This window comes from Candidatus Brocadia sapporoensis, from assembly GCF_001753675.2.
GTDB lineage: Bacteria > Planctomycetota > Brocadiia > Brocadiales > Brocadiaceae > Brocadia > Brocadia sapporoensis.
Genome location: NZ_MJUW02000019.1, coordinates 36,666 through 90,587, shown reverse-complemented (window position 1 = coordinate 90,587; position 53,922 = coordinate 36,666). Strand labels below are relative to the sequence as shown.

Below are 53,922 nucleotides of genomic sequence, written 5' to 3'. Positions count from 1 at the left end.
CCCTTGTATTTGCTGGCTTAGCAGCTCATACACCCCTCGAATTGCGAAGGTCGGGTTAATATCAGCGTTAAACCAGCGTTGAGGACAATAGCCCAATATGGAGTCCGATGTGTTCGATGTAACCTGGAAAATATTCGGGGAAGAAATCCGTCAACAGAAAGTACATAGAGACTCCTGGGGCTGGTCAGTGCAATTCCGGCATTGATACCTCCAATGGAAAACAAAGCCCCCGCTCCGATAAGGATACCTCCGGCCTTCCCCATAAAATGCTGTGCTGCGTCTGCCAAAGGCCTATCAGATGAGGCGAGTGCGGGGAACGTCCCTGCAGCTACAATCTGAATAATAACAAACAAACCCGTAGCAATCATGAGCACAAAAAGCAGTACGCGCGGGATATCCCTGCGAGGATGTTGCATCTCTCCTGCCGGTACTGCAATAAACTCGAAACCGGTATAAGCATAAAAAGCCATGATAATTGCTGCATGAAAATTTCCACGATAGGGTATTGTCTGCCATTCACGATACTCTGTTGCTGCAAGGAAATGGTTTCCCTGGATAAAAAACACTCCTACGCCAACGAAGATAAGCAAAGACAGGAGTTTTCCCACGGTAAAAAAATTAATAATGCTTGATCCTGGTTTTACCCCAAAATAATTCATGGCGCTTAACCCTCCTATGAGGAGCGTAGTCAGGGCGTTACTTACCCATAGGTGCCCTGTGGGGAGAAAATATCCTGCATACAGCGAAAATCCGCTGGCGACCGACGCCCAACCGATGATGGATGAAAGCCACATCATCCAACCCACCAAAAAACCCGCAAATGGACCAAATGCCTCTCTGGTATAGAGGTACGCCCCTCCGGTTGCATGGTACATGCCGCCCATCTCTGCAAAGCACAGGGCAATAGCAAAACAAAGTATTCCACATACAACAAACACCCATACGGCATTACGTCCGGCAAGACCGGAGATCTGACCTGGCAACAAAAAAATGCCGGCGCCAATCACGCTGTTAATTCCCAAGCAGGTCACGTCAAAAAATCTTAAAGACCTCTTTAATCCATGATTTTGCATATAAGATTGCTTTCAATAATGCCTTATAATTTCAGATTGACGAATGCTTATTATACTATATAATTTGTTTTTTGCGGTTTTATTCTGAATTTTTGCATTCTTTTATTATTTCCATTTTTCTAAGAAAGAGCATAAATAAATATGAGTTACAATAGGTGGCACACGCATTTTCTGTTTTTCGTAACGGTGTATCTTTTATGTAGCAATATTGGGTGCGGTAAAAAAGAATCAGACACACAACCATCCGCAGCCCAACAAAAGGCTGCAGTTAAGTTTGAAGGAGATGTGCCTTCTGTCCACAAAAAAACGATGGCAGACGAAGAGATTGAGAAAAACAAAAGACTCCTGGAGTTGAATCCAAACGATGCAATGTCCCATTATAATCTGGGATTATTATATGATGAAAAGGGCATGCTTGACGAATCCCTGGCTTCTTATAAAAAGGCATCGGAACTCAACACCTCGATGGTTGAGTCTCTTGTTGGACAGGGTAACATCCTTAATAAAAAAGGTAAACCGGATGAAGCCATCGAGCTTTTTAAAAAGGCTATTGACATTAACTCTCATTATGCGGAAGCCTATGAGGGTCTCGGTCTCGTGTATGTCCATAAAAAACAAGAAGAAGATGCAATCAGGTCATTTAAGCAGGCTATTGAAATTAACCCGGGCCTGGCAAATTCACGATACCATCTTGGTATCCTCTATGCAAAAAAGACGCAATTTCATGAAGCGATTGCAGAATGGACAAAGGCTATAGAAATCAATCCGCAAAAGACAGAGATATACTACAACCTTGGCATTGCCTATACGAAGCTTGGAAAATTGGACGATGCTATTTCTGTTTGGCAAAAGGCATTGGCCGTTCGACCGGACATGGCAGACTTTCATTATGTGATAGGACTCGTGTATAAAGAGAAGGGAGACTTTGACAAGGCCGAAGCCGCTCTGAAAAAGGCACTGGAGGTTAATCCCAATATGGCGGAGGTACACAAAGTGCTTGAAGAATTGTACCGCTCCAAGGGATTACTTGGCGATGCAGACCGCGAAGCGGAGCTTTATAAAAGCTCTTCCAGCCCACATCATTAAGCATGAATAAAATTAACCCTGACAGGGTTGGCTCATGACCTGCTTTTTTGGGATGTTTTGGTAAGAGCAAAAAATGGCCGGAACCCTTGCGAATAAGATCTTACAAATACAGCAGAAAAATCCCAAAAAGGTCATTGGCCTTATGTCGGGAACGTCTGCAGATGGTATAGACGCCTGCCTTGTAGAAATCTCCGGGAACGGCATTCATACAAAGATACATATTCTGGATTTTGAAACCTACCCTTATGATAATGCTACACGAACTGCTATCTTTGAAACTTGCAATCTTACAACAGGTACCGTTGATAAGGTCTGCTATTTAAATTTTTATCTTGGGAAACTTTTTGCAAACGCAGCAAAATCCCTTGTAAAGAAAACGAGTGCCTCTCTTGCAGATATTGATTTTATCGGCTCACACGGACAGACAATTTATCATCTGCCGGATAAGGCAATTATTGATACGACACGCGATTTAAAAAAAGATCTTTGGGGCTTGCCTTTTCTTCCCTCGACATTACAAATTGGCGAACCTTCTGTTATTGCTCAGGAAACCGGCATTACTACCGTGGCAGATTTCCGCCCAAGAGATGTCGCAGCCGGAGGACAAGGAGCCCCTCTTGTACCGTATGCAGACTTTATCCTTTTCCGGGACAAAGAAAAAGGGCGTGCCCTGCAAAATATTGGTGGAATTGCTAACGTTACTTTTCTGCCCTCCAACTGCAGTATAGATGAAATTGTCGCCTTCGACACAGGTCCGGGAAATATGGTAATCGATCACATTACGCAGATTGTTTCAAACAACAGACATCATTTTGATGACGGGGGTAAACTCGCTGCAAGAGGAAAAGTAAATGATCGGCTTTTAGCTAGCCTTCTTGCCCATCCATATATCTCAAAGCCGCCTCCAAAGAGCACGGGACGGGAAGAATTCGGGAAGCCTTTTGCGGACAATCTTTACAAAAATGCCGTCCTTTCCGGTATTGAAGACATGGATATCCTGGCAACGGCAACTGCCTTTACAGCCCGCACCATCGCAGATAGTTACAAGCAATGGATTTTAACAAAACACCACATCTCCGAGATAATCATTTCCGGCGGCGGAATCCACAATGCCACACTTATAAAATTTCTTATTCATTACCTTCCTTCCACCATGAAAATATATCCTATCAGTGACTTTGGCATTGCATCCAACGCTAAGGAAGCCCTTGCTTTTGCTATCCTTGCCAATGAAACGATCTCTGGAAACCCCAATAATATCCCCAGTGTTACAGGGGCGAAGGAAGCAGTTATTATGGGAAAGATTACCTTGTAGTAGGGCATCTGCAAAAAGCTTTAACCTTAATCTTATTGAACCTGATTCAAGCGCCTTCTCTGCAGGTGATTTCTTTCCTTCATTTTACCATTTTAAATTTTTTCAAATTGATCCTGCGGCGCCCCACATTCTGGACAGACCCAATCAGCAGGCAAATCCTCGAAACGAGTGCCAGGGCTTACCCCATGATCAGGGTCTCCAGCTTTCGGATCATAGATATAATCACAAATAATACATCTGTATTTTTCCATTTTTAAACCATCCTCCTCTTTCTCTGAATTTATTAACTGTGAATATACGCTGTCATTTGAAGATCTTGCTAAGTCATGCAAATACTATTTTTCTCATCCATACGCCCATGCCCTGATACCATCATCCGCATAGTTCATCTTTCGAGATTCTGCTTTTATCCAGATACAGAAAGACTGAGTGCCGTGCAATACGGAATGAGAGGTATCTTTTTCATATGCTCATCCTTTTACTCCATTTCAGTTTTAACATTCTAATAAGTTATCCACTTCCTACTCTCTTTTCTTAAAAGAAAGATGTGTCTTTCCTGAATGGCTGTTTTCAGAAGACTCCCTAAAAAACCAACAAAGGTAATTTTTTTCGAGAGCGGAAGCGCCAGCCATCCAATAGCAAGATGCCTTCCGAGACTGACAACCTCTCCCAAGACCTTCGGGCGATACGGCCTTCTCACGCCCCCAAAAATAGTTGCGTAGATATTGTTTGCTACCAATCGCCCTTGCTGTAATGCAAATTGGGCAGCGGCTGGAACCGGCTCTTTTGTATAAGGGTTCAGCGCAAGGGCATTGTCACCAATGGCATAAACAAAAAGATTCCCTTCTACTTGAAGAAACTCATCAACAATAATGCGTCCTAATTGCCCAGTTTTCATTCCACTTTCCTTCACGAGTTCCTGGATCCGAATGCCTCCCGTCCAGATCACGGTCCTGGTTCTCAGCACTTCACCCGAGGAAAGCACAACCGTGTCCGGAGTTCGACTATCAATTTTTGTACCTGTTATAATTTTTATACCTCTTTCCAGGAGTTTTTTGTGAATCCGCATTGCAAAGGATTCATCCATTTTAGGCACTACGCGGGAGCCAGATTCAATGATAATGATTTCAACCTCATGAGGATTCACCTGATAATTACGTGTACACTGAGCAACGTGGTCAGCAAGTTCGGCAGCGAATTCTACCCCTGACAAACCACCTCCGCCGATGACAAACCGAAGTGTGTCTCTTCGCCGCTCCTCATTTGGTTCTGTTGCTGCATAAGCACAGAGTTGACTAATAGAGTCATAGATTTGTTGAGCATCTCTCAACGTCTGAAGCGGGAAAGAGCTTTCCTGCAATCCAGGGATATTGTAAAAATTTGCCTGACTTCCGAGCGCTATTACCAGATAATTAAATGATAAAGACCGATTTCCCATGCGAACGATATGCCCAATGGAATCAATCCGGGTTGCTTCTCCAAGATGAAAAATGATATTTTGTCTTTGTATAATGCGATCAATCGGAATTGATATCTCTGTCTTACGGACAGCGGCCTCATGCAATTGTGTCTTGAGCGTATGGTAAGGATTTCTATCAATTAGATGAATCTGATATTCAGGATGCAGACGGAATAACCTTGCCAACCTCAGCGCAGCCGTAATTCCCCCGTAACCGGCTCCCATCACAACAATATTTTTTTTGGCTTCCATGACTGATGCTTTAGAATCTTCCATAGATAAACTTGCTCACCGCATGAGCAATCAAAGAGCCCTCTTTTGTTTATTCATTTCATAATATCAAATTTGTTCAAATTGTTCTTTTGGAGCACCACATTGAGGACAGACCCAAGTATCGGGCAGATTCTGAAAACTGGTGCCAGGACTAATTCCATTGTCAGGATCACCAAATTTTGGGTCGTAGATATATCCACAGATCATGCATTTGTATCTATCCATTTTTTAACTCCTTCTCATATTTCCCGTGTAAAATAATTCATAATCAAACACCCCGCAGATGCGTTTAATGAGCACGATGCCGGATTGCCGCACGGCGGGTTACTGCCAGATCGTAAGCGCACGCAATATCAGAATTACACAGTAATCCTACTAAACGACGCGAATTGTCACGGGCAACGACCGGTAACTGGCTTACGTTTCTCATCCCGATACGCTGCAATGCCGTGCCAATCGTTTCGTCGGGATATGCCAAAAGCAACTCGCGCGTACAAACTTCACCAACGGTACGTATCAAACCATTATCATCGCCTTGTACGCGATCAATATCTTGCACCGTGATAATACCAGTCAATTCACCAGCATCGTCAAGCACTGGCAAACCGTGATACCTTTTCCGCACGAGCAAATCAATTGCCACCGTTAACGAATCGGATTCTCGTAAAGTATCGATCTCCGTCTTCATGACCTTCTCAATGGTAATAGTTTCCAACACGTCAACATCGCGTCCCCGCTGCAGGCGTATACCTTTACGAGTCAGTCCCAACGTATATACTGAATCGTGTTGTAAATGCCATGAAATAAACAGACTCACGTTTACGGCAGCTATCAGCGGCAGAATAATCCGGTAATCGTTGGTCATTTCAAAGAGCAGAATAAACGAGGTAATTGGCGCATGTATTGTGCCTGCAAAAACTGCAGCCATCCCTACCATTGCAAAGGCAGGCGGCGAAATGTTAAGAGAAGGGAAAAACTGTTGTACAATCAGTCCGTAAGCGCCTCCAAGCGTAGCGCCGGCAAAAAGGGAAGGAGCAAATACTCCACCGTGAAAACCGCCGCTAATACAAATCGGCGTTAATACCAGCCTGGATAATGCCAGCGAAAGTAGGAGGGGTACCGTTAGCGGTTTGCCGTTTAAAATGTTTTCAATGGTTGCATAACCTGCACCAAATATCTGCGGCAGATACATTCCAACAAGGCCTACGGATATACCTGCAACTGCTGGCTTGAGCCAGCGTGGCGCATTCCATTTATCAAAAATACCGCGCGTAAAATGATGCAAACGAATATAGAATGCTGCACTGAGTCCGGACAGCACACCTAACCCAAAATAGAGCGGCAGTTCCCATGCGGAGTTAAAAGCATATGCAGGGATGTGAAATGCAGGTTGACGCCCTGACACAGCCTGAGTAAACACAGATGAAATCACAGATGCCAGTGTTACTACCCCGAAGGCGTTTACACTTAATTCGCCTATAATGATTTCTAAGGCAAAAAATATGCCGGCAATGGGCGCATTGAATGCCGCGGCAACCCCACCAGCAGCGCCCGATGCAACGAGTGCACGAATCCGTTCATCAGAAAGTCGCAAGATCTGGCCAAACATAGATCCTAAGTATGCACCAATCTGAATGGATGGGTCTGCAGATCCCACTGAAGCGCCAGAACCGAGGGATAATGCAGCGGCAACTGTTTTGGTTGGTATTTTTCGATACGGCAGTCGTCCGCCTCCCAATGCTACAGATTCCATAATACCCGCTATGCCCACATATCGTTCCTTACCGATAAAAAAATGAGAAATCAGTCCAACAGCGAGACCGCCAAGGACGGGTATAAAGAAGATCATCCAATTTCCTATATAACCCAGGACGGTTCCAATCCTATCAAATCCGGCCCAATTTGCCATATCCTGAAAAAACCGAAGAGCAACTTCTTTCTTATGCAAAAGACCCAAAGGCGTATCTATCCCCCCGAATGCGTATTGATATATCGCATTAAACAGTTGCTTGAAGAGCCATACTCCTATACCGGTCACCAGGCCAACAAGTATTGCTATTACAGCAAGAGCAACCGATTCGGAGAATTGTTGACGATTAAGCCAGCGTATAATCTTACCGAAAGAAAATAGCCCTGTTTTTGTCCAGATATATGTCAACATACTTTAGTGATAAGGAATTTCAAAGTTTTTTCTTGTGTATTCACTCACCCCAAAATTCCCTCCCGGGAGGGAATTTTGGGGTGAGTGAATAGTCGTTGGGTTTTTCTCTTTTAAAACCCAACCTAGTTTATAGCGTGTATGTTTTTAATGATCAATATTCACAAAATTTACAAGCAGTGAATATTCTGTTTGATAAATAGGGTGGCACGAACAAACTCCGTTTGTCCGTGCCACCCCGTCAAATTATGATATGTCTATATCACGTTCACAATTCACACAGTGTAAGCCTCTTGGGTATACATTATGGCCACGACATCTGGCGATGCCATTCGTCGTATCTTCGGAATTTTGATACAGGGAGTTCAGTGCCTCTGCGTGGGGCTACCGTGCGACTAATCAACTTTCTTATGCAGGTCAATGTAGTTTATAAAGAATGCTTTTAACTGCGGCACATCACACGAAAAACCTATCGACATGGCCTTCTGTAGCGCCTCCTCACCCGTAAGTTCCTCTTTTAACGCCGAATACATCATCGTAAAAGCCCCAGCACGTTTTCCCGTATGGCAATGAACTAATACCGGCGCCGGGAGAAGCTCTATTTCTCTACGAAATTGATCGACCAGTTCCGGCTTAATTCCTTCTTTCATCGACACCGGAATATGCAGGTATTTCATTCCCAGTTTTTGAACTAAATCTCCCTCGTCTTTCGGAGAAAGAGGCTGTTCATCTTCCCCGGTAGCGCGGAGATTAACCACCGACTTAAATCCCTGTTGCGGTAGTTTTTTTATTTCTTCTTCGGATGGCTGACTCGATGATATAACCTTATCGCTAATTTTAATTCGATCTTTCATAAGAACCTCCGCCTCCATTCAAAACGATACATATATACACGACGGTATTATCCACTCAACCGTTGATCTCTATTTCTTTCAGAAGCAAAATTAAATAAACAGAAGTTGGTCCTGGCTAGCTTCCACAAGAAATGTGGTTAGTCCCATACTCTTATCAACCTCATTTACAAGTTCGTCCCGGGCTATATTTAGCAAGCCCATAGAATTGGTACAAACATAAAACTTTGCCCCCAGCGTTTTTGCTTCCAATAGGAGTTTTGATATTTCCTGCATGTGTCCTTTTTTCATATGATCTTCCAGAAGTTTCTTATGAGACTGACCCTCTACATCAAGCTGGAATTCAGATTTTCCTTTTATCAAATATGGCAACGACCAATACGTAAAGAAACATTTTGTATCTCTGCCCAAAGCCAATGCTACCAGTACAAGAGAAAAACCGTGAAAGACGCGGTCATAAGAACCGCTATGAAAAATTATAGACAAACCCTTCGTGTCAGTTTCCACTTCTATTTTTTCCTTATAGTTTCTGCCCAATCTAACAAGGATACGCCCGCCTTTCTTGCGGTGGCAAGTTTCTCGCTTAAAGCATCTACTTCATTTTTGCTCAATCTTTCGGAAAGTATTGACAGACCGTCGCAGTTTGAAACATGAATCAGCAGCGCTCTTGCCGCAGAAACAGCCAGCTTTGCCTCTTCATCCGTCAGACAATCTTTCTTTAACAACTCAGCACAAGAACGTGCAGTGGCTATTACGCCATCGTGCTCTGTGAGTAATTGATCGACATATTCACCTAAAAATACCCGCAATGTTGGATAAAGCACCTCTTCTTCGTATCTGAAATGTGGACCGACAAGCACATTTATCGTATCAAGTATTTTTCTTGCCTTAACAACATCTTTTGATTGTAATGCCCCCATTAATTCAAGCAATCCGTCCCTGACTTTCCTGTGATCTTCCCTGAATTCGGCGATTGGATCTAATTTTACCATTCCGATCATCCTCCCTTCTCAAATTCTTTTTATTTTGGAAATCCAACTGCGTATCAATAAAAGTAACTTTTTCATCCACCACACAACCCTTCTGCAAAGGTTGGCACAACTTCCTCAACCTGATACATTCATTATCTATCTGATAGGGACACGTCCAGCTCATATATTTCTCAATGCCTCCAAATTCATTTGTGAATTCTTTCTTCAACGGTAGCGACAATCTGTCTATTCATGATAGCGGTATTTATATGTAGACGTTAAGGCATTGATTTCTTCTTCAGAAAGCCCTTTCATCCACAAATGTTCTTTCTGGTTCAACAACTCCTCAATTTTTTGCTCGTATTTTGCCTTCAACAAATCATTCTTTTTTGCAGCGGCGGTAATTACCGCCGGCAAAAATTTCATATAATAGTGCTTTGCTACCTCATACATGCCATGCCAGTGTGTGTAATCCGGACCCATCATGCTTGCCCCGTGTCTCGCTCTTCTGCCTTCATGATGCCATAATTCCCAGAAAACCCATTGTACTTCTTGTTCAAATGGGGCCTTTGGATTAACAACTCCGTCTTCTTCCAACGAATTCATCATTGCCTGCGCAGGCTTTGCAAACTTTTCGTCGTAGAGTTTTACAAGGTTGTCATATTGTTGATAAAAATTATTAACGTGAGTTTGATTATGGCAATTTTTACATACCCCTTTCATTTTTTCACGCCGTTCTTGCCAAGTCACAATTTTAGCAACACGTTTTGAAACGACCTTGTCGACCAACTTTTCCTCCTGCACGATTTTTTCAGTCACCAGAACTTCTTCACCAATCTCCGGCAATTTTCTTGCTTCAGGATAGTCTTCCTTAAAACCATCGTCGTATATCACTAAATTTATCTTCGTGCTGACAACGGGTCGTAATGTCCAACTAATTCGCTCTCCAACATCATGATTGTTTGCTGTATGTTGCCCTTCTGATGTCATATAACTGCTGATATGGCAAGTAGTACACGTCGGAGCAGCAGTGTAATCTCTTCCTAACACCCATTCACCTTCTTTATCCAGCGCCATGCGGTTAATATTGGCGGTATACGCAATCCCATGCTTGGATTCGCGATAAATCTCCATCTGAGGATGGTCAGGCCCCATGTGACATTTACCACAATTTTCAGGCGCTCTGGACAATTTTGCCTCAAAGGAATGTCTCGAGTGACATGCATGACACGAACCTTTTGAACCATCAGGGTTTAACCGGCCTATTCCACTGTTTGGCCATGTATTAGGGTCAATTATTGGCTTCCCTTCTTCCCGCAATATTTGCCCCGTATCAGCGCGCATAAATTTTATAATGCTTCCATGGCATTGTAAACAACCGATAACATTATCTGCATTATTACCGGGGAGACCAATAACTTTATCGGCAAGTATATTGTCAAGACTATCAAGGATTTCGCCGGCTTTTGCATGATGACTTCTTGAAAATTCTTTATACTCAGTCATGTGACAACTTGAGCAGTCTTTTGGTGTAACCAATGTCGAAATCAGGGCTCCCATATGCTGCCAGGCATCTATTTCTCCAGCGTTGGCCTTGTGACAATCAACGCATCCCACCCCTTTTTGGGCATGAGACGATTGCTTCCATTCCATTACCAGTGCGGGCGCCAGGGTCTCATGGCATTCTACACACATTTTATTCGCAGCCGTCACAATCGGGCTTGGTCTTACATCGAGCGGGTATTGTTTTTCAATGGCTTTCTCCAGTATATAGGAAAACTTTTCAGCCAATACATGTCCCTCTTTGTAGAATCCACTAGCTTTCGCGCATATGTCGCCTAAAACTAACAGTCCCAGGAATAAAAACAGCCGATAAATCTTTAGCGAGTTTGTTTTGTTGCACATACGCTTAATTCTCCCATCCCTGTGAGCCATTTTTCAAAAGATTTGCTAAAAAGAGTAAAATTATTAAAAACCAATTTTCTTTAGATATGGATAATCCCAAATCACTTCTTTTTTAATATCTCTAAAAGCACTTGTGCATTGTTTCTTTCTTCATCTTTTGCAGCATACAACAAAGTAACCTTTCTGTTTTTCCCTAAATCTATCAATTGTTTCAAAAGTTCGTTTTTATCTTTCAACTCTTTCTTATAACGACTTTTAAACTCCTGCCAGTGCTCTTCTTTATGGCCAAACCATTTGCGGAGATTATCACTGGGTGCTATTTCTTTCATCCAGTGGTCGATTTTGGCATCTTCTTTTTTAAGGCCACGCGGCCATAGATGATCAATCAGCACTCTTAGCCCGTCGTCTTCATCTGGTTTTTCGTAAATACGTTTTATTTTAAACATGGTAAATTGAAAACCTCCTTTCAATTCACATAATAAAAAACCTAGCTCTATTTTAGAACAATAATAATCATTTAACCGTTCCCTGTTTTCAAGATTTCACCGAGCCTTGTCTAAATTCTTTTATTCTTCTTTCGGAAAACAATCAAAATTGACATTGCTTTAGCTTTTCTGGAAATGCTTTTGTGCAATCTGCAGTGGCAATTTTTATGAATTGCCATTGCCGTGTATGACAATCACAACATTACGGGAATTTTTTTAAAAATCTAAAATGTTACCAAAATTACAAATCGTTTACGTCCCAGAATCAACAAATTCATTGTTTAGTCTGTCAATATCTTCCTGTCTTAATCTCCAGCCGATGGCGCCTAAATTTTGTTTAAGGTGTTCAATCTTTGTTGATTTCGTTATGACAACAATTCCCTTTTTAGAAATTAACCAATTTATCGCAATTTGAGACTGCGACTTGTTGTAATTTTTTGCAAGGTCATCTACAATTTTAAACCCGGGTTTTGCGAGTTCGCCCTTTGCAAGAGGTCTCCAGGCAATAATGAGAATATTGTTTTCCTGACAATAAGGAATTATTTTTGATTCCATATCATTCGTTACTCTACCCTTGTTTCTTACAAGCAGATTATATTGAATTTGATTTGCGGCAATTTTGTTTTTCGTATATTTCTGCGCTTCTTTTATTTGCTCAACCGCAAAATTACTTACCCCCATACATCTAATCAGTTTTTGCTCTATCAAAAAATCCATTGCCTTCATGGTTTCCTGCATTGGGATGTCCGGGTTTGGCGCATGAATCAGATATAAATCAATATAATCCGTATGTAGCCTCTGCAGGCTTCCCTTCGCTGAAGCAATTAAATTGTCGTAGCCTAAATGTTCCGGCGAAACCTTCGAAGTGATAAACAGACTCTTCCTGTCATAACCCCTGATTGCTCGCCCAATCAATTCTTCTGTATGACCCTGGGCATATGCTTCAGCAGTGTCAATATGTGTTATGCCAAGTTTGATTGCCGTTTCAATAGCAGAAACGTCTTCGTTGTCATGTGTCGTGTCTGCCAAATCTCCTCCGCCAATAGTCCATGTTCCAAGGCCTATAACAGGTACTGCAATTGTATCTGTCAGATTTTTGAATTCCATGCTTACCTCGCATTAAGATCAGAAAGACTGTTTCTCAATTGCACCCTTCCATTTCATAGATGAAGTAACCTTTTTCTGTAATGGCTTTTTCAACATTTTTTGGCGCCTCTTCCATGTGACAGAAGCGACATTCTTTTGTTGTGAGCGGTTGCCCCTCTTGTCCCACACTTTTTAGGTATTCGAGACCGTATTGAATAGCCTTTTCATGAGATTGGTCTTCCGGTACAATAATATCAAAATGCATCTTCATGCCATTTTTCTTTACAACGTGCGTATCATAAACAGACACTTTCATTGCCGCTCCTTTCAAGATGGGATTTAAAAATTTTCGGATGTTGGTCATTGATAGGCATAATAATGATATGCCCCATCCACCCGATTATGGCTTTGACACACCTTACCTTTTATTTTCTTTATGGCCTCTCCGATTATTTCTGTTTCTTTACCCAGAAATTTTGCCTTGTGTATATTACGTACCGTAACAGCTTTATTCACTGTAATAACAATCGCAATTTTTCTTTCATCTGCAAAATATAGTGGATAAGAACCAAGTGTTTCGAAGAATGACCCCACTCCGTTTTTAGTTGGAATATTTCGACTATTATCATAATACCATACTTTTATTGATTTACAACTTATTCAACTTGATTGCAAGACATCCCCGTGCATGGCCATTCATAAATGGGATTTCACGTTAAAAAAATCAAATATATACTTCAGCAGGATATCTTTCCCCTATCTATGCTACACACAAGGCATTGATTTTCGCCAAATGGTTGGCCAAAGAGCAATCTTTCAGAAATGGATTCATTACACACCGCACAGCGTGCACCATGCTGATTTTTTCTATAATATCCCAGGGTCTCTATCTGCGTACAGACGATTTCTTTCCTTCTCTCAAAACCGTAACAGGCCTTCAGGAATTCCTGCATATGAAAGCGTTTTGATACCATCATGAAAAGAGTAAATTCCGCAACCGGTTCTTCCCTTTGGCTGGCCTTGCAAATGCTTGCATAAAAAACAACTGCATTCTTCTTGTGTTTTGTATCCACCTTGAATACCGTCTGCCCGCCCCTCTTTAACAGGGTATGCCTGACATAATTTGCGTGCAGATATTCTCCCAATTTTTGCCGGAGGAAAGACTCCGTGAATTCTTTAGCGAAACATATCTTGTAAAGGATGCCATGCACATCCGGCATATCACCGGAATCTGAAACGAATTCCTTAATCCTGAATCCCCGGCAATATTTCTGTATATGGTTGACCCGCAGAGAAAGGAATTCATTGTTCAGCAGATCTTTTGACTTGTCCTCCGATAGAAACACCAGGTGATAAACATTAATGCCATGAGTAAAATCAGCAAAGGCTGCTTCTTCGGCAAAATCCCGTACATGCGCAGATGATGATTGATAATAGGGTATGACTTCTGGTATAGCGAGCATAAGAGCACGCGCAGCAGCCACACCAACAAATCGTTTCGGGACCAGTCGCAGGGAGGACTCAATCTCCACAACAACCCGCAAAACAAGCTTGTTACGCTTTCTCTCTGCAATCCTGAGAATTTCTTCTTTGAGAAATGGCTGGTTGACCGTGTGATGGATAAGTTTCCTTATATGTGCAGGCGTTGGACATGCCCCGCACCCCAGGCATTGTGCCTCGATGCGCGGACGACCCAGGCAATATTCACGTTCGTCAAAATGAATTGAACACCCATATTCTTCCCACAAAAATTTTTTTGAGATACCTGGATCGATATCGTCCCAGGGAAAGACGTATTCTTTTCCCTTTGCACAGAAATAGTTTTCTTCGGACAATCCCAGGTCTGTCAAATAGATACGCCAATTCCTGAGTAACTCCTTGGATACGGCATGGTAATACACAAACCCTTCCGTAATTGATGAACGAATAAGAGCGGGAGTTAGCCGTCTGTCTCCCATCGCCAGTAACTGTGTCAACCATATTTCCTCATAGGAAGCGCTTTCCCGGAATTCCATACCATGAAATTTGCATATACGCTCAACTTCCCTGCCGATTTTCTTTTTGTCTTCAATAGCCGTTAAGCACTCGTGAAATTGCAAGGGGGTATGCGGTGGATAATAGAGCGGTGTCAGGCTAAAAATCATGCGTACGTTACTATCCATCATCCTTTTCAAATCATCCAGCCGTTTCGCAAATCTTGCAAATTCGCTAAAATCCTCTGATTGTTCCAACCCCGTGCAGATCAAAAATATTTTCAGTTCCCGGATGCCCTTCTCAAAGAGGAATTCGCAGGCTTTATAGATCTGTTCTTCGGTAAGATTCTTGTGCAGGTAACGACGTAATCGTTCACTAATACCTTCCATTCCGCAGCTAACCGTCGTCTTTCCGATTATCTGCTGCACCTCGACAAGGAAGCGGTCCGCAGACAGCAAATCAAATCGCTGACTTTTCAGGCTGACGCTGCCCATTTCCCGATAAAAAGACAAGATCATGGGGTACAACTCTGTATGGGTATTAAAATTAAAACTGAAGAGGTTTACCGTATCAAGCCCTTGCTGCGCTTTTGCTGCTTTCAGCGCTTCCAAAAGCTTTGATAAGGACCGTTCACGGTATGGCTTTTTCTCCCAGCTTTCTGCGCAGAAAGAGCAGAAGCACGGGCATCCATTGCTGATTTGCAGACTTCCCGTACCAATGCTTTCGGTTTCATACCATATAGGACCAGACTCCAGGGTTCTCACCGGATCAAGGTCATACACCGTAGCGCTCTTTACCGGATATGACACATACGGTTCTTTTGGCGAAATCTCTATCAAACCGCCTTGAGTTTTTCCAGTTCCCACCCACATCTCCGGCCGGCTCTGTATAGTCATCTCATACCGATGTTCGTATTTGTCCGGTTCATAGAATCCATCGACCTTTCCATGACACGCACGTAAAATATCAGCTTTTCTGAGACCGGCAGATTTCCCCTTTTTTACAATCTCCAGAAATTGTTTTATAGAATACTCCCCTTCTCCAATAAATACGGCATCTACAAGTCCGTAATGATCTCCAAAACCCTGTTCTTTTATCGGACCATGTAATACCGAGGTAACTGCCGAACTTGCCCCCCCAAGCACAATAAATGGAATGTCCTGGTGCATCATGCGTTCGTTTTTGAAGAGTGGAATACCTGAAAAATGAAGTAGTTTTGGCAAGTTCAGTAATTCCAGGACAAAGGAATTGCTAATACCAAGCACATCAAACGCGCACGGAGGTTCTTTCGTGGTTGTACCACTCCAAAGAGGTATGTGGGCAGCCGTCATTATCCCGAGATCTTTGGGAGGGGGCAGGAAGGCGAAGTCGGTAAAGACTCCTTCGACCTCCTGAGCAATCTGAGCTACCAAAGGATGAGAAATTGAAACCGATACATCACGATATGTTGACAGCCTGCAAACCAGGAACCGTAGCTCTGCCTGATAAAACAAGGCTGGCTCCATGGTATTGGGTTCCTCCCCCTTCAACCACAAACCGGCCCGGGAAAGTAAATGATAGTTCTCATCATACCACCGCCGGATTTCCTGCGAGGATTTTAAGCAATCATGGGGTTTTATGGGAAACACGTTTGTTTGCATATCTCAAGGCGCTTTATAAATAGCAAGGGTTCGCTTTTCTCATAAGTAAGAACAGGTTGCGGTTGAATCATTTTAATCTTTTTCTCCTCGAACGGAGATACGCAACGTTTGCAACGAAAACGACATCACTCAACAACTCCTCAAATGTATAATGTATATAGATGCATTTTTACCCGCTTTTTGGTTGAATGTCTAAGAAATTATGATACAGTTCATGGTAAAATCGAATCGAAACACCTTTTATAATTTTTGTAAGGAGTGTAACTATGAAGAAAACAGTTTTAACGGCCTTCATTAGTGTAATTGTTTTTACAGGGCTAAGCCGTGCCCAGGACTCGCCAGGGACAATCGTTGAGAAATACCTCGAAGCAGTACGAAACAACGATTATGAAAGGGCTTATTCTTTCATCTCTGGGTCGGATACCACAATTATCCATTGGCTGAAACTCATACAGTATATTAAAAAGATAACTCCATTAAGGCTTACTGAAATTATTGATCTTGCCCATAATGCTGCACGGCAGGAGATTACAAGCACTTCTTTAAGCGATAGCACCTGCCAGATAAAAATTCACTCCATGATTCCTGACATGGAGGAAACTCTGAGGATTACACAGAATCCGGAAGAAATCAAGTCGCTTTTAGCCCGTGGTGGATTGCCTATGAAAGAGAGGAGTGGGGAGTGCACACTGATAATAGAAGATGGTATGTGGAGGATTTCAAAAGTTAAGGGTATTTCCTCGGACCAGGCTGCAGATATTGCCACAAATTTTGCTGAACTTATTTTGGGTAAGGATGAAGCGGAAGAGATTAAGATAAAAATTGATGTGTTTATTAGGTTACAGGATAGGGACTCATAATTTTACAAGACCAGAGCAAGTGCCAAAAAAAGCCAGAGCTAAAAAGTCTTGTGTCTCATAACCCTGCAACTTAATGCATACCGCAGCAATAAGAGTAATTCATATGCTCAAGTGTTACTCTGTAAAAGCACCTTTTTTATGGGAATATGTAGTCTTTGAACAAGGCATAGATGACGAGGGTAAAGATAGCCGACTGTTTTGAGCTAAAGCAAGAGGCAAATTTTTCAGAAACGTATTTAACAGAGGAATGTTTGCAGAAAAAATACTCAAATCCTTTGCTCCTGTTATTGGTTGATTGAAAAATTCACGCGTGCAATTGATAGCAGGAGCAAAAGGAATAAGACAAGCACAAAACAAGTCACAAGGCATTGATTTGTAGTAAGTTGAATCGAATTCCACTTATGGCTTAAAAATATTTTTTCATAAACGTTTTTTAACAAAGTAATGATATTTATGTATACTGTCAATCAATGCAAATAACGCCGTATCATGCAAAATATTTTGCATTTGAACTCACAAAACGCAATCCATCGGATAGCGTGCAAAAGCTAGCTTCCTCTCTTTTAGATGCCCGGGTAGATTTAAATCCTCATCAGGTTGAGGCCGCTTTGTTCGCCTTCCATTCCCCGCTTTCTAAAGGCGCTATATTGGCAGATGAGGTTGGTCTGGGGAAAACCATCGAAGCAGGTCTTGTTATCTCTCAAAAATGGGCTGAAAGAAAAAGAAAAATTCTGGTCATTGTGCCATCAAACCTGCGTCAGCAATGGAATCAGGAATTACTGGATAAATTTTTCCTTTCGTCACTCATATTGGAGACATCTTCTTTTAATCAGGGAATTAAAAAAGGGAATCTGAATCCCTTTAACCAGACCGAAATAATTATTTGCTCGTACCATTTTGCCAGGTCAAAAGATGCCTATATCAGAAATATTAACTGGGATTTAGTGGTTATTGATGAAGCCCACCGTTTGAGAAATGTTTACAAACCGCAAAACAAGATTGCCAATGCCGTCAAAAATGCCGTCGCCCATGCCCCAAAAATCCTCCTAACGGCGACACCACTTCAGAATTCTCTCTTAGAACTCTATGGCCTCGTGAGTGTCATTGATGATTATACCTTTGGTGATTTAAAGAGTTTTAAGAGCCAGTTTTCCAGGTTATCCGATGAGAACAATTTTTATAGTCTGAAAGAACGATTAAAGCCTATCTGTATAAGAACACTTCGCCACCAGGTACTGGAATATGTGAAATACACAAATAGAATAGCAATAACACAGGAATTTATTCCATCATCTGATGAACAGAAACTCTATGATCTGGTCTCAGCCTATTTGCAAAGAGAAGACCTTTTTGCGCTTCCGCCGGGTCAGCGGCAACTGATGACTCTGATTCTGAGAAAATTACTGGCATCATCTACTTTTGCAATATCGGGTACACTGGAAGCCCTGGCAGATAAGCTTGAGAATATTGTGAAAAGGCAGAAACAATTAGACGGAGAAGTAGAAAGGTCAATAGCGCAGAACTTTGAAACCTTTGGCGAATTAAAGGACGAATGGCTGGAAGACGAAGAAGAACCGCAGTCACTTCCCGATGAACAGGGGAAGCAATATTCTCCTGAAGAAATCAGGAACATGCAGCAAGAAATTTACGATCTCAGGGAATTTGAACGCCTTGCAAAGTCTATTGCCCGAAACTCAAAGGGTAACGTCCTGCTGACCGCGCTCAAAAAAGGCTTTGCGGAAACCGAACGCCTGGGCGGCAGCAAGAAGGCTATCATCTTCACCGAGTCAACAAGAACGCAGGAATATCTGAAAAACATCCTCGAAAATACAGAATTTAAAGGGAAAATAGTCTTGTTCAACGGATCTAACAACGACTCAGAATCCCGTGAGATTTATCAGCGTTGGCTGGAAAAGCATAATGACACCGATGCGATAACAAATTCAAAGACAGCAAATTTACGCGCCGCAATAGTTGATCACTTTAAAGACGAGGCGGTAATTATGATAGCGACCGAGGCGGCAGCCGAAGGTATCAACCTGCAATTTTGTTCCTTGGTGGTAAATTACGACCTGCCATGGAACCCGCAGCGTATCGAGCAAAGGATTGGGAGATGCCATCGCTATGGACAGAAGTTTGACGTGATTGTAGTAAATTTTTTAAATAAAAACAATGCGGCAGACCAGAGGGTTTATCAGATATTGGACGAAAAATTCAGGCTTTTCAGCGGTGTCTTTGGCGCAAGCGACGAGGTATTGGGAAGCATCGAATCCGGGGTTGATTTTGAAAAACGCATTGCGCAGATTTACCAGGATTGCAGGACTCCGGAGGGGATACAGTTTTCTTTTGACCAGTTGCAAAAGGAATTAGAGGAACACATCGAAGATCGCCTGAAAACTGCCAGACAAAAGCTTCTGGAAAATTTTGATGAAGAAGTGCACGAAAAATTAAAGGTAAGCCTGCGTGAAAGCAGGGAATACCTGACACGGTATGAAAACTGGTTATGGCAGATTACCAAATACTACCTTGCCTCTTATGCGGATTTTGTAACAAACGAATACTCGTTTACCTTGCGGAAAAATCCATTTGCAGGCGAAAAGATACATCCAGGCCCTTACAAGCTTGGAAGGAGCATCGGCGACGTCAATATTTACAGAATCGGACACCCCTTAGCGCAGCGTATTATTGAACGGTGCAAATCTTTTCAAGATGAAGCCCCGATAAACAGCCTAAGCGGACTGATTTTCAATTATTCAGATTCATCCACGAAAATTTCCATACTTGAGTCATTTGTTGGAAAATCTGGTTATTTATCAGTAATCAACCTGACTATTCATTCGTTTGAAACCGAAGATCATGTCCTACTCTGTGGGATTACTGATGAAGATTTAGAAATGGATGCGGAGCAATGCAGAAGGCTGTTTTCACTGCCTGCAACAATAAGTCCTTTTCCGGAAAATAAACCCACCCCTTGCCCCTCCCAAGAGGGGAATAAGACGGGAATATCTCAAGAGGGGAATAAGACGGGAATACTTCACGAGGGGAATAAACATACCTCCAATCCCCTCGTTCGACTGAGTGCTCACGACGAAGGCTCGAGAGTGGAGCATAAGAGTTTTCTCTCGGGAGGGGAGCGCAAAAGTCCCCTCTTGGGAGGGGATTTAGGGGTGGGTAATATCGAAGGAGACTCAGGGGTTGGTAATATGGAAGGAGAGTTCGGGTCATATTATCATGTCATGAGTCATATGACTCAAATAGCCCAAAGACAGCAAGCCGAAATCCTGCAGATGAATGCAGAACGCAATGCAGGTTACTTTGATACCGAGATGGAAAAATTAGACACGTGGGCAGAAGATGTGAAAAGCAGTATGGAAATTGAATTGAAAGAATTAGATAAAGAGATAAAATGTCGCAAAACGGAAACAAAAAAAATCCTGAATCTGGAGGAAAAGGTAAATACTCACCGGCAGATAAAAGAAATGGAAAAGAAACGAAATACCTTACGTCTGAGCCTATACCAGGCACAGGATGAGGTAGATAACAAAAAAGAGCAACTCATTGAAGAAATTGAGGTGCGGTTGAAACAGAAAATGGAAACAATAGAACTGTTTATGGTCAGGTGGAAGGTTATATGATTGTGAGTTGATTATGGTAGCCGTAGTGCAAAAAAGAACCTGCAGGGTAAGATTACAAAGCAAGGGATTTGACAGGGTTTTTAGTATAGAAAAAAATCTTGAACTATTCGATGAGATTGGGCATACCATAAAAAAAATTTCATCTCTGCTTCCAGGTATCTGGCCGCCTGACTTAATTGAAGCAGATGATAAAAATGTTCGCATAGGCTTGATCGGAATACCCAAAGTTGGCGACGGATTCCGATCGATTGAAAATCATGTGTATCCTGAATCCTGCACTTATGCAAGATTCAGGTATTTATTTACCATTGATAAAAATAAATAAAAAAGAAGTTCTTATTTCACAAGCAGTTAGATAAAATTTATTTTCCTACAGGGAAAATAGAAGGTCGTACAGTAAAGGATTATGACCAACAAACCCCAAAGACTTGAACTAACATGGATAGGCAAGGATAACCAGCCAAAGCTGGAGCCGCGCATATTGATTGAAGACCCTGAAAAGTCTTATGGGGATAAAAATAGTGAAAACATGCTTATTTATGGTGACAATCTCCTTGCCCTCAAAGCCCTTGAGCAGGACTTTGCCGGAAAAATCAAATGCATCTATATTGATCCGCCATATAACACAGGTAATGCCTTTGAACACTATGATGACGGGCTGGAGCATTCAATATGGCTTTCTTTAATGCGTGATAGATTGGTTGTTCTTAAAAACCTACTAAGTCCAGATGGATTAATATGTTGTCATATTGACGACTCAGAAGGACATTATCTAAAAGTTCTTATGGATGAAATATTTGAAAGAAGCAACTATCTAACTACACTTTATATCCAAGTCAGGTATCCAGAAAAAACTCTTAAACAAGATATGGATTATCATAAAGAGATTGAACAAATCCATGTTTACAGGAAGAAGTATGGTGCAAAACCAAATTTGAATGAAAAGCAAGGCTCTTTTGATAAATTCAATTTTTACGTTGAGGAATTAGGAGCTGGAACTGAGACAACGCTTGGAGGGAAAAAAGTTTTTATTTTCAAAAAGGGAGAGTATAGGATAGTTCAGAAAGAAGGTTCTGCTTTAGGCTTAAAAGAAATATGGGCGACCGGAACTATTTTAGATGGGAATTCATCTGGTAGGTTTTTTAGAGATTATTTTTCCGGTAGAGTTGAGCAAGATGGGTTAGGAGTTTTGTATAAAGTTTATGGAATAGGTGATGATAGTTTTGGTTATCGATATTTTACTGGACCACAACGAACTGGAGCGACTAAAGGGAAATACTATCAAGGTGTACCAAAATCACAACTTGAAAACCCCGAACTAAAACAAACAACCCCAATAGAGAACTTTTATGACCTTGCTGGTAGTTTTGGAAACTGCCGAACGGAAGGGTCAGTTGACTTCAGGGGTGGAAAAAAGCCTGAAATATTAATTCATCGTATCTTGTCACACTTTAGTAACCCCGGCGATATCGTCCTTGACTCCTTTCTTGGTTCCGGTACCACCGCAGCAGTTGCTCACAAAATGAACCGCCGTTGGATTGGTATTGAACTTGGCGAGCATTGTCATACCCACTGCCTGCCTCGACTGAGAAAGGTGGTTGACGGCACGGATCAGGGCGGCATATCAAAGATTGTACACACCCCAGGCTCCTCTCAAGTGAGGAACGAACCCACCCCTAGCCCCTCCCAAGAGGGGAATAAAAAAGTCCCCTCCTCGGAGGGGAAACAGGGGTGGGTTGGCGGCGGTGGTTTCAAGTATTACTACTTAGCCCCAAGTCTGTTGAAAAAGGACAAACATGACAACTGGATTATTGACGAACGTTATAATGCCGATATGCTTGCCGCAGCTATGGCAAAACACGAAGGCTTTAGATACTGTCCGGATGAGCATATTTACTGGAAGCAAGGCCGTTCAACGGAAAAGGATTATATCTTTATCACTACGCAGTTTGTCACGGTGCAGTTCTTAGATAAAATTCGCGAGGAGATGAAACCGGACGAAAGCCTCCTGATTTGTTGTAAATCCTTCCAGGAGGCTTGCGAAAATCGTTATACCAATATCACCATAAAAAAGATTCCCAAGATGTTGCTTGGAAGATGTGAATTTGGGAAAGAAGATTATAGTCTGAATATTGTCAATTTGCCTGAACCCACCCCTGACCCCTCCCAAGAGGGGAATTTAAAAAAAGAGACCTCCCAGGAGGGGAATTTGAAGAAGAACCCCTCCCAGGAGGGAAATAGCAACACAGAGAACTCACCTCTGTCGGGGAATACAGAAAGTCCCCTCTTGGGAGGGGATTTAGGGGTGGGTAATACCGGAGGGGATGCAGGGGTGGATAAATCAGGCAAAGGAAAAAAGCCTCAAAAAGATAATAACTCCAGAAGCCATAATAAACAGAGAAAACTATTCGAATGAAAAGAAAAGTCATTTTACCATATAACCCAAAGTTAAAAGAAGTTGCACGACGCTTGAGAAAAAGCGGTACTTTGTCCGAGGTGCTTTTATGGAGATATTTAAAAGGAAAGAAAGTTCTGGGATATGATTTTGATCGTCAAAAACCTATTGATAATTTTATTGTAGATTTTTTCTGTAATGAACTGATGTTAGCAATTGAAATTGATGGTGTCAGTCATGAAAACAAGGGCGAAGAAGATGGAGCACGGCAATCAAGATTGGAATCTCTTGGTGTGAGATTCCTGCGGTTTTATGATTCAGATATAAAGGAGAATATTCAAGGTGTTTTGTGGGTTATTGAGGATTGGATTCGAAAGCACAAAGACGAACCCACCCCTTGCCCCTCCCAAGAGGGGAAGAAATTCGCTCCCGATCTCTTCCATGAGTGGAATACAGAAAATCCCCTCTCGGGAGGGGATTTAGGGGTGGGTAATACCGGAGGGAATGCAAAGGCGGGTAATATCCATATTGACTGTGTGCGTACCAGTGCTCAGGGTAATATTGAAGAGGATGCAAGGTTGGGTAAGTCCGGTAAAGGGAAAAGGTCTAAAAAACCCTAAGTTCATCATAAACAGAGAAAACTATTCGAATGAAACGAAAATTCATTTTGTCATATAATTCAAAGTTAAAAGAAGTTGCACGTTGTTTAAGAAAAAGTGGCACTTTGTCCGAGGTGCTTTTGTGGAGATATTTACCATGAAAACCCTTCAAATCTTTGAATCAGCAGCGCAATTTATCCCACAGATTACAGCATGGCATCTTGCCGATCTTGGAGAGTGTCTTGGCAAGCAAAAACTTTACGAGCGGCAGTCACCGCAGAAATTGAAGGCATTGAAAGAGCATGCCATTATTGAAAGCGCAGTGTCATCCAACAGGATTGAAGGAGTCAATATTGACCCTGCAAGGGTAAGGGAAGTGGTATTTGGCGAGGCGCATTTACGGGACAGAGACGAAGAAGAGGTGCGTGGCTATCGTAAGGCGCTTGAACTTATCCATACACAGTCCCGTTCTCTCAGGGTGTCGGAGGAAACAATTTGTGAACTTCACAGGTTAACGAGAGCCGGCATAGGCGATGCAGGAAATTATAAAAGCAGAGACAGCGACATCATAGAACGGTACTCTAATGGGAGAACGCGTATCCGTTTTAATACGGTTACAGCGAACAAAACCCCGGGGTATATGAAGCTGTTAGTAAAGTCATGGGAAGATTGCATTCGGGAGCGCTGGACACATCCTTTAATTGCACTGGCAGCGTTCAATCTGGATTTTTTATGTATACATCCATTCCGTGACGGAAATGGAAGGGTTTCACGCCTGCTTATGCTTTTGCAGTGTTATCATCTTGGGTATGATGTTGGCAGGTATATTAGCCTTGAGCGCATAATAGAAGAGAATAAACAGCGGTACTATGAAACCCTTGAAGAAAGTTCTAAAGGCTGGCATGAGGGCAAACACGATCCATGGCCGTACCTTAATTTTGTGTTCTTCATTCTTAAAATTGCATATAAGGAGTTTGAAGAGAGAGCCAGCGCTACTGTAAACCCGCGAGGTTCTAAAACAGAGATGGTGCATCATGCTATTCATGCTATAGGGAGTGACTTTACTGTTGCGGATATAGAGAAAAAATGTCCCGCTGTAAGCCGGGATATGATAAGAATAGTGCTTAAAACTATGCAAAAATCCGGTGAAGTTGAATGTGTGGGGCGTGGTCCGGGTGCATTGTGGAAGAAAAAGGGTAATACCTCTAAAAAAGGGTAATAATGAGGGTAATAACTAAATGAACCGTATAGCCGCTGCAATTAAAAATCGTTTAAGCCTTCGCCAGCCGCAGGCAGACAGCCTGAATATACTGGCAGAGCTTACAGACAAGTTAACGTTAAAGAAACACACCCCCAACCCCCTCGTTCGACAGAGTGCTCACGACGAAGTCTCGAGAGGGGAGCTTAAAAGTCCCCTCTTGGGAGGGGATTTAGGGGTGGGTTCTTTCCTTCAACAAGAACTTGAAAAGGTAAAAACCAGTTACCCTACCTGCACGGATTTTGAAAGAAACTTCCCTTCTCTCTGTTTTGCTTTGGCTACCGGTGTGGGAAAGACGCGTTTAATGGGTGCGTTTATTGCGTATTTGTATCTTTCAAAGGGGATGAGGCACTATTTTGTGCTAGCGCCAAATATTACCATTTATAACAAACTCATTGAGGACTTTTCCAATCCGAACTGCCCGAAATATGTGTTTCAGGGGATTGGAGAGTTCGTCCATAACCAGCCCCGCATTATTACCGGCGATAACTACAACGAAATTCATCAGACAAAAATGTTCGTATCTGATATTCATATCAATATCTTTAACATATCCAAAATAAATGCAGAAACAAGAAGCGGCAAACTTCCCCGCATTAAAAGGCTTTCAGAATATATAGGCGATTCTTATTTTAACTATCTTTCAAACCTCGACGACCTTGTTTTGCTGATGGATGAATCCCACCACTACCGTGCAGACAGGGGGATGCAGGTTATTAATGAATTAAACCCGATTTTAGGATTAGAACTTACGGCAACTCCCCAGGTAGAGCGAAGCGGGGGAGCTGTTAAGTTTAAAAATGTTGTGTATGAATATTCATTAGCTAAGGCTATTCAGGACGGTTTTGTGAAAGAGCCGGCAGTGGCGACTCGCAAAGACTTTGACCCATCCCATTATTCTGCCGATGAACTGGACAGGATAAAGCTGGAAGACGGCATTCGTATCCACGAAGACACGAAAGTGGCCTTGGATATTTATGCGCGGGATAATAAGGTAAAACCGGTCAAGCCCTTTGTGCTGATCGTTTCCCAGGATACAACGCATGCGGGTAAATTAAAGCAGTTGATCATTTCAAACGCCTTCTTTAATGGCAATTATGCCGATAAGGTAATGGAGATCCATTCGAACCAGTCAGGGGAAGAAAAAGAGGAAAATATCGAAAAGCTCATTTCGTTAGAAAACCCTGACAATAAAACAGAAATCGTAATTCATGTAAATATGCTGAAAGAAGGCTGGGATGTAACCAATCTCTATACGATCATTCCCTTAAGAACGGCTACGTCTATGACCTTGAGGGAACAGACTATCGGCAGGGGTTTGCGTTTGCCGTATGGAAAGAGAACGGGCGCTGATAAAGTAGATAAGCTTACCGTTGTGGCCCACGATAAATTTCAGGAAATCATTGATGCGGCAAATCAGCCCGATTCTATCATCAGGAGACAAAATATTATCGAAATTGACCCGCAAGAAACTTCCGGGCAAAAAGAGGTAATTACTTCCGTTTCAAATATTGAACAGAAATTAGAGGAAGAACGAAAAAAGATTGAGCTTATCGCTGAACCTGAACAGAAGCAAAGAGCACAAATTGATTTAGAGATCAGAAAGACGATCCTTTCAACGCTTCCGGAACTCAATAATGCGGTGACAAACGTCAATGAATTGTCAAGGGCTGAAATTAAACAAATAGCGGTAGAAAGAATAAAACAAAAGATTTACAGTACTCCTCAGAAAAATTTATTTGCCGCAGAAATGATAAAGGAAGTTGAAGAAGCTTATGAATCAGTGGTACATGATTTTGTGCAGAACATTATCGAAATTCCAAGGATTACTATTCAGCAAAGTAATGAAGTACGGTCGGGCTTTAAGGATTTTGACCTGGATACGAAAAATCTGAATTACCAACCGGTATCGGAAGAAATTTTGATAAAAAAACTTCGTGAGCAGGAAAATAGCATAGATATTATCAGCGGGAAGGGCAGGGGTATACATGACAGTCCGGAAAATATTATTGTTAACGAACTCATGAATTTTCCGGAAATAGACTATGATGTCCAGTCTGATTTGTTATTCAAAATAGCAAATCAGGCAATTGAGAAATTCAGGACGTACCTTGATAACGATAAACTGATGAACGTCGTTCAATACAACAAGAGAGAAATTGCAGGATATATCTATTCTCAGTTAATGCAGCATTTTTACTGTGAAGCGCCAAGCTATGAAAAACCGATAGTAAAACCCTTTACAAGGATAGAAGAACACAATTTTTCGAAGTACACGAAAGACAGTATTCATCATTTTACCGAGACAATCACTCCAACCAATGCCATTCCCAATAAGGTATTTCGTGGATTCAGAAAGGCATGCCATAATCTGTATAAATTTGATTCCAAGACAGAAAAAGATTTTGCCGCCATTTTAGAGCAGGACGGGGCAGTTCTGAAATGGCTAAGACCCGCATCGAATCAATTCCACATCTACTGGAAAAACAATTCGAGACAATACAATCCTGATTTTGTCGTAGAAACAAAAGATGCTATTTACCTGGTGGAGACCAAAAAAGAAGGTGATATTGAAACATCTAACGTGCAGGAGAAGGCGCAAGCGGCCTTAGAATATTGCAGGCATGCTACTGATTATACCATTCACAACGGAGGAAAACCCTGGAAGTATCTTTTAATACCACACAGTTCAGTAATGATGAATATGAGTTTCGGGATGTTGGTTAGGAGCTATGAATACCAAAGCGGATAATTTACCGGAGTTTCAGCGATTCTGACAATCCGCCCAATACTCTGAGACGCTCTTTATGGCTGAACGCAAGTTTTATCGCTTCTATCTCCCGGGGGACGGCGCAATTCGGCAGATTTTCAATGGTACGTTTCTGATCGTCCTCTTCCTTGCGACACGATTCTTGCAGGAGATTGGTAATTCGAAATCCTTTTTTAAAAACATGTTGAAAAAATCCTCAATCAGTTCCTGCTTAACCTTCTATTACATACCAATAAATCGCTTGACACTTTTATTCCGGATTCGTTATCATACTCTTTTCTAAATTTCACAGAATTTATCGTTAAGGAAGAAGGTTTGAGCTCTCACGTCAAGGTTCGTTTTGCGCCCAGCCCCACGGGCTACCTCCATATCGGCGGGGCACGGACAGCCCTTTTTAACTGGCTTTTTGCACGCCATAATAAGGGTGTTTTTCTCTTACGTATTGAAGATACCGATCAGCAACGTTCTACCGAAGAGGCCACACAAGCCATCCTCGATAGTATGAAGTGGCTGGGGTTAGACTGGGACGAAGGCCCCTATTTTCAAAGCCAACGGCTCCCTGCGTACAAGCAATATGCGGAGAAATTGGTGGCAGAGGGAAAGGCTTTTTATGATACCGATGCCGAAGGACGCAAAGCGATACGTTTTAAGATGCTGGATGGAATGACGGAGATTAATGACCTTATCCACGGCATCATTACCTTTGATACCTCCCTCATTGAGGACTTTGTCATACTCAAGGCCGATGGCTTTCCCACCTACAATTTTGCCTGTGTTGTGGATGATGCTGAGATGGGGATTACCCATATTATCCGGGGAGACGATCATATATCGAATACACCAAAGCAGATCGCCCTTTACAAGGCTTTTGGATTTAAAACTCCGGAATTTGCCCATATCCCTATGATCCTTGGGGAAGACGGGTCAAGATTAAGTAAGCGCCATGGGGCAACTTCTGTCACAGAATATCGGGATAAGGGCTATTTGCCGCACGCCCTGGTAAATTTTCTTGCACTCCTGGGATGGTCGCCGGGAAATGATGTGGAAATTTTATCGATTCCGGAAATGATAGAGAAATTTACCTTGAAACGCGCAAATAAGACGAGCGCACAGTTTAACAACACGAAGCTCGATTGGATGAACGGTCAATATATCAAAAACACCCCGGTAGAACGGTTAGCGCCCGAAACGAAAAGGTTTTTTGAAAAGGCTGGGATTGATATGGCAAAGATCGCCGAGGGATGGTTGTTCGATCTGGTGGAACTGTATCACGACCGGTTCAAAACCTTTCAGGATTTCCTGAATCAGACAAGATTCTTTTTTACCGACACAATCGAGTACGATCAGGCTGCCGTAACGAAATTCCTTAAGAGAGAAGGAGTAGGAGAGTTGTTGAGAGAGGTGTATGCCGCTGTTTCTCCAATTGATAATTTTGACAAAAAAAATATCGAGGACTCTCTGCGTAATTTGACCGAAAAGCTTGGTGTCGGATTTTCCAAGCTTGCACAACCCATGAGAGTGGCCATTACAGGAAAGAGTGTGAGCGCTGGCATTTTTGAAACTATGGAACTTCTGGGAAAGGAAAAGACAACAAAAAGGCTCGATTATGCAATGAAAAATCTGTGTGCAACATCAGAGACGATTCAATTCTGACCTAAAAAGCAACCGCAGATTCCATTTAGTTTTATAAAGCTTTCTTGTCGTCTGTGCAATCTTTGGTTTCATGCGTTATATGTTACTAGCTTATCTTATGAATGTAAGGCTCTTTGTTGCTGTTGAAATTACTGAAGAAATCCAAAAAAGGTTATCGGCCTTTCAAAATGCCTTAAAAAAAGCCGGTGCGGATGTGAGCTGGGTCGCCCCCGAAAACCTTCATATTACACTAAAATTTATTGGCGCACTTGACGAAGAAAAAATAGAGTCCGTTACCGCCATAATAAAAGAAGCTATGGCTCATATCAAGCCGTTTGATCTACATTACCGGGGAGTGGGTACTTTTCCTACGGAGAAGAAGCCTCGGGTTGTTTTTGCTGACGTAATAGACGAAAGAGGGGTTTTGGCACAAATCCATGAAAGACTTGGCAATCAATTCGTGGCGTTAGGTGTGGAGCATGAGAATCGCAAATTTAGTGCACACCTCACCGTAGGGCGCATAAAGACGCTCAGAAACGTAAGGAGACTTGCAGAAAAACTAGATTCGTACCATGAGTTTGATTTTGGGTCAGAGCATGTGACGCAGGTGGCTCTGATGAAGAGCGACCTTTTACCGGACGGACCTGTATATACGAAGTTACAGAGTATTGAATTGGATTAACGTTCAAGAATTTCAAACCGGTGATTTAACAAGCGCGGCTTTTTATATGGGTGAATTATGATATCAAAACCAGAAGATGCAGATAAAGAAAAGCGACATCAGGCACTAGAACGGGCAATCTCACAAATTGAGAAACAGTACGGAAAAGGGACGATCATGAAGCTGGGTGGACAGACGAGGGTCGACGTTTCTACCATCTCAACCGGTGCATTGTCTCTGGATCTTGCCCTGGGCGTTGGGGGTATTCCGCGGGGAAGGGTTATCGAGATCTTTGGCCCTGAATCTTCAGGCAAAACCACTCTGACGCTCCATATTATTGCAAATGCACAGAAAGAGGGTGGTATGGCAGCCTTCATTGATGCTGAGCATGCCCTTGACCCTGATTATGCAAAGAAATTAGGAGTAGACCTGAATAATCTTATGGTTAACCAGCCCGACACCGGAGAGCAGGCGCTTGAGATCGCTGAATTGCTGGTGAGGAGCAATGCCGTGGATATTATTGCTGTTGATTCTGTAGCGGCTCTTGTTCCCCGCGCTGAAATTGAAGGGGAGATGGGTGATGCTCATGTGGGGCTACAAGCCAGGCTTATGTCGCAGGCATTACGAAAACTAACGGGTTGCATCTCAAAATCTCACACCAGTGTTATTTTTATTAACCAGATTCGTGAAAAGATCGGGGTTATGTATGGTGGAAATCCGGAAACAACTCCCGGCGGCAGGGCATTAAAATTCTATTCCTCGGTACGTATCGATATCCGAAGGATTGGCAGCATAAAAGACGGTGAGGCAACTATTGGGAACCGGGTACGCGCCACAATTGCCAAAAACAAAGTTGCTGCCCCTTTCAAGAAGGCGGAGTTTGATATCTTATATAATACCGGTATATCCCGTGGGGGAGATATCATAGACCTTGGAGTCGAACATCAGATTATTGAAAAGTCGGGGACCTGGTTTTCTTACGGTGAAATTCGATTGGGGCAGGGCAGAGAAAATTCCCGGCAGTTTATTGAAGGAAAACCAGAATTAATGAAAGAGCTTGAGCAATCTATCTTGAAAAAAATAAAACCGGACATGGTCATAGAAAAGACCACCGAAAAAGCTCCCGAAAAAACAAAGGTTGAGCCCGTCTCTAAAAAGAGCGAAAAATAACTGGATTGTTTATGAATACCAACGAAATTCGTAATAAATTTCTTACATTCTTTGAAAAGAAGTCGCATGTAATCTGGCCCAGCGACTCATTGGTTCCACAGAACGATCCGACGATCCTCTTTACCGGCGCCGGAATGAATCAGTTCAAAGACATGTTTTTGGGTAAAGGGAATTTGCCTTTCAAGAGGGCAACCACTTGCCAGAAATGCCTCCGGACGGGTGATATTGACAATGTGGGCAAGACGGCCTCTCATCATACTTTTTTTGAAATGCTGGGTAATTTTTCTTTTGGAGATTATTTTAAAAAAGAAACGATTGAATGGGCATGGGAATTTCTGGTGCAGGAATTAGGCATGCCGGAAAATCGCCTGAGTGTCAGTGTTTATAAGGACGATCAGGAGTCATACGAAATTTGGGATAGACATATTGGAATACCACGGTCAAATATTTATCAATATGGTGAAAAAGACAATTTTTGGCCAGCGAATGCGCCCCTCTTAGGGCCTAACGGACCTTGCGGCCCGTGTTCTGAAATATTCTTTGATCAGGGAGAAAAAGTCGGCTGTGGAACAAAAGGATGCGATCCAGCCTGTGATTGCGACCGGTTTGTAGAAATATGGAATCTTGTATTCACGCAATATAACCGCACGGAAGGCGGCAAACTGGTACCATTGCCTCATAAAAATGTTGATACGGGCATGGGACTGGAAAGAATGGCGCGTGTCATGCAGGGAGTACAAACCAACTTCGACATAGACATCTTTCGTCCTATTATCAAATCCTTAGAAGAAATTGCCCACATAAAATATAACGGACAAAGTGAACATGCTATACTTATGCGTCGAATTGCAGACCATGTGAAGGCGTGCGTGTTTTGCATCTCTGATGGTGTTCTGCCTGGCAATGAAGGACGCGGCTATGTCGAGAGACGACTGTTACGGCGTGCTATACGAGATGGCACGCAGTTGGGTATAAAAGACTGCTTTTTATACAAACTGGTACCGATTGTCGGCAATGTCATGCAGGAATACTATCCCGATATTAAGCAGCGCAGGGAAAACATTGCGAGGGTTGTGAAAAGTGAAGAAGAGAAATTCCATGAAACTTTAGAACTGGGGACAGCCAGACTGAAAGAATGGATGGATACGTTGCAAAAGAACCAGCAAAAAGTCTTGTCTGGACAGGAAGCCTTTAAATTATACGATACGTATGGTTTCCCTCTGGATATGACAGAATTGATTCTCAGTGAGAAGGGATTTACGGTAGATAAGGATGGTTTTGAGAACGAACTCAAGAAGCAGCGGATACAGGCAAGGACATCATCACAGATGACCGGGCAGGTCTTTGATACAGGGCCATTGAGCAGGATAAAAGAACTTTCGAAAGGTACCGAGTTTCTTGGTTACCAGGCAGATGCCTGTGAAGCGAAGATAATTGCTCTTATCCAGGGCGATCAACTCGTTGAAGTGGTCACTGTCGGGGAAGAAGTTACGGTTGTTTTAGATCGGACACCTTTTTACGGAGAATCAGGCGGCCAGGTTGGTGATACCGGGATTCTGGAGTTAAATGGAAATCAGGTCAAAATTACCGATACGAAAAAGAACAATGACTTCATCCTGCACATAGGAAAAGTGATAAAGGGAGACATTCGAAAAGAGGGTCTGGTTCATGCCAAAATTGACATTCAGCGAAGGAACTCCATTCGGAAAAACCATTCAGCAACACATATTCTCCACTTTGCCTTGAGAAAAGTGATCGGTCAGCATGCAGAGCAATCAGGATCACTGGTTACACAGGACCGGCTGCGTTTTGATTTTCATCATTTCTCAGGTTTAACACAAGAAGAGATCATACGAATCGAAGATATCGTTAATGAAATGATCCTGAAAAATGAGCCTGTCGTGGTAAAGGAATTATCTATCCATGAGGCAAGGAATGCTGGTGCTATAGCCTTGTTTGGAGAAAAATACGGCGATTTGGTCAGAATGGTTGCTATAGGCGATTTCAGCAAAGAACTATGCGGTGGCACTCACGTAAATCACTCAGGAGAAATAGGATTGTTGAGAATTATCGGCGAATCGTCCGTTGCTGCCGGGATTAGACGTATTGAAGCAATGACAGGCACCGCAACATTAAACAGGGACAGGGAAAAAGAACGACTTGTCAACGAGATGTGTAGCGCCTTGAATACGAGTGAGGACAAGCTGATTGCAAAGACACAGGACCTGTTAAGTGAATTAAAGAATCTTCAGAAAGAGCTTCACAAGGTCAAACAAAAAGAGATAAGCGGCAAGGTTGACTCTTTCGTTGAGAATGCCAAAGTGGTTTCCGGAGTAAAAATTATTACAAGAAAATTAGAGGATGCAACTGCAGATGATCTCAGAAAAACGGCAGATAGATTAATGAAATCAGCCAAAGACATGGCTATTATATTAGGAACTGCACAAAACGGACGGGTAACAATCATTGCTGCCTTGAGCCCGGCTCTCGTCAAGTGCGGTTTGCATGCGGGGAACATCTCAAAGGAAATTGCAAAAGTGGTTGGCGGAGGGGGAGGAGGCAGGCCAGATATGGCACAGGCAGGAGGGCAATGGCCAGAAAAACTCGATGAAGCGCTGAGTTTTGCCACCGAATTGTTAAGGGAAAAAATCCTTGCCGGAGTAAGCCTGTCTGCAGAATAGAGTACCCGTAAAAAACATTTCATACAATATAAACAATCACTGGTATGTAATTGAGAACCGATCAGGGTCTTTGAGTTTTTACTTGACATTGAATGTGATTATATATAAAATTCTCCGTTTGAAATTATTTGAATCCTGTAGCTATCTATTTTTTTAACTTAAGAGAAATAAGAGATTTACAATAAAATAACAAAGAGAATTATGTTAGGATATCAAAAGAAAAAATAAGAGAAATAGTATAAAACTTTTGCATTCTGGTATCCTCACTGTGAAAGGTCGTATAAAATTTTTTAGAGGTGATACATGCCTAATCCAAAGAGAAGATTTTCAAATTCAAGAACTCGTAAAAGACGTACGCACGACAAATTAACTCCGCCGGTTATTCCGCTTGCTGAAAATATCGAAAAAGGCAGTGGTATACGGTCGAAGCGGTATATTTGTTCCCATTGCAAGCAGGTAAATCAACCACACACGGTTTGTCATAATTGCGGCTATTACCGGGGTAAGCAGGTCATTTCGGTTGGAATGTAAGCCATGAAGGTTGCGGTAGATGCAATGGGAGGGGACAAGGCTCCCCACGAGATTGTTAAGGGTTCCATCCTGGCTGCACAGCAATTTCAGGATAGCGAGATTCTGTTGGTTGGCGATGGAAAAGCGATACAGCGAGAGCTGGAATCTTACCGAACCATCCCGAAAAATATTACTACGCATCACGCATCTCAAGTGGTTGGCATGGAAGACCCTGCTACGTATTCCATACGTCAGAAAACAAATTCATCAATCACGCAAACTGTCGGGCTTGTGGCAAAAGGCGAAGCAGTCGCTGCCGTGAGTGCGGGCAATACCGGCGCAGTGGTTGCTGCAGCGACATTGCATTTGCGGACGCTGAAAGGAGTGCGGCGTCCTGGCATTGCCGCTCCATTTCCTACGAGGAGTGGCGTTTGTCTGGTCATTGACGTAGGAGCAAATATTGCCTGTAAACCCATCCATCTCTTTCAGTATGGCGTTATGTCAACCATATTCAGCAAGTGTATCTTCGGTGTAAAAGATCCGCGAGTGGGACTTTTAAATATCGGTGAAGAAGATGCAAAAGGGAATGATCTTGCGAAAGAAACATTTGCCCTTCTCTCACATTCTCAGTTAAACTTTGTAGGAAATATAGAAGGCAGAGAAATATTTGATGGGAAAGCAGATATTATTGTTTGTGAGGGTTTCGTCGGGAACGTCATGTTAAAATTTGCAGAAGGGCTTGCTACAGGGATTTTATCAACGATTAAGGCAGAAGCAATGAAAAGTTTCTGGTCAAAATTAGGTTTATTCTTGTGTAAACCGGCCATTGCTCCCTTAAAGGCCAAAACGGACTTTGCTGAATATGGCGGTGCCCCTTTGCTGGGTGTCAACGGGGTGTGTATTATTTGTCATGGCAGGTCTGATTCCAAAGCAATCCTCAATGCCATAAGGGTCGCATTGCAGTTATCAAAAAATAAAGTCAATGAGCATATTGTTTCTGAACTGGAAAAGGCCGATGCATCTGCGTCAATTGTTATGTAACCGATAAACCATTCATTTAATCTCCTCTGGATATTTAAAATTATACATGCGACAGAATCAAAGGGCGTCTATTACTGGTATAGGTTCCTACCTGCCTGGAAAGGTTCTAACAAACTATGATTTAGAAAAGATGGTTGACACCAGTGATGATTGGATTATCCAAAGAACTGGCATCAAAGAGCGCCGTATCGTTGAAAACGGACAAATAACCTCTGATCTTGCCACTCAGGCATCACTTAAAGCGATGGAAGATGCCGGGGTATATCCTCACGATTTAGACATGATTATTACGTCGACAATTACACCCGACCACTTCTTTCCTTCGACTTCATGCTTTGTACAGCAAAAACTCGGCGCAACCCGGGCGGGTGCGTTTGATATATTAGCCGCATGTGCCGGATTTATTTACGCAATATCCGTCGGACAAAGCTTTGTAAATTCAGGGGCAATGGAGACTGTCCTGGTGATAGGCGCTGAGTGTCTGTCAACGATTACCGACTTTACTGACCGCACTACGTGTGTATTGTTTGGAGACGGAGCCGGTGCTGTTATCATACAAAAAAGCAGCGCAAAACACGAGATTCTTTCTACAAGCCTGGCTGCTGACGGATCACAGGCAGATGTCCTCATCATGCCCGGAGGGGGAGCAAAGACTCCGGCCTCTGTAGAATCGGTACAACAGCGGACACATTATATTCACTTTCGGGGCAAAGAGGTATTTAAACTGGCGATTAACAATATAACAAGTATGATTCTGGAAACGGTAAACAAAAACGGACTTACGATCGAGGATATTGACCTTATTATTCCACATCAGAGCAATCTGAGAATTATTGAAGCGACCATGGAAAAACTTGGATTGCCTATGGAAAAAGCTTTTGTGAATATCGACAAATATGGAAATACCTCATCGGCATCTATTCCCATTGCGATTGACGAGGCAAGAAAGGAAGGGAGGCTCTCCAAGGGAGATCTCGTTATGCTGGTAGCATTTGGAGGTGGGTTGACCTGGGGATCCTCAGTTATTCGATGGTAGAGTGCAAGCAAAAGACAGCATTTCTTTTCCCCGGTCAGGGATCGCAATATGTGGGAATGGGTAAAGATTTCTATACCCACTTCAAAGAAGCGCGAGAGATATTCAATCAGGCTAGTGAAATACTTGGATTTGATATAGCTTCGCTCTGCTTCCATGAAAAACAGGAAGAGTTAAACAAGACATCCCTGTGTCAGCCTGCCATTCTTGTAGTCAGCCTGGCAATATTGGAAGTCGTAAAAAGAAATCCATTCAGTAATGGAAATGAGTGCCATGCAACTGCCGGACTAAGCCTTGGAGAATATACGGCACATGTAGCTGCAGGTTCAATAGCTTTTCAGGATGCGGTGAGGTTGGTATACAAGCGCGGTCTGTTTATGCAGGAAGCGTGTAATGCAAATGCGGGTGGGATGGTTTCTGTTATTGGATTAGCAGACGAAAAGGTGGAACAGATTTGTGCGGAGTTGATGCCGATGGGAATCATTTGTGCAGCGAATTATAATAGCCCGGGGCAAATTGTTATCTCAGGCGAAAAGTCTCTGTTAGAAAAGGCATCCGTTCTCGCTAAGGAAAGAGGAGCAAGAATGGTCGTCCCCTTAAAAGTCGACGGAGCATTTCATTCAGACTTAATGACCCCAGCAAGTGATAAACTTGCAAGGGAACTGGCATCAACGCCAATCTCGCAGCCAAATATTCCTGTTATAGCAAATATTCATGCACGATATGTGAGGGAACCCAACGAGATAAAAACATCATTAACAAAACAATTAAATAGTCCGGTACGGTGGCATCAGTCAATCTCCCGTCTGATACAAGACGGATTTAATCAGTTTTATGAGATTGGACCTGGCAAAACATTGTCGGGGCTCATGAAAAGGATTGACGCTGCCCAGGAAATCAGAAGCATCGACACCATAGATGCCTTTGAAAATATAGGGAAATTGTATTCATTTTAGCATAAGGAGGTAAAATCGTGTCAGCAGTTGAAGATAAGGTCAAAGAGATTATCATAAAACAAATGGGAGTAAAAGCGGAACAGATTACGAAAGAAACGGCATTTATTAACGACTTGGGAGCAGATTCCCTGGATACCGTAGAACTGATCATGGAATTTGAAGACGCCTTTGATATGAATATCCCTGATGAAGATGCGGAAAAGATACGGACTGTTGGGGATGCGGTTAAATACATTGAGGAACACAAATAAATGCAGAAACGGCGAAGGGTTGTTATTACCGGCGTAGGTGCGGTTACCCCTTTAGGGTACGAAAAAGCAGAACTCTGGTCTGCGCTCTGTGAAGGGAAAAGCGGTATAAAACCCATTACTTCTTTCGATACCACTGCTTTTGATGTACACTTTGGAGGAGAAATTAGCGATTTTGAACCTAACCGCTGGCTCGATGTTAAAGATGCCCGGCGGTTAGACCGGTTTGCTCAGTTTGCTATCGTCGCCGCTGTCCTGGCAGTAAAAGATGCTGAGCTTGGTTTAGAAGGCTTCGACAAAACCAGAGCGGGGGTTATCATTGGTTCTGGCATGGGTGGTTTAATAGAACTTGAGGAACAGCATGCAATCCTTCTCAAAAAAGGACCTTCGAGAATATCACCTTTTCTGATTCCCAAATTAATGGTCAACGCCGCCCCGGCACAAGTAGCAATACGATTCGGACTCAAGGGACCGAATTACGCACTGGTAACAGCATGCACTACCGGCGGCAATACCGTAGGAGAGGCCGTCAGGATTATCCAGCGGGGAGATGCAGACATAATGATTGCGGGAAGCTCAGAAGCGGTAATTACTCCTTTGGCAATGGGTGGTTTTATCTCAATGAAGGCTCTTTCTACCCGAAATAATGCACCACAACAAGCAAGCCGTCCCTTTGATAAAGACCGGGATGGTTTCGTCCTTTCCGAAGGCGCCGGTGTTGTTGTGCTTGAAGAATTTGAAATCGCAAAAAAAAGAGGTGCACATATCTATGCAGAGATACTTGGCTACGGACTCAACTCAGATGCATATCATATTGCGGCGCCAGAACCAAACGGTGAAGGCGCTGTGCGATGCATGGTAAGCGCCCTGAATGACGCTCAATGTAATCCGGAAGAAATAGATTACATTAATGCACATGCTACCTCAACTCCAATTGGTGACAACATTGAAATGGAAGCCGTTAAGAAGGTCTTTGGACTACATGCACCCAAAATCCCTATCAGTTCTACAAAATCTATGTTGGGTCACCAACTCGGCGCTTCAGGGAGTGTTGAAATAATCATCTGTACCTTGGCAATTAAGGATGGGATCATACCACCAACCATTAACCATGAGACACCCGACCCCAAATGCGCCGGATTAGACTTTGTCCCCAATGTTGCCCGGAAAAAGAAGATTAAAAATGCACTTTCTAATTCGTTTGGCTTTGGCGGCCACAACGCTTGCATTATTCTTGGGCAGGTATAACCCCATAAACTTACATATAACCATGTCACGTTATCTGTTCCTAAAAATATTAAAAATTTGCAGATGATTCTATTTCTGATATACTAGTGTTCAATGGTAACATTAAAAATGTAAAATGGAATAAACCAAACAATCTCTCTGCAGATACATGAAATTTACCCTTAATGAAATCCATGCTATTCTTGGCGGGAAAATCATTGGTGATGGGAATACCTGCATTACAGGACTTGCTAGCATTGAAGCTGCAAAAGAAGGAGATATAGCCTTTGTCAAGAACGACGTCCTTGTCCCTCAGGCTTTAACATCTCGCGCTGCCGCAATCGTAATACACCGTGAGATTCAGCAACTCAAAAAACCACAAATTATCTTAGAAAATCCAACCCTCTCTTTTACAAAATTTCTGGAGATTGTAGCACAAGAGCGATTTAAACGTCAGGCAGGCATTCATCCTACGGCGGTCATCAGTAAAGAAGCTACCGTGGGAGTAGGAGTTTCTGCCGGTGCACATGTTGTCGTGGAGGACGGAGTAACGATCGGTAATTATGTTGCCATTTATCCAAATACATTTATTGGCAAGGGGAGCCGCATCGGAGACAACTCAGTTATCTACGCCAACGTCTCTATCCGGGAAAACACTATCATTGGGAGGCGGGTTACTATTCATTGCAATAGCGTTATCGGTGATGATGGATTTGGCTATCTTCAATTGAAAAAGAAACACGTAAAGATACCACAAGTTGGAATCGTTGAAATTGGCGATGATGTCGAAATTGGCGCTATGGTAACGATCTGCCGCGCTGCCCTCGACAAAACCATCATTGGAAATGGAGTGAAGATAGACAATCATTCCCATATTGCCCACAATGTTGTTATAGGGGATGACACGATGCTTATTGCATACGCCAAGATTGCAGGAAGTGCTAAAATTGGAAAAAATGTTCTGATTGCTGAAGATGTCGGTATCACTGACCATGCAACAATAGGCGACAACTGCATGATTGGCGGCGGTTCCAAGGTTTATAAAAGTTTAGAGGCTGGCTCAATTGTATGGGGGTCGCCGGCCAAACCGATTGCGGAAGAAAAACGCATTCAGGTAGTAATCAAAAAATTACCAGAAATATATAATACCATTAAAAGACTTGTGAAAACATCACGATAATTTTGAGGACTAAAACCCATGTGCGGAATTGTAGGATATATTGGATATAACAAAGCCGTCACGATTTTGTTGGACGGTATTAAAAGGCTCGAATATCGCGGATACGATTCCTCCGGAATCGCCTTTGTCGAAAATGGCAGCTTAAGGTGCGAAAAAGCCGTAGGAAAAATAGCCGAACTGGAAAAAAAGCTCGATGGTGGCAAATTCAACACCCATATAGGAATTGTTCATACACGATGGGCAACGCATGGCGCTCCGACCATGAACAATGCCCATCCTCATATGGATTGCCACAAACAAATTGCCGTGGTGCATAACGGAATTATCGAGAATTATGATTATCTAAAATCCAGATTGGAAAGGGAAGGACATATCTTTCAGAGCGAAACCGATACCGAGGTATTAGCACATCTCATCGAAAAATATTTTCAGAACAATCTCGAAAAAGCAGTTATGGAGGCATTGAAAGAGGTAGAAGGAACCTATGGAATTGCCGTAATTTCTACGAAAGATCCGAACAAGATCGTAGCCGCAAGAAAGGGATCTCCTCTGGTAATAGGCATTGGTAATAAAGAATACTTTGTCACATCGGATGTCTCTGCTTCCCTTGGGCATACAAGGGATGTGGTGTATCTGGATGATAATGAGGTGGCTATTCTCACCTTGGATCATTACGAAACTAAAACCATACAAAATATCCCTACTTACAAAAAGGTGGAAGAGGTGCTATGGAATATCGATATGATCGAGAAGGGCGGATATGAGCATTTTATGCTCAAAGAGATCCACGAACAACCCCAGGCGTTGCGAAATGTAATGCGCGGAAGAATAGAAACCGACCATGGCCCGATCAAATTGGGAGGCTTATTAAGCTGTGAAAAGGAACTCCGTAAGGCAAAACGTATTATCATTGTCGCCTGTGGCACCTCCTGGCATGCAGGGCTGGTGGGTGAATACATGCTGGAAGAACTGGCACGTATGCCTGTTGATGTTGAATATGCCTCAGAGTTTCGGTATCGAAACCCTGTGATTGAAGAAGATACGGTCGTTATAGCCATAAGCCAGTCAGGTGAAACAGCGGATACGTTAGCAGCAATGCGGGAAGCAAAGCACAAGGGAGCAAAATTGCTTTCTATCTGCAATGTCGTAGGCAGTACGATTGCCCGTGAGGCTGATTGTGGTATTTATTTACATATCGGCCCGGAGATAGGAGTTGCATCCACCAAGGCATTTACTGCCCAGATTACCGTTTTATATCTTTTCACTTTGTATATGATGCATTTGAAACATCCCCATGCCCCGGTATCCTCCGACGCAATTAAGGTTATCCAGTCAATACCCGATAAAATCCAGAACATCCTCGACAGGGAAGAAGAAATTGTGGAACTTGCCCGTATGTATAAAGACAGTGAAAATGCCCTCTATCTGGGCAGAGGATACAATTACCCCGTGGCGCTTGAAGGAGCATTAAAGCTCAAGGAGATATCCTATATTCATGCCGAAGGTTACCCGGCTGCAGAGATGAAACACGGACCTATCGCCCTTATCAACAAGGATATGCCTGTAATCTTTATTGCTACAAAGGATAGTGTCTACGGAAAGATTTTAAGTAATATTGCCGAGGTCAAATCCAGAGGTGGAAGGCTGATAGCAATTGCGACGGAAGGAGACGATTCTATCAGAGGAAAAGTCGATCATGTCTTTTATATTCCGAAGACTTCCGATTGGTTGACACCCATTCTTTCTGTAATACCACTCCAGTTACTGGCGTACCATATGGCAGTCATGCGTAATTGTGATGTCGACAAACCCAGAAATCTTGCCAAAAGCGTAACCGTTGAATAAGACGATTGTCCTATCTTCTTTTGCCAATAATTAAGGTTGAATTGGACTCCAGGTCAATCTTTTTTATATCATCAAACCCGGCATTGGCAAGCCATTCCTGGTATTCAGGCTCGCTGTACGAAGCCCCTTCCTGAGTACCGAGGAGCATATTGAGGCTGAAGAGAGCGGCAAACTGTGGATGTGTCCTTGTTTCATCCAGGACAAATTCATGGATGACAATGAGTCCGCACTCTTTGAGAGCATCCCGGCACTTCCTGAGTATTCTGGTATTATTGGCAGTGTTGTAAATATGCAAAAGATTTGAGACCAGAATTACATCGTACATATTTTCCCCAAAGCCATCCTCCAGACAATTGCCCGCTTGCGTGGTAACGCGGTCTCCTATCTTTGCCGCCGCAATGAATTCACGGGTGAGGCGAATGGTGTGCTCCAGATCAAAGACAACGGCACGAAGCTCTGGATTGGCCTTTGCGAGGGCAATGGCATAGGTACCAGGACCACCAGCAATATCCAGCAACGTCTTTGCACCTTTTAAATCGAGCTTTCTGCAAAGCTCCTCTGTCTTTACGGAAGCTATATTATGCATTGCCGTAATAAAATCCCTCAAATCATGCGGATCAACCTCTTCCGGCAGGTCCTTCAGGGAAACCGGATTTCCCGTTTCGATCGTTTCCCGAAGCATTGCCCAGGTATCCGTCATATTATGAAAATGATGGATATAATCTCCAAGATAATTAGGATTTCCCTTGATCAGATAGCAATTCGATAGAGAGGAATTTGCATAGTGGTTTTCCTGTTTAATAAGTAATCTAAGCGAAACAAGTGCGTTGAGAAGCATCTCGGTCGCCCGTTCGTTGGCCTGAATAGCCTGAGAAACTTCTTTGGCGGTAAGCCTTCCTTTGTTCATAATAGTAAAGAGATCAAACTCCACCGCGGTAAAGAGGATATAGGACTTCCAGTAGCCACAACTGAGCTGCAGAAGATAATCAACCTTCGGATAGTTCGTGTCTGTCATGGGTTGTATCTATACCTTTCATGATATAAAGTATTTGGAGATACCTTGTTTAAACTCAATAGATTTGATACTAAAATGATTTAAAAATGGTTTTTCATCACAGGTGTTGCCTTCCAGTAGCATGCTAATCTGGTCTTTTGTAACAGGAAAGGCGGGCAGCCAATCAAACATTTCTGCTGCAAGGTTCATGATGAAAACCGGGATATGAAGTTTATACGGAGGCACGCAGAGGACGCTGCCAATGATATCAATAATTCGATTAAACTCCATCTTTTCCGGTCCGCCAACAACAAATATTTTTCCAATAGAATCCTTTTGCTCTATTGATCTTACAAAACCATTCGATACGTTTTCCACGGATACGGGTTGCATCTGATACCTGCCGTTGCCAATGACAGGCACAAATTGCAGTGTCTTCAGCATGCGGACAAATAGATTGACGAATTTGTCTCCAGGCCCGTAGATAACTGATGGGCGAAAAATCGTATAATCAAGCCCGCTGCTTTGTATACATTCTTCCGCACGGAACTTGGTTTGCTGATATTGGGTCTTCCCGTCTTTTCGCGCCCCGAGCGCACTCATCTGAATGAATCGACGGACACCCTGTTCCCGTGCCGCTTTAAGAAGATTTACCGTCCCCTCATAATGTAATTTCTCAAACGTAATCCCTTTCCCGGGAAACTCTCTGATAATACCAACAAGGTTGATCACAGCATCACATCCTGCCAGTTTGCCTCGCAAACTGTCCACATCGGTAATATCTCCTTGTACAATGTCCGCCGCTTCTTTGTAGTGCACAATCTTTTGTTCAGAACCCTGCCTGACAACGCATCTGACCTGATAATTTTTTTTGAGTAAATCCTGAAGTATCCGTTTTCCTACAAAGCCGGTACTGCCTGTTAAAAAAACCTTCATGATAATATGCCTTCCCCAACAAATCAGGCCAATGGCGGGAGATAAACCCCTGCGCTACTTTTTGTATTGGAATTCCTTAACATCAATGTAGTAAATTATTTATTCTTTCCTTCCTATCCGTGGAACATGTACTCTGTGGCCTTACCGGAAGGACTTCCTTTTCCCTACCGGGGAAAAAGTGTCATCATCAAAAAACTGTCTCATTTCCTGAAAAACAATCTCTCTCTTATCCTTAATGCACCTGATATCCGGAAGTGATTGAAGAAAGACACGCCCATATTTCTTAGTAACTATCCGGCGGTCGAAAACAACCACGACTCCCTTATCCTCGCGACTCCGGATGAGCCTGCCAAATCCCTGCTTGAATTTAATCACTGCCATAGGTACGGAATATTGAAAAAAAGCATCACCACCAGCCCTTTCAATGGCCTCCACCCTTGCCTCAACAATAGGTTGTGTCGGCACCTTAAATGGCAATCGGGTAAGGATGACGCATGACAAAGCATCTCCCTTTACGTCAATTCCTTCCCAGAAACTGTCTGTAGCAAACAAGACCGACGTCGCATCTTCTTTAAAGGTCTCGAGGAGGTTATGACGACTCCTTATTCCTTGCTTCAAACAGACATAACCAAGTCGTGTGATCTGCGGTTCCAATCGTTGATAAAGATTGTTGAGAAGACTGTATGAAGTAAACAGGACTAACGCACGGCCTTCCGAAATTTCTATAGTCTTTAAGATATTCTCTTCCAGAGTGGAAACATAACCTGGTTGGCCAGGTTCTGCAATATCTGTAGGAATACCGATAAGAGACTGCTGCTGGAAATCAAATGGGGAATCCAGGATCGATTCTGATAATCGCTCGTGTGAAATTTGCTGCAAACCACTACTATCTTTGAAAAAGGAAAAGGTCTTGTTGATTGCCAGGGTAGCGGATGTCAGGAGTATCGTACGATAATGATCGTAGAGGCACATCTTTAAATCTTCGGAAACGGAAAGCGGCGCAGTGCAAAACCTGACTGTCGGTTCCCCTGCGTATCTCTTCATTTCTATCCATTTGCAAATCCTTTCATTATCCTCAACAAAAGCATCAATCTCGTTTGTCACAAATTTCAATCGCATCTTGCACGAAACAAGATCGATCAGAACAGACGATAAGACTTCTTGTGATTTTTTCGAGAATTCCGCCATTTCCTCGAGGAGTGACGTTAAGAGAAAGACAAATTCCCGGATATCCGCGCTCAATTTTCTGAATTGACTCTCGATAACATCTCGCCACAGATCGGTAGAAACAAAGCTTGCAGTAATGCGAAATGTGATCTCCCCATCCTTCATCTCTTCCTTTTGCATTCCGGTGTGAACACCATAATTACTGATCGCTTCAGACATATCTTCAAATATTCTTTGCACGGTATCATAGAGAAGCTGGCGTGCCTCCAGGATTTCCGTGTTGATTCTATCGGTAATTTCTCCTGCAATAGCCTGGTCATGAACAGAACTCACCTCTTTTAATTTGCTCTTCAGGTATTGCAACAGGCCTTTTCTCGCATCCTTGAGATTAACCAATCTCCCCAGGAGCTTTAGTATCCTTAATCTCGAAATCGTCGCGCTGAGACTTGCCGTTGCCACATCTACAAGATGATGAGCCTCATCGATAATAATTTTCTGGAAGGGAGGCAAGATAGCTACGGCATCATACCCCTTTGTTTCCCTACGCACCATCAAGTCAGCCATCAGAAGATAGTGGTTCACGACCAGGATATCTGCGCTTGCTGCGTTTCTCCGGGCAATATAAAAATAACACTCGTCATAAAACCGGCACTTCAGTCGTGTGCACTGGTCTGCCTCAGATTGTATTGCCTCCCAAACATCCTCCTGTGGCACAAAATTAAGATCGGTTTTGCTTCCATCTCGTGTTTTTGCCGCCCACGCTAGCAGATCATTCAGTTGCTGACGATCTTCATCATCAATCAACGCACTGCTATCGAAACGTAAATTATAAACCTTTCTCAGGCACACATAGTTATTTCTCCCTTTTACGAGAACACTCTTGAAATCGAGTCCACAGCATGTTCTGAGTATCGGAATGTCTTTTTCCATTAATTGTTCTTGTAGGTTTATCGTATGCGTAGACACCACTACCCGATCCTGGTTTTTAATACTCCAGAACACGGCAGGAGCCAGATATGCCAGAGATTTTCCCGTCCCCGTCCCCGCTTCAATCACAGCAATTTTGTCTTCATTAAAGGCATCAACGACCGATTTCAGCATATCGACCTGTGGCTTGCGATATTCATACTGAGACAGATGCCTTGCAAAATTTCCTTCCGGCTGAAATTGCGCCGACAACTCGTTGAAGGCAAGCTTCTCGCATAACCGCTCTTTCATAACCTTTACCACGGGGTATACAAATTCCACGTTATTATCCACAATATAGCATCCCACATTCTGAGATCCCATATAGGATGCGATCTCCAGATCTGCATCGGATGGCTCTAAAGTCCCGTCCGGATGGTTGTGAACAATAACATCCCCGCACCTCGCTTGCTTTATCATAGCGGGTACAGCCGTTTTATTGCCCATGGCACAGACATCGACGTCCATCACAAGGAGGTCGTCGTTAAGCCTTCCTACCATGAACGTTTCATTTCCTCCCGCCTTTTCTATAGCATTCCTGGCAGAAGAAAGAGCTTCAGGGAGGAAGAATTCTTTGGCCAACCATGCAGTCGTTTTCATGATTTTTCTGAAAAAAGGTTTTTTTGTAGCAATTTACTTTTTTTGAATATTTCCAACAGAGAAGGCATTACCCGCAACGTAGGGGCAGGTTTCAAGCCCGCCCCTACCAGACAACATTATTTATACAGAAGATTTTCTAAAAACCTAAATTGTTACGTTCTTTGAAGGCCGTACATTTAAAATTTTTTTCACTATACCAAATCATAACGTTGACACAAAGCATAAAGTTATTCAAACGAAAACCCCGATAAGCCACAATCTTGCCTATGCGGATTCCCGTGCCAGCATATAAAGAAATTGCTGGGCATACCCCGCATATCTGCCAAAATATTTTACTCCAAACTCCTGGAGCTTTTGGTTTGATACCTGCTGATTGTTGAAATATAATTTCTGAAGAATCTTCTTCATCCAAGTATCAATGGGGAATGCCTCGGTAAAGCCCAAAGAAAACAAAAGGATACAATCTGCAATCTTATCCCCAATCCCAGGAATATCTTTCAGCGCTTTCTTTGCCTCCGGATAGGAAAGTTTTCTGAGAGACAACAAAAAATCTTCACTCACAAGATCGTTAGCCGTTTTAAGATACTTTGCCCGAAAGCCCGTCTTTGCCAAAACAATCTGGTCGTAATCATTTAAATCACCGGGATTGGGAAATGTGTGCATCTCCATCCCCTTCACATCAGTCTTTTTTCCAAAGGACCGTGATAAAATTTCAAGATTTAGTTTTATTTTTGGGATATTTGCAGCAGAAGAACAGAGAAATGATATGAGACATTCCCAGGGGTCCTGCCGTACAATGCGTAATCCATAGTATCTCCTGATTGCCTTGCCGATGTGTCGGTCCCTGTTTATTTCATTTAAAATAGTGGAGTATGGCTCATCAAGCGCAAAATAGTGTGTCAGGAATTTACGATCTATGCCCTGGAATTCTAAGTAATGAGCAGACTGTCTGACATGAAAGATACGGTCCCTTGCAGCAATATCATACCAATCACCCCTTCTGAATACCCGGAACAGTTGACCGCATAAGAGAGTAGACTCAAGGTTGAAATTTTTTACGCTGATCTTAGGCATGGTCTATGGCGAAATTCATTTCTATTTTATTCAGCGAAAATCTTCTATATCCTGCCATAAGCTGAATATAAAGAAATAAACATTATGTACCGCTATTAATTATACAAAATGAGGCTGTCCCACCCTGTGTTATGTCTGCTAACAGCATCAAAGAATTAGAATCGATAGTTGAAACAAGCTGATTGATTCAAGTTGTAAACTAAAACCTACGTGAGAGCGATTCAAATCATGGGGTGCAATTTCAAACCAAGACCAGAGTGGGGTAAAACCCTTGTCTCATAGTACGGATAAGCCTTCTCTGTGCATACTATTAGTTAATTCTCCACAGGGTAAAATATTTCAGTCCTCATTTGCTTTAATTCTGAGAAAAATTGTTGTATCAATCTCATTGGTATAATACTGACCGAAGATTTCTACCTTTAATCTTATCTCATCATCAATAATACGTGCAAGTGACTTTTGCCGCAGAACGTTTTACGTAACCAAGCATACCGAAACTTTCTGTTTCTATGGCTATTGTTTTTTCATCATGCTGGTTATCTGATTCATGAACAAGTATGACAACGTTATCATTACTACCCTGCTCATCGACAAGCGCCTCGTTTGTTTTTAATCTGATCATAGACACAATCTTTAAAACGTTCTGATTGGTAATAGAAGCCTCATCATCAGTGCGTATTATGTTTAAGTATGTTGAAAAGCTCGTCTTTTAAAGCAAGCCTGCGTTTTTTAAGATCTTCCATGGTCGTATCTGAGGCCGGTTCGATATCGTTTTCAACCCGGTAAACCTCCTTGTCAATTTTATGATAGTTATCAAAAAGCTTTTTAAAGTGGCCATTGGTCATCTTAAGATTATGAATCTTTTCACGATATTCAGGAAATTCATGAACAAGGTCGTGATGCTCATATTGCATGGTACTCTCCTTTGTTGATCTAAAGGGTATTCAGATTTAAATAAGCTGGGTAAAAAAACAAAAACCCAACAACTTTTTATGCACCCCTAACCCTCCCAGGGGGGCTGGGGGTGCGTAAATGGCACAATGAAAAACTTTGAAATTCTTCAAGTTGTGTCGTCGGTTATAGGGTGGTATAGACGAATTTTGTTTGTCCGTGCCACCCTGTAACCCGCTTAAATAAAATAAAAATTCCTATACAACAAATTTACATTATATAAAAATCCTTCATGTCTTCCAAATATTTCCATTTGGAGCCCATTGGTTCCTCGTCTGATTTCCCCACTTCCTCTCGCGACGGACCACAAACAATATCATAATCCGGAGCAATCGAATGGGTCTCTACTCATAAAAAGCAGGTTCATGCTCTGTTCAGACATTATAATAAGTGCTGAAACTGAGAAGGCTGGAATCTTTGTCCCGTAACAAGAAAAAAAGAGTTGGTCAGATTATTTTTATTATACGTTAACGGTCCTTTGGTATGCATATCTACAACCTTTCCCCGCGTCTGCTCGACGATTGCTTGCCCGGCTGCAGTATCCCACTCCATTGTTGGTCCAAATCTCGGATAGATGTCCGCCTTGCCTTCTGCCACAAGGCAAAATTTCAGGGAACTTCCCGCAGAGATGAATTCAACCTCCCCGTACGATTCTCTTATTTTACTTACAAATTCTGACAGTTCTTGTGTTGCATGTGAACGGCTGCCAGCAATGGTAAAAGAGGGATGTTTCTTTGTGATACTCTGGTTGTCATTTGAGCCAGAGCTTGCGGTGTTGGTGGTTAGCGGCAGTCTTTGTGATGCATCAAGGAGACCGTTTGCTGTGAGGTCGTCAGTCACGACCTTACTATTCGTAAGCATATAGGAGCCAAGGTGTGCAGCGGCAAAGTAGAAGCAATCCTGCACCGGTATATAGATACATCCGAGAACAGGCCTGTCTTTGTGGATGAGCGCAATGTTCACTGTGAATTCCCCGTTCCTTTTGACAAACTCCTTTGTCCCATCAAGAGGGTCAACGAGCCAGAAATACTCCCACATCTTTCGCTCGTCATAAGGAATATCTTTCCCTTCCTCGCTTAGGATAGGAAATCGCAAAGAATTCAAGGTGTTTTCATTGTTATTTGTGGTCGGCGGTTGTTTGAGTTCATTCTCAATAATCTCGTGGGAGCATTTATCTGCCAGAGTCAGAGGGGAGTCGTCATCTTTATGCTCAACAACAAAGTCTGAGTTATAGACCTTAAGGATAGCCTCGCCGGCACGTTTCGCAGCGCGAATGGCAATGAGGAGGTGTTGGGTATAGTGATTTTTATTCATGTTTGTTTTTAATTCAGTTAGTCATCAAAACAGAGAACGGATTTTTTTAATTAATACCAATTTCGTTTTTTAAAAAATTCGTAATACTTTAGTTTTTTGAAACATCATGACGATGTAAGGTAAATCCCGCGTATTGGTACAACTCTGACAGGGTTTCAGAACCCTGTCAGAGTTGTAAAATAGCTGAGAAGTCATGTTTTTTTCAAAAAACTAAACTGCTACCTTAATTGAAGTCCTGTACGGGTTTTTCAACAATGATTATGCCTACTTTTGCAATCCCGCTCTCTATCAGATCTAAATCCAGACCGGCTTTATGCGAAACATTCACAACTCTGTCCGTCGTTCGCTGAAAACGATCGATAACTGTCACCTCAACCTTTTTGGTATTCCCCAGGTTGGTAATCAGTATCCTGGTTCCAAACGGCAATGACGGATGAGCTGCGGTCAGTTTATTCCTATCGTAACGAACGCCGCTAGCAGTCATTTTACCATCGTATTCATCTGAAATGAATGAGGCAATGCCGACTTCATCATACCGCCCGGATTGCTTACCGGCAGCATCCTTCATATCGGTTTTTTTGATGCCGGGTGATTTGCTATCAGCTTTTCTGACACTTGTATTTCCACAACCGGTTACGCACAGAATACCGATGAATAAAACGAATAATTTTTTTACGGTTAAGCCTGGATACATAATTATATTGCCCTTTTGTTCATCCGTTTTTTACTCAGACGGTGAAGTCTTTGTGTATATCAATCGCACAAAAACCCCTCCACGATTATTTCCATCGATGATTACCTTTTCCATACGTCAAAAACTTTTGTAAGCGCCAGGAGTGCCAGTGAATGACGGAAACTGCCAGCCTGAATTTCGGATCGCAGTTCATCGAGCGTTAACGTGGCAACAACGATATCTTCGCCCTCGTCAGGGTTCATTTCGCCTGTTTGAATAGCATCTTTTGCATGCCAGAAATGACACATATTATTCAAAATTGCCGGATTTGGTTCGACAGAATCAAGATAAATCCAATTGGTGCAGGTATAACCAGTTTCTTCCTTCAATTCCCGAATTGCCGCTGACCTGGGATCCTCGCCGTGGTCAATAATGCCACCGGGTATTTCTGTGGTTATTTTCTCTGTGCCAAACCGGTATTGCCGGACAACCACGATTTCATTGTCCGGCGTTGTGGCAACAACGTTCACCCAGTCATTTGATTCTAGCACCAGCCGTTTCATTTCTTTTTGACTCTTGGGATGTTTTAACCAGTCAAAGCGCGCCCGGAGGATCTCAAGATGCGGTCCTTTCTCGATATGGTGCCGTTGCCATACCGCCGGTTTTTTATCTTTGTTCTTTTTTTTATCCATGAATCTGAGATCGTTAATTTAGTGTCGAATGCTCACCAACAGTTCATTTTAATTTTATTCAATTGCAACTTTTCCTTTGGCACACCGGCTTTTTTCTCTGCAGGATATCCTATGCTGATGACAGACTCTACTTTCATAGTTTTTGGAATATTGAAGAGGTCTTGGATATATGCTTCTGAGGATGTGTTTTTGTTATGCATTCTGTTTCGTATCTGTATCCAACAGCTCCCCATATCCATCGATTGGGCAACCGTCTGCACCAGGATAGACGCTATGGAACAGTCTTCAATCCACACATCCGATTGCTTTTCGTCGCCACAAACGATAATCCCCAATGCGGCATCTTCCAGAAATTCGGATCCGTGTTCTTTTGATTTCGATAATTTTTTTAGTAATTCTTTATTATCAACAAAAATAAACTCCCAAGGATTTCTATTCCTTGATGATGGCGATCGCAACAACGCCTCTTTCAAAATCTCAATTTTTTCGGGCTCTATCTTCCTGTCCTCATAGACCCTGATGCTTCGTCTTTTTCTCAGTAACTCTATCATAACAAGACCTCTCCTGCTCTCCCGATTGAATGATTTCAAAGCGGTAGCATGTCACTTCTATACTTTACCATGATAACAAACCAGAATGCAATAAAGAAGTCCAGATAAAAACTTGCTAAAGTTTTTATTCGGAGATTCGTCCGTATATCCCTTCCAATAGTTGTAGACTCAGCCAAACTGCAGGCCTTTTCATCTCTCTATTTCAGTTTTTTTAACTTCCGGAAATATAAGGCGATCATAATCATTGCAACCATTGTAACAATTCAGTTATTTGAAAAATCTCTGCGACATTAAGCTTGCTGCCCTTTATAAAAGATAAGGCGTTTGTTCGTATCAAAAACACCCCCAGCCCCTCTTTTTAGATAGGAGAGCAAGAATCCCTTCTAAATGAGGGGATTTAGAGGTGTGTCACAAGGCAGCAAATATTTCGTCCTTACCGTACGCATGAAATGCACGGGAAATTCCTTTCAAAAAGCTAAACGGTTACCAATAATTTTGTGGGTCATCGTGGAAACGAGTGGGTAAGATTTATGAGAAAAAGGTTGTGATGTGGCATAAAGGAAGGCGAAAAAAGGATTGAAGGGGATGAAAAAAGATGGTATGACGCGACGATAGAAAAAAAGAGGCAGCTCCCGGACGAATATCATTTCCCCAGGTCTCAATGGATCCGCAAGGGTTTGCAAAGGTTTTCGGGATTCAATGAATAAGTTCCATTGGACACGAGGTAAAATGCAAACATCTACGAAAAAAATTATTCCTTTCTTTTTCATGCAGAAAGATTCAGTTTGATTTTTCGTATTTATCTAAAAATTAAAAAGAAAAAGGGGATGCCATGTCTTCCAACATAACATCCCCTTTCCGAAAACTTTTACAACGATCGAGGCATAGTCTCAAATGAGAACTGCCAGAAATGCTTTTTAGAGCTTTGGTTTTGCTTTTTTTACCGTTACCGTTACGTCGTCTATCAGCTTTTTGTGTTTGAATCGTACTATTGCGGCGCCTATCTTCTCTGTAGCGGTAATGGTAAATGTTGCCTGACCATCTTCGTCAGTAGAAACCTCCGCCGGTGAAACAGTCACGCGTTTTTTACCACTTACAACCTTAGCCGTCACTAATTGGTTTACCGACGGGAAACCATCTTTGCAGGTTAAGATTACGGTTTTTTCTGTATCTTCTCCCTGTGAAAGCTTTAGGGATTTCGGTTTTGCGTTAAGCTTTTTCGCTTTACAAGGCTCCGGAGTTGGCTCTGGTGTAGGCGTAGGTGTGGGTGTAGGTGTGGGTGTGGGTGTGGGTGTTGTCGTTGGCGTCGGCGTTGGCGACGGTGCGCCTGGCGCCCGGGATATCATGACAATAAGACTAAGAAATATCGCACAAATCATAACCCCTATCTGCCTTTTCCACATATACTTCTTCTCCTTTCTCAAAATGCAAAAATATAAATACTATTAAGAACTGCTAATAGCCCGAGGCACTCGCAGCATTTAGCTTTTTTAAAAGACGGGAATAAAGCGTTTATCCATTCGATCTTTGAGTATATTTACGGCGATTGTCACATATGCTTTTTTTCTATACGTAAACGTCCTTATTATTTCCCGGGAATTTTTGAAAAATCAAATCGCCACATTACTTCTTACCTCGACGGCATAAGAATTTTCATTTTATTTAAGTGGGTTAAAGGGTGGCACGGACAAACTTTGTTTGTCAGTATACTATATTCCAAATCCGTGTGGATATTCAAACATCATGGACAAACAAGTTTGTCCATGCCAACCGGTAACCGAAGACAGAAATTGTTGTTATCTCTTAAATTTAGTATAGAGACAATGAACGGGCGCATTTTATGAAAATTCATGAAGTTGTGCAACACAAATTTTGCAAATGATTTTAGTGTAGTAAAAATCGACCTCCTATAAATGCCTTTGTTATGCAAAAACCGGCAGGAAACTTCACTCTTTGGCAGCTTGCGGAGTTATCCCGACCTTCGCAATTCGAGGGGTGTATGAGCTGCTAAGCCAGCAAATACAAGG

The 53,922-nt window shown here is 42.6% G+C and carries 45 protein-coding genes; 21 read left to right on the top strand and 24 right to left on the bottom strand.

Annotated features, from left to right (window positions below):
- Positions 1-17 precede the first annotated feature (17 nt).
- Positions 18-1,073 carry an APC family permease gene (locus tag BIY37_RS01430; RefSeq protein ID WP_070066058.1) on the bottom strand — a complete coding sequence of 352 codons (1,056 nt, stop codon included), beginning with the start codon at positions 1,071-1,073 and terminating at the stop codon, positions 18-20.
- A 141-nt stretch (positions 1,074-1,214) separates the two neighbouring features.
- Here BIY37_RS01430 and BIY37_RS01425 point away from each other — a divergent pair, with 141 nt between their 5' ends.
- Positions 1,215-2,159, top strand: coding sequence for a tetratricopeptide repeat protein (locus tag BIY37_RS01425; protein ID WP_070066057.1), 945 nt, complete (start codon positions 1,215-1,217; stop codon positions 2,157-2,159).
- A 73-nt stretch (positions 2,160-2,232) separates the two neighbouring features.
- A complete protein-coding gene (locus BIY37_RS01420; RefSeq protein ID WP_070066056.1) occupies positions 2,233-3,474 on the top strand; it encodes an anhydro-N-acetylmuramic acid kinase in 1,242 nt (413 codons plus the stop codon).
- A gap of 92 nt (positions 3,475-3,566) precedes the next feature.
- Here BIY37_RS01420 and rd (BIY37_RS01415) read toward each other — a convergent pair whose 3' ends face one another.
- The 12 genes from rd (BIY37_RS01415) to BIY37_RS01355 form a co-directional block, all read right to left on the bottom strand.
- Positions 3,567-3,725 (bottom strand): rubredoxin, encoded by a 159-nt coding sequence (gene rd, locus BIY37_RS01415; protein ID WP_070066067.1) that lies wholly within the window; start codon positions 3,723-3,725, stop codon positions 3,567-3,569.
- A 251-nt stretch (positions 3,726-3,976) separates the two neighbouring features.
- Positions 3,977-5,209: an NAD(P)/FAD-dependent oxidoreductase gene (locus BIY37_RS01410; protein WP_230402403.1), complete on the bottom strand. Its 1,233-nt coding sequence runs from the start codon at positions 5,207-5,209 to the stop codon at positions 3,977-3,979.
- Between the two features lie 63 nt (positions 5,210-5,272).
- Positions 5,273-5,431: a rubredoxin gene (gene rd, locus BIY37_RS01405; RefSeq protein ID WP_070066055.1), complete on the bottom strand. Its 159-nt coding sequence runs from the start codon at positions 5,429-5,431 to the stop codon at positions 5,273-5,275.
- Between the two features lie 64 nt (positions 5,432-5,495).
- Positions 5,496-7,367, bottom strand: coding sequence for a chloride channel protein (locus tag BIY37_RS01400; RefSeq protein ID WP_070066054.1), 1,872 nt, complete (start codon positions 7,365-7,367; stop codon positions 5,496-5,498).
- Between the two features lie 392 nt (positions 7,368-7,759).
- Positions 7,760-8,218, bottom strand: coding sequence for a protein tyrosine phosphatase family protein (locus BIY37_RS01395; protein ID WP_070066053.1), 459 nt, complete (start codon positions 8,216-8,218; stop codon positions 7,760-7,762).
- Positions 8,219-8,308: 90 nt separating this feature from the next.
- Positions 8,309-8,722: a DsrE/DsrF/DrsH-like family protein gene (locus BIY37_RS01390; protein WP_070066052.1), complete on the bottom strand. Its 414-nt coding sequence runs from the start codon at positions 8,720-8,722 to the stop codon at positions 8,309-8,311.
- A gap of 2 nt (positions 8,723-8,724) precedes the next feature.
- A complete protein-coding gene (locus BIY37_RS01385; RefSeq protein ID WP_230402402.1) occupies positions 8,725-9,207 on the bottom strand; it encodes a hemerythrin domain-containing protein in 483 nt (160 codons plus the stop codon).
- A gap of 225 nt (positions 9,208-9,432) precedes the next feature.
- On the bottom strand, positions 9,433-11,091 hold the full coding sequence (locus BIY37_RS01380) for a multiheme c-type cytochrome (RefSeq protein WP_070066050.1): 1,659 nt from the start codon (positions 11,089-11,091) through the stop codon (positions 9,433-9,435).
- A 101-nt stretch (positions 11,092-11,192) separates the two neighbouring features.
- Positions 11,193-11,537: a DUF488 domain-containing protein gene (locus BIY37_RS01375; RefSeq protein ID WP_070066049.1), complete on the bottom strand. Its 345-nt coding sequence runs from the start codon at positions 11,535-11,537 to the stop codon at positions 11,193-11,195.
- Positions 11,538-11,828: 291 nt separating this feature from the next.
- The gene (locus tag BIY37_RS01370) at positions 11,829-12,683 is read right to left on the bottom strand and encodes an aldo/keto reductase (protein WP_070066048.1); all 855 of its coding nucleotides are present in this window, start codon (positions 12,681-12,683) and stop codon (positions 11,829-11,831) included.
- Between the two features lie 34 nt (positions 12,684-12,717).
- Positions 12,718-12,978: a DUF2024 family protein gene (locus tag BIY37_RS01365; protein ID WP_070066065.1), complete on the bottom strand. Its 261-nt coding sequence runs from the start codon at positions 12,976-12,978 to the stop codon at positions 12,718-12,720.
- A gap of 421 nt (positions 12,979-13,399) precedes the next feature.
- Positions 13,400-16,276 (bottom strand): B12-binding domain-containing radical SAM protein, encoded by a 2,877-nt coding sequence (locus BIY37_RS01355; protein ID WP_070066046.1) that lies wholly within the window; start codon positions 16,274-16,276, stop codon positions 13,400-13,402.
- Positions 16,277-16,542: 266 nt separating this feature from the next.
- On the opposite strand from BIY37_RS01355, the gene BIY37_RS01350 reads away from it, so the two are divergent.
- The 19 genes from BIY37_RS01350 to glmS all read left to right on the top strand — a co-directional run bounded on the left by BIY37_RS01350 (position 16,543) and on the right by glmS (position 41,977).
- On the top strand, positions 16,543-17,136 hold the full coding sequence (locus BIY37_RS01350) for a hypothetical protein (RefSeq protein ID WP_070066045.1): 594 nt from the start codon (positions 16,543-16,545) through the stop codon (positions 17,134-17,136).
- A gap of 470 nt (positions 17,137-17,606) precedes the next feature.
- Complete coding sequence (locus BIY37_RS01345) at positions 17,607-20,771, top strand: SNF2-related protein (RefSeq protein WP_070066044.1); 3,165 nt, start codon at positions 17,607-17,609, stop codon at positions 20,769-20,771.
- A 13-nt stretch (positions 20,772-20,784) separates the two neighbouring features.
- Positions 20,785-21,096 carry a hypothetical protein gene (locus BIY37_RS01340; protein ID WP_070066043.1) on the top strand — a complete coding sequence of 104 codons (312 nt, stop codon included), beginning with the start codon at positions 20,785-20,787 and terminating at the stop codon, positions 21,094-21,096.
- A gap of 81 nt (positions 21,097-21,177) precedes the next feature.
- Complete coding sequence (locus tag BIY37_RS01335; RefSeq protein ID WP_143299118.1) at positions 21,178-23,187, top strand: site-specific DNA-methyltransferase; 2,010 nt, start codon at positions 21,178-21,180, stop codon at positions 23,185-23,187.
- A complete protein-coding gene (locus BIY37_RS01330) occupies positions 23,184-23,786 on the top strand; it encodes an endonuclease domain-containing protein (protein WP_070066042.1) in 603 nt (200 codons plus the stop codon). The genes BIY37_RS01335 and BIY37_RS01330 overlap by 4 nt, the downstream gene beginning before the upstream one ends.
- A 136-nt stretch (positions 23,787-23,922) precedes the next feature.
- Positions 23,923-24,984 carry a Fic family protein gene (locus BIY37_RS01325; protein WP_070066064.1) on the top strand — a complete coding sequence of 354 codons (1,062 nt, stop codon included), beginning with the start codon at positions 23,923-23,925 and terminating at the stop codon, positions 24,982-24,984.
- A 19-nt stretch (positions 24,985-25,003) separates the two neighbouring features.
- Complete coding sequence (locus BIY37_RS01320; protein ID WP_080324765.1) at positions 25,004-27,775, top strand: DEAD/DEAH box helicase family protein; 2,772 nt, start codon at positions 25,004-25,006, stop codon at positions 27,773-27,775.
- Positions 27,776-28,108: 333 nt separating this feature from the next.
- A complete protein-coding gene (gene gltX / locus BIY37_RS01315; protein WP_070066041.1) occupies positions 28,109-29,446 on the top strand; it encodes a glutamate--tRNA ligase in 1,338 nt (445 codons plus the stop codon).
- 79 nt (positions 29,447-29,525) lie between these two features.
- Positions 29,526-30,107 (top strand): RNA 2',3'-cyclic phosphodiesterase, encoded by a 582-nt coding sequence (gene thpR, locus BIY37_RS01310; RefSeq protein WP_179129209.1) that lies wholly within the window; start codon positions 29,526-29,528, stop codon positions 30,105-30,107.
- Between the two features lie 57 nt (positions 30,108-30,164).
- Positions 30,165-31,256 carry a recombinase RecA gene (gene recA / locus BIY37_RS01305; protein ID WP_070066039.1) on the top strand — a complete coding sequence of 364 codons (1,092 nt, stop codon included), beginning with the start codon at positions 30,165-30,167 and terminating at the stop codon, positions 31,254-31,256.
- An 11-nt stretch (positions 31,257-31,267) separates the two neighbouring features.
- Complete coding sequence (gene alaS / locus BIY37_RS01300) at positions 31,268-33,937, top strand: alanine--tRNA ligase (RefSeq protein ID WP_070066038.1); 2,670 nt, start codon at positions 31,268-31,270, stop codon at positions 33,935-33,937.
- A 303-nt stretch (positions 33,938-34,240) separates the two neighbouring features.
- Positions 34,241-34,468, top strand: coding sequence for a 50S ribosomal protein L32 (gene rpmF / locus BIY37_RS01295; protein WP_080324764.1), 228 nt, complete (start codon positions 34,241-34,243; stop codon positions 34,466-34,468).
- A 3-nt stretch (positions 34,469-34,471) separates the two neighbouring features.
- Entirely contained in the window at positions 34,472-35,488 is a 1,017-nt protein-coding gene (gene plsX, locus BIY37_RS01290) for a phosphate acyltransferase PlsX (protein ID WP_070066037.1), read from the top strand.
- Between the two features lie 46 nt (positions 35,489-35,534).
- Positions 35,535-36,524: a beta-ketoacyl-ACP synthase III gene (locus BIY37_RS01285; RefSeq protein ID WP_070066036.1), complete on the top strand. Its 990-nt coding sequence runs from the start codon at positions 35,535-35,537 to the stop codon at positions 36,522-36,524.
- Positions 36,518-37,477 (top strand): ACP S-malonyltransferase, encoded by a 960-nt coding sequence (gene fabD, locus BIY37_RS01280; RefSeq protein ID WP_070066035.1) that lies wholly within the window; start codon positions 36,518-36,520, stop codon positions 37,475-37,477. The genes BIY37_RS01285 and fabD overlap by 7 nt, the downstream gene beginning before the upstream one ends.
- Before the next feature lie 17 nt (positions 37,478-37,494).
- A complete protein-coding gene (locus BIY37_RS01275; protein ID WP_070066034.1) occupies positions 37,495-37,728 on the top strand; it encodes an acyl carrier protein in 234 nt (77 codons plus the stop codon).
- Entirely contained in the window at positions 37,729-38,973 is a 1,245-nt protein-coding gene (fabF, locus tag BIY37_RS01270) for a beta-ketoacyl-ACP synthase II (protein WP_070066033.1), read from the top strand.
- 148 nt (positions 38,974-39,121) lie between these two features.
- Complete coding sequence (gene lpxD, locus BIY37_RS01265; protein ID WP_070066032.1) at positions 39,122-40,132, top strand: UDP-3-O-(3-hydroxymyristoyl)glucosamine N-acyltransferase; 1,011 nt, start codon at positions 39,122-39,124, stop codon at positions 40,130-40,132.
- Between the two features lie 18 nt (positions 40,133-40,150).
- Positions 40,151-41,977, top strand: coding sequence for a glutamine--fructose-6-phosphate transaminase (isomerizing) (glmS, locus tag BIY37_RS01260; protein WP_070066031.1), 1,827 nt, complete (start codon positions 40,151-40,153; stop codon positions 41,975-41,977).
- Between the two features lie 10 nt (positions 41,978-41,987).
- Here glmS and BIY37_RS01255 read toward each other — a convergent pair whose 3' ends face one another.
- The 11 genes from BIY37_RS01255 to BIY37_RS13020 form a co-directional block, all read right to left on the bottom strand.
- Positions 41,988-42,992 (bottom strand): methyltransferase, encoded by a 1,005-nt coding sequence (locus tag BIY37_RS01255; protein ID WP_070066030.1) that lies wholly within the window; start codon positions 42,990-42,992, stop codon positions 41,988-41,990.
- A gap of 18 nt (positions 42,993-43,010) precedes the next feature.
- The gene (locus BIY37_RS01250) at positions 43,011-43,907 is read right to left on the bottom strand and encodes a complex I NDUFA9 subunit family protein (protein WP_070066029.1); all 897 of its coding nucleotides are present in this window, start codon (positions 43,905-43,907) and stop codon (positions 43,011-43,013) included.
- 141 nt (positions 43,908-44,048) lie between these two features.
- Entirely contained in the window at positions 44,049-46,640 is a 2,592-nt protein-coding gene (locus BIY37_RS01245; RefSeq protein WP_070066028.1) for a helicase C-terminal domain-containing protein, read from the bottom strand.
- 264 nt (positions 46,641-46,904) lie between these two features.
- A complete protein-coding gene (locus BIY37_RS01240) occupies positions 46,905-47,714 on the bottom strand; it encodes a DNA-3-methyladenine glycosylase family protein (RefSeq protein ID WP_070066027.1) in 810 nt (269 codons plus the stop codon).
- Positions 47,715-48,150: 436 nt separating this feature from the next.
- Positions 48,151-48,336: a hypothetical protein gene (locus tag BIY37_RS01235; RefSeq protein ID WP_070066026.1), complete on the bottom strand. Its 186-nt coding sequence runs from the start codon at positions 48,334-48,336 to the stop codon at positions 48,151-48,153.
- A gap of 46 nt (positions 48,337-48,382) precedes the next feature.
- Complete coding sequence (locus BIY37_RS01230; RefSeq protein ID WP_070066025.1) at positions 48,383-48,628, bottom strand: HP1242/YdcH family protein; 246 nt, start codon at positions 48,626-48,628, stop codon at positions 48,383-48,385.
- Positions 48,629-49,046: 418 nt separating this feature from the next.
- On the bottom strand, positions 49,047-49,979 hold the full coding sequence (locus BIY37_RS01225; protein ID WP_070066024.1) for a 3'(2'),5'-bisphosphate nucleotidase CysQ family protein: 933 nt from the start codon (positions 49,977-49,979) through the stop codon (positions 49,047-49,049).
- Between the two features lie 223 nt (positions 49,980-50,202).
- Positions 50,203-50,673: a septal ring lytic transglycosylase RlpA family protein gene (locus tag BIY37_RS01220; protein ID WP_070066023.1), complete on the bottom strand. Its 471-nt coding sequence runs from the start codon at positions 50,671-50,673 to the stop codon at positions 50,203-50,205.
- 101 nt (positions 50,674-50,774) lie between these two features.
- The gene (locus BIY37_RS01215) at positions 50,775-51,344 is read right to left on the bottom strand and encodes an NUDIX hydrolase (protein ID WP_080324763.1); all 570 of its coding nucleotides are present in this window, start codon (positions 51,342-51,344) and stop codon (positions 50,775-50,777) included.
- Between the two features lie 32 nt (positions 51,345-51,376).
- Positions 51,377-51,895 (bottom strand): nitroreductase family protein, encoded by a 519-nt coding sequence (locus BIY37_RS01210; protein WP_070066022.1) that lies wholly within the window; start codon positions 51,893-51,895, stop codon positions 51,377-51,379.
- A gap of 917 nt (positions 51,896-52,812) precedes the next feature.
- Positions 52,813-53,298, bottom strand: a complete 486-nt coding sequence (locus BIY37_RS13020) for an Ig-like domain-containing protein (RefSeq protein ID WP_070066021.1) — start codon at positions 53,296-53,298, stop codon at positions 52,813-52,815.
- Positions 53,299-53,922 lie beyond the last annotated feature (624 nt).

What these genes read in the sequence shown, in the direction of transcription:
- plsX (WP_070066037.1), top strand. Translation starts at nt 34,472, where the DNA reads ATGAAGGTTGCGGTAGATGCAATGGGAGGGGACAAGGCTCCCCACGAG.
- fabF (WP_070066033.1), top strand. Translation starts at nt 37,729, where the DNA reads ATGCAGAAACGGCGAAGGGTTGTTATTACCGGCGTAGGTGCGGTTACC.
- BIY37_RS01225 (WP_070066024.1), bottom strand. Translation starts at nt 49,979, where the DNA reads ATGAATAAAAATCACTATACCCAACACCTCCTCATTGCCATTCGCGCT.
- BIY37_RS01245 (WP_070066028.1), bottom strand. Translation starts at nt 46,640, where the DNA reads ATGAAAACGACTGCATGGTTGGCCAAAGAATTCTTCCTCCCTGAAGCT.
- glmS (WP_070066031.1), top strand. Translation starts at nt 40,151, where the DNA reads ATGTGCGGAATTGTAGGATATATTGGATATAACAAAGCCGTCACGATT.
- BIY37_RS01330 (WP_070066042.1), top strand. Translation starts at nt 23,184, where the DNA reads ATGAAAAGAAAAGTCATTTTACCATATAACCCAAAGTTAAAAGAAGTT.
- BIY37_RS01285 (WP_070066036.1), top strand. Translation starts at nt 35,535, where the DNA reads ATGCGACAGAATCAAAGGGCGTCTATTACTGGTATAGGTTCCTACCTG.
- BIY37_RS01335 (WP_143299118.1), top strand. Translation starts at nt 21,178, where the DNA reads ATGACCAACAAACCCCAAAGACTTGAACTAACATGGATAGGCAAGGAT.
- thpR (WP_179129209.1), top strand. Translation starts at nt 29,526, where the DNA reads ATGTTACTAGCTTATCTTATGAATGTAAGGCTCTTTGTTGCTGTTGAA.
- BIY37_RS01240 (WP_070066027.1), bottom strand. Translation starts at nt 47,714, where the DNA reads ATGCCTAAGATCAGCGTAAAAAATTTCAACCTTGAGTCTACTCTCTTA.
- BIY37_RS01320 (WP_080324765.1), top strand. Translation starts at nt 25,004, where the DNA reads ATGAACCGTATAGCCGCTGCAATTAAAAATCGTTTAAGCCTTCGCCAG.
- rd (WP_070066067.1), bottom strand. Translation starts at nt 3,725, where the DNA reads ATGGAAAAATACAGATGTATTATTTGTGATTATATCTATGATCCGAAA.
- BIY37_RS13020 (WP_070066021.1), bottom strand. Translation starts at nt 53,298, where the DNA reads ATGTGGAAAAGGCAGATAGGGGTTATGATTTGTGCGATATTTCTTAGT.
- BIY37_RS01370 (WP_070066048.1), bottom strand. Translation starts at nt 12,683, where the DNA reads ATGGAATTCAAAAATCTGACAGATACAATTGCAGTACCTGTTATAGGC.
- BIY37_RS01220 (WP_070066023.1), bottom strand. Translation starts at nt 50,673, where the DNA reads ATGTATCCAGGCTTAACCGTAAAAAAATTATTCGTTTTATTCATCGGT.
- BIY37_RS01210 (WP_070066022.1), bottom strand. Translation starts at nt 51,895, where the DNA reads ATGATAGAGTTACTGAGAAAAAGACGAAGCATCAGGGTCTATGAGGAC.
- BIY37_RS01345 (WP_070066044.1), top strand. Translation starts at nt 17,607, where the DNA reads ATGCAAATAACGCCGTATCATGCAAAATATTTTGCATTTGAACTCACA.
- BIY37_RS01230 (WP_070066025.1), bottom strand. Translation starts at nt 48,628, where the DNA reads ATGCAATATGAGCATCACGACCTTGTTCATGAATTTCCTGAATATCGT.
- recA (WP_070066039.1), top strand. Translation starts at nt 30,165, where the DNA reads ATGATATCAAAACCAGAAGATGCAGATAAAGAAAAGCGACATCAGGCA.
- BIY37_RS01365 (WP_070066065.1), bottom strand. Translation starts at nt 12,978, where the DNA reads ATGAAAGTGTCTGTTTATGATACGCACGTTGTAAAGAAAAATGGCATG.
- BIY37_RS01380 (WP_070066050.1), bottom strand. Translation starts at nt 11,091, where the DNA reads ATGTGCAACAAAACAAACTCGCTAAAGATTTATCGGCTGTTTTTATTC.
- BIY37_RS01425 (WP_070066057.1), top strand. Translation starts at nt 1,215, where the DNA reads ATGAGTTACAATAGGTGGCACACGCATTTTCTGTTTTTCGTAACGGTG.
- BIY37_RS01325 (WP_070066064.1), top strand. Translation starts at nt 23,923, where the DNA reads ATGAAAACCCTTCAAATCTTTGAATCAGCAGCGCAATTTATCCCACAG.
- lpxD (WP_070066032.1), top strand. Translation starts at nt 39,122, where the DNA reads ATGAAATTTACCCTTAATGAAATCCATGCTATTCTTGGCGGGAAAATC.
- BIY37_RS01235 (WP_070066026.1), bottom strand. Translation starts at nt 48,336, where the DNA reads ATGATCAGATTAAAAACAAACGAGGCGCTTGTCGATGAGCAGGGTAGT.
- BIY37_RS01215 (WP_080324763.1), bottom strand. Translation starts at nt 51,344, where the DNA reads ATGGATAAAAAAAAGAACAAAGATAAAAAACCGGCGGTATGGCAACGG.
- BIY37_RS01255 (WP_070066030.1), bottom strand. Translation starts at nt 42,992, where the DNA reads ATGACAGACACGAACTATCCGAAGGTTGATTATCTTCTGCAGCTCAGT.
- BIY37_RS01385 (WP_230402402.1), bottom strand. Translation starts at nt 9,207, where the DNA reads ATGGTAAAATTAGATCCAATCGCCGAATTCAGGGAAGATCACAGGAAA.
- alaS (WP_070066038.1), top strand. Translation starts at nt 31,268, where the DNA reads ATGAATACCAACGAAATTCGTAATAAATTTCTTACATTCTTTGAAAAG.
- BIY37_RS01355 (WP_070066046.1), bottom strand. Translation starts at nt 16,276, where the DNA reads ATGCAAACAAACGTGTTTCCCATAAAACCCCATGATTGCTTAAAATCC.
- BIY37_RS01395 (WP_070066053.1), bottom strand. Translation starts at nt 8,218, where the DNA reads ATGAAAGATCGAATTAAAATTAGCGATAAGGTTATATCATCGAGTCAG.
- BIY37_RS01250 (WP_070066029.1), bottom strand. Translation starts at nt 43,907, where the DNA reads ATGAAGGTTTTTTTAACAGGCAGTACCGGCTTTGTAGGAAAACGGATA.
- BIY37_RS01430 (WP_070066058.1), bottom strand. Translation starts at nt 1,073, where the DNA reads ATGCAAAATCATGGATTAAAGAGGTCTTTAAGATTTTTTGACGTGACC.
- BIY37_RS01375 (WP_070066049.1), bottom strand. Translation starts at nt 11,537, where the DNA reads ATGTTTAAAATAAAACGTATTTACGAAAAACCAGATGAAGACGACGGG.
- rpmF (WP_080324764.1), top strand. Translation starts at nt 34,241, where the DNA reads ATGCCTAATCCAAAGAGAAGATTTTCAAATTCAAGAACTCGTAAAAGA.
- BIY37_RS01350 (WP_070066045.1), top strand. Translation starts at nt 16,543, where the DNA reads ATGAAGAAAACAGTTTTAACGGCCTTCATTAGTGTAATTGTTTTTACA.
- rd (WP_070066055.1), bottom strand. Translation starts at nt 5,431, where the DNA reads ATGGATAGATACAAATGCATGATCTGTGGATATATCTACGACCCAAAA.
- fabD (WP_070066035.1), top strand. Translation starts at nt 36,518, where the DNA reads ATGGTAGAGTGCAAGCAAAAGACAGCATTTCTTTTCCCCGGTCAGGGA.
- BIY37_RS01400 (WP_070066054.1), bottom strand. Translation starts at nt 7,367, where the DNA reads ATGTTGACATATATCTGGACAAAAACAGGGCTATTTTCTTTCGGTAAG.
- BIY37_RS01420 (WP_070066056.1), top strand. Translation starts at nt 2,233, where the DNA reads ATGGCCGGAACCCTTGCGAATAAGATCTTACAAATACAGCAGAAAAAT.
- BIY37_RS01410 (WP_230402403.1), bottom strand. Translation starts at nt 5,209, where the DNA reads ATGGAAGATTCTAAAGCATCAGTCATGGAAGCCAAAAAAAATATTGTT.
- BIY37_RS01340 (WP_070066043.1), top strand. Translation starts at nt 20,785, where the DNA reads ATGGTAGCCGTAGTGCAAAAAAGAACCTGCAGGGTAAGATTACAAAGC.